This window comes from Shinella sp. GW821-FHT10F02, assembly GCF_058809275.1.
In genome coordinates this window covers 111813-168859 of the sequence record NZ_JBXASL010000001.1, presented here as the reverse complement: position 1 = coordinate 168859, position 57047 = coordinate 111813, and the positions used below count along the sequence as shown (strand labels likewise).

Sequence of the window (57047 nt, the reverse complement as noted above, 5' to 3'; positions counted from 1 at the left end):
TGCCAATTCGACGCCCCCTTTGACCATGGCGGCCACAAGGACGCGTGGACCAATTCGATTCCTGAGATCGGTATATGCACGCTCGAGGGCTTGGACGTCCTTGATATCGAGAACGACGCCGGCGACCTCGGTCTTGTGATCAACTGCCGCTGCAGTCTTGAGGACAACCGGATAACCTATGGCATTCGCAGCGGCGATCGCCGCTTGAAGACTGTCTACTACCTTGTGGGTGACCGTGGGAATGCCGGCGGCCTCGACCAGCGCAAGCGTGGAGGCCTCGTCGGAAGGCGTGAGCTTTGCAAGCGCGACTTCGATGAGACTGCTCTCAGACGCATCGAACGACAGCGGATCGCAGTAGGCGCTTGCCTTCTGGTAGTGATGAAGCTGGCTCATGGCTTCAAATGATGTCTCGAGACCATCGAGCACGGGAACGTTTGCCCGTTCCAACTCCAGAACGCGATCGGAGACGAAATGTCGTGTCGAAAATCCGACGGCAAGCACGGGCTTCGGCCCACCGGCGAGCCTGATCAGGCCATCTGCTATCCGGGTGGAAAACGTGTCACTCATCGGGACGCCAAACTCCGTCACGACGACCCCAACGCTCGTATTTTCGTCATTTAACGCAATGGATAGGCAAGCGGCCACATGACCGGCGACATCCTTCTCCCCTGACCAAATATCGATTGGATTGACGGGATCCAACTCAGGAGCAAGGACAGCTCGCAACCTCTCCCCCGTAGCCCTGGAAAAGCGAGCGAGCGGCAGTTTCAATCGGCTGGCAGCATCGATGGCCAGGGCGCGTTGGGCGCCCGAGTCGGTGATGATTGCGACGCCCCGTTCAATCCTTATGCCTGAAGAGAACAGATGCAATGTGCACCAGAACTGATCGAGCGAAACACATTCCACCACGCGATAACGGCGGAAAATAGCTTCAAGAGGTGCCCTTGCTCCCGCCATTCGACCTGCATGTGTGGCAATCGCTTCGGCCGCCGCCCGCGTCTGGCCTGGCGCCAGAGCAACGACCGGCACTCCGCGCAATGCCGCCCTCGCCAAGGCATCTCCTAACCGCCTGCCGTCACCGGGATTTTCAAGATAGACGCCAATGACCCGAACTTCATGGGTCAACAAAGCGTGGTCGATCATGTCGACGATATCGACATCCAACTCACGGCCGAGATGAATCGTTGTGCTGAAGGCAAGTCGGGGATCAATAGAATTTGCATAGGAGAAGAGAGCGCCAGATTGAAGAATGAGGGCAATTCGTCCAGAGCGTTGGAACTCCGCCGGTGGCATCGCCCAGGTAGAGGCCTGCCGTCCAAGATAGTCGATATAGCCGATAGAGTTCGGACCTAGCAGGCACGCGCCCGCACCGCGCGTTATCGCCAAAAGTTGCTCGCGACCTTCCCTGTCGAGGTCGCCAATTACGTGAAGGGCGCGCGCACCGATTGCGATCGCGCTCATTGCATCATCGATGATGCGAGCGGGCCCACTTGCTATCACGCCAAGATCGATTTTTCCAGGAACAGAGCTCGCGTCGGCAAAGCAGGCAAGGCCTTCGATCTCATCGTACGAAGGCGTTATGGGGTAGATCCGAGCTGACCCGCCAAAGGCTTTCAGCGCCTTGACAACCTCGTATCCTGGCCGGCCCTCACGGCCACTCGCGCCGAACACTGCCACGGCGGATGGCGCGAAAAGCGGTGTAAGGTCCCGGGTCATGCCGTCTCCCTCTGCAAGGCTTCGGCAAGCCGACGAAGATGCCATTCGCCGTCGCCGTAATCGAGATCGATTGCCGTCAACCGAAGTAGATAGCGACCGAGCGGATAGTCCATCGTCATGCCGATAGCGCCGTGCATTTGCAGAGCTTCCTGCGCTACGCGACGGCCTACGCGACCAGCGTAGGTTTTCGCTCGGGAAACCGCCGTTTGGCGGCGGATAGCCGGCACCTGGGCTGACAAGCTCGAGAGGGCTTCATGCGTCAGCGACCAGGAGCATTCGACATCCGCATACATATCCACCATGCGGTGTTGCAGCGCCTGCATCTTCGCCAGAGGCACACCGAATTGCTCACGCGCCTTGAGATAGTCCACTGTCATTTCGAGCGAACGGCTCATGAGGCCACAGGCTTCAGCCAAAATGAGCGCCGTGCCTGCGTCTACGGCATACTCGATCGCCGCCATGGCATCTCCATCATCGATGCGGTTTTGCGCAGGGAGCAAGACATCATGGAATTCGATGTCCGCTAGACCCCGGCCGTCGCCAGAGCGAAAAGCGGAGCGCACAACACCCTCGGTCGTGTCAGCCACCCAAAACAGGCCTGGATGGTTCCCGACCATAGCGGAAACGAGAAACGCTTCGGCGATGTCGCCCCATCTCACCAGCGTCTTCTTGCCTCGAAGGATCCAATCGTCACCGCTCCTCTCGGCGATCGTTGAGGCCGGCCGTCTGCTCCAGCCGCGACCAGGCTCCGTCCAGGCGAGCACAGCACCGCCAACATTCGATGCGGCGGAGCCCAGCGCCGAGTTCTGTGGCTCGAACGAGGGAAAAAATTCGGCAATTGCTGCTGGCATGCAGAGTCTTTCGACATAGGGCGTGACCAGCGCATGTCGCCCAAGTGGCTCGAGCAGAAGAGCAGCATTGCCCAGGCCACCACCCATGCCACCGAACGATTGCGCAAGTGGCGCAGCGAGAATGCAGAGCTCCGCAAGCGCTGCAAGGGCTTGAGAGGCGCGCAAGCCTGTGGACGTGCTGCCATCGCCAAGGTCCGAGAGGCAGGCTAGAACGGCTTCCCGAACCAGCGTTTCGGTTTCATCCAATCCCAAATGACCGATCATAGACCCAGCACCCCCCGTGCGAGGATATTGCGCTGGATCTCGCTAGAACCGCCGTAGATCATGGTCTTGCGGTAGTTCATGTGCGCCTTGAGCGCGTGGCTGGCACCGGTAAATTCGTCTGAAACCAACTCTTTTTCAGAATTATCGATGCAGGCACTCACCCCAAGGAGATCGACCGCCGCGGCCAAGATCGCGTTTTGCACCTCCGTTCCTCGCAACTTGAGAAGCGCCGCTTCCGATCCAATGTCTTCCTTTGAATGAAACAGTAAGCGGAGTTCCGTCCTTTCCACGCTGCGGAGCGTCATCTCCAGTTCTACGAGCCGGCGGGCAACAATCGATTCATCTATCAATCTCTCGCCATTGACCCGCGTTCGGGCGCAGAAAGCCTTGAGGCGTTCCAAAGAGGCAAGGGAACGCGAAACTTCGGCATTCCCGAAGCGTTCGAATGTCAGCACGTTCTTGGCGATCTCCCAACCCGCACCCTCCTCGCCTACGCGCTGGCCCGCCGGGACCCGCACATCGTCAAAGAAGACCTGATTAATTTCAATTTCGGTGCCTTCAAAGGTAGGGATCGGCTGAACGGTGACTCCAGGGGTCTTGAGATCCAAAAGCAGAAATGTGATGCCCTGCTGCTTGCGGCCCGTTGAGTCCGTGCGGAAAATTCCAAACATCCAATCGGCAATATGACCTTCGCTGGTCCACATCTTGTGACCGTTGAGGATGTATTCGTCGCCAACGAGGTTGGCGCTGCATTTGATACTTGCCAGGTCGGAGCCGGCATTCGTTTCCGAGAAACCCTGGCACCAGAAAGTATCTCCTTCCAGAATTCCGGGGAGGAACCGCCGCTTTTGCTCGGGCGTGCCGTGGGCGATCAGCGCCGGCCCAAGCATGGTGACGCCGTAGATCATGGGGCGCGGCGCACCGGCTAGAGCAAACTCACGCTCCAGAATATAAAGCTCGACGTCTGTCAGGCCGGCGCCGCCATACTCTTTCGGCCATGCGGGGCACGCGAGACCATGCGTGCGCGTAATGCGATGCCACGTCCTTTGGTCATCCTTCGACAGGTCCATGCGTTCTTGATTGACCTGATCACGAATATGCGCTGGCAGATTTTCTGCCAGAAAGGCTCTTACATTTTGACGAAATGCCTGTGCGGCCGGTGTGGCCAATTCTCTGTCAAGTGCTTCCATCGCAAAGTTCTCCACCCGCCCCTTAGTAGCAGGTTCGATGGAAGACGATTGTTTCGTATTGTGTATCGAAATGTGAATATGATAGACATATCGCTCATGAAGCTCCCTCCACTCCAGTCGCTCCGATCCTTTGAGGCCGTCGCGCGCATGCGAAGCGTGACACGGGCTGCAGACGAGCTTTGCGTGTCCCACTCGGCTGTGAGCCACCAGATCCGCAAGCTCGAGGAGTGGCTTGGATTGTCGCTGGTCGAGCGTAATGGCCGGGGTATACGGCTGACCGAAGCCGGAGAACGCTACAAGATCAAGGTTTGCGAAGCTTTTGAAATGATCAACGGGGAAACCGAGCTCCTGCGACAGCGCGAGGCATCGCCTTTGGTGCGCGTGTCCTGCTTGCCTATGTTTGCGGTTTCCTGGCTCATGCCTCAAATGCACGACTTCTGGGGAAAACATCCTGAAGTACAGGTGGCCATACAATACTGGCGGGCAACAAACACGATCGACTCGACCATCGTTGATGTGGCTGTTCAACACGGAAATCCTGGCGAGTTTCCAGACTTCGTAGCCATGCCGCTGCTCGAGGGCGTAACTGTACCGGTTGCGTCGCCGGAATATTTGCAGAAAGTCAACTACAAGAATTTGAGCGACCTCACGCAGTTGACGTTGCTCCATGACGAAGCCAGAGATTTCTGGAGAATGTGGTTGCGAAAGGCATCGGCGGAGTACGACTTCGACCTTTCGCTCGCTGAGACGGGTCCGCTTTATCCGGACGGCAATCTCACTCTGGCGGCATGCATGGCTGGCGAGGGCGTTGCCTTGTTGCCGCGAGGTGTCGTGCTCTCGCAGTTGCGGGCTAAGACCCTGATTGCTCTGTCCAATATTGGAATTCAGGAGGATAAGTCTTACCTCCTGCTCACGCCGACGTCGCGACCGGTGCCGCGAAGCGCGCTGATTTTTGCGCAGTGGATGCAGTCCCTTCCAGGAACGATCAAGCTCGGCGTTCCGAGAAGATAAGCCGCATACCGCCAGAGCTGACGGCAGTCACTACCGCTGGCGCCAATGTTCAAGCGAGCCAGCGGTACTCAGCTTTCGTCTCTATGATTCACGTATCGGGGCATAGCATTCACTTGTCCCCATGCGCCCATCAGGCGCAGGTTCATCACCAGCATTTCATGGCGGCGTCTTCCGACATGCCCGCTCCAAACCGGGATGTTTCGACAAACCCGCTCCCTGCGGGCGTAACGCACCTCGCGAATACGACACCGCTTGCCTACACGGAGATTTTCTATGAACCGCGAACCTTTCATAACCTGTGCCGTAACCGGGGGCGGCGACTTTGCAGGAAAGAGCCCGCATGTACCGGTAACCCCGCAGGAGATCGCCGATAGCGCGCTGGAGGCGCACGAGGCTGGCGCAGCTATAGTTCACTTGCACGTTCGCGATCCTGAGACCGGCCTTGGAAGCCGGGACCTGGGACTTTACCGCGAGCTGGTAACGATCATCCGCGAACGCAACAAAGACGTCATAATCAATCTCACTGGTGGAATGGGCGGTGAAATCCTCTTCGGGTCGGCCGAAGCGCCGTTCCCGACGGCACCGGGAATGGATTTCGTTGGCCCGACGGAACGCATGGAGCACATCGTTGCGCTTCGGCCCGAAATCGCCAGCCTCGATACGGGCTCCCTCAACTTCGACGAGTCTCTCTATGCGACGACGCCGAACTGGCTAAGGGTGATGTGCGCGAGTTACCAGGCGAACAATGTGGTTCCGGAAATTGAGGTTTTCGAACTCGGTCACATCGAACTAGCAAAGCAACTGATCAAGGAAGGCTTGATCCGGCAGCCTCCAATTTTCCAGCTATGCCTGGGCATCAAGTACGGTGCGCCAGCCACACCAGACGCGATGATGGCAATGCGTAATGCTCTCCCGGCAGATGCGATTTGGGCGGGCTTTGGTCTGGGAGCCCAACAATTGCCGATGGCCGCTCAGGCGGTTTTGATGGGTGGCAATATCCGTGTCGGCCTTGAAGATAATCTTTATCTGGAACGCGGCGTTCTTGCCACAAACGCACAACTCGTCGCCAGGGCCCGACAGATCGTCGAGGCGATGGGTGCAAAAATTCTAACGCCTGGCGAAACCCGCAAGCGCCTCAATCTCCTTGGCTAGGAGCGGTCTCCGCTCCACATGTCGACCAAGGTCGCCGATATTCCGCGCACCAAATCCGGCAAGATCGGGGAGTTCGCCGTCCGCGACGTGGTGCATGGCCGACCGGTGAAGAACAAGGAGGCGCTCGCAACTCCCGGGCCCCGAGCTTTATGTCGGGTTGGATGAGCCGCGGGCAATCTAGAGAATCTTGCCAGGTCGGGAGGAACGATGTTGGATGATGTTTCGGTTAGGCTCGGCGGCAAGGTTGCATTGATCACCGGTTCCACGAGCGGAATAGGACTGGCAACAGCCCGCCTGCTTGCAAAGAACGGTGCGGATGTAGCATTGCACGGTTTTGGCAAAGAGGAGGCAATTCGGCATCTGGTCGATGATCTCGCTCGGGAATCGGGCCGGAAGGTCCTCCATTTCTCGCATGACCTTGCCGACATGCTGCAAGCTGCTCTGCTCATTGATGACGTCACCGGAGCATTCGGAAAAATCGACATCTTGGTAAATAATGCCGGGGTTCAACATGTGGCAGACATTGAGGCTTTCCCGGACGCAGAATGGCATCGCCTGATTGCCGTCAATCTGACCGCTTGTTTCACAACCATCAAAGCCGTCTGGCCGCAGATGAAAACCCGCCAATGGGGGCGTATTATCAATACGGCTTCCACACTGGCGCTGGCCGCCGAGCCGAGGAAAGCGGCATATGTCGCCTCGAAGCATGGCGTCCTTGGGCTGACGCGCGAAGTCGCGCTTGAGGGCGCCCGCCTCGGGATTACATGCAACGCTGTTTGCCCCTCTTGGGTTCTGACACCACTGGTCGCCCAGCAGGTAGAGGCAAAGGCTGCAGAACTCGGCAAGCCATTTCAGGAAACCGCCGAAACAGAATTCCTGACTGATATGCCTACTCGACGCTTCGTTGACCCAGCCGAGGTTGGCGCAGCTGTCCTTTTTCTCTGCAGTGAGTTGGCAAGATCCATCACCGGTGTTGCATTGCCCATCGATGGCGGCAGCCTGGCTATCTGACGGACCCCGTTTAGAAAACCGGCCTGTCGATGATCTAGCAGGCCAGGTACGGTCACGATCGAATCCCGGTGAACTCGTCGGCGGGCACTTCCGGATTGGCAGCCATGCGAGCGTGTGAAGCATCGATCTCGAAGAAATTTCCGACGGCTCTTTCGTCGAGCTGAGGTTGTCGTGAAAGCCAACCTCGATGGCTTCACAGGAAGCCAGAGCGACAAGGCGAAGCTTGCTCATTTATCTGCACACGCCGGTAAGGGCCTCGGGAGAACCGTCGTCAATTGCCTGCACATAAATAAGGTATTATTATATAACCAATCTGCATCCTCTGGCGCAGGCAAATTCTGGTATGAAAATGTCGATAAAATGTCAGTTTTTAGGATTAATTCCAATTCTAATATCGAAATCGTAACACAATAAAGGACTGCTTGACATACCTTTATATTTTTCTATTGTGATCCCTTGATTAGGGGAGACGTCATGCAACAGGCTAATTTGGCGAAAACCAGGACCGCTCACATCCCAGAACGGTTTAGGGGGCAAGTTGCCATCGTGACCGGCGGGGCAAGCGGAATGGGCAGAGCCCAGGCAATGAGACTGGCGGCAGAGGGGGCCTCCGTAGCAATTATCGATATCAATTTCAGCGCCGCAAATGACGCTGCCCAAGCCATACAATCTGAAGGAAATGTTGCTGAGGCATTCAAAGCAGACCTTACGGATCCGAACGAGCTTGATGACGCCTTAACCGCGATCCAAGCTCGGTTCGGAGCCGCTAGCCTGCTCTTCAACAATGCTGGAACAGTGCTTGTGAAGGGCTATACCGATACGACCGAAGCCGAATTCGATCATCTGGTAAACGTCAACGTGCGATCGGCCTTCATGGTGACACGTCGCATCATCCCGCAGATGATAGAAAACGGCGGCGGCTCGATCGTGATGATGTCCTCCGTCGCCGCGGCCCGCGGTTTTCCGCTTGAGTCCATCTATGGGATGACGAAGGCGGCGGTACAGGCGCTGACGTTCAACATAGCAATTGAGTATCGCGACCGAGGCGTGCGGTGCAATGCCATCTGCCCGGCTTTCGTTCGGACCCCTCATGGCCTCCGCGAGATCGACGCGTTCAAAACCCTAGGGGTCACCTGGGATGAGCGTGCCATTGCAGATACTCAGCTCAGAGTATGTGAACCGGAAGATGTTGCAAGTGTCGCCCTCTATCTGGCGTCGAGCGAAGCGGGATTCCTAAACGGCGTCGCCGTGCCAATCGACAACGGATGGATGGTAAAAGCTTGATCGAATAGACGTCGTTGGATGCGACAGATTTTGATCGGGCTCCAATAAACAATCGGGAACAAAAAACTGGAGATCGTCATGAGACATGTTTTAGGCGTCGCTGCCCTTTGCTTCGCAACCTTGGCCTCCTCTCTGGCTGCACAGTCCGCCGAGGTCGAAACACGAGCGCCCGTCAAGGTTCTTTTGATCAATAGCTCGGACGGAGACTTCATCGCGTCAGTTTATGGCGAGGTATTGAAAGAAGCAGGTTATAGGGTGCGCTACGTCCAAGCCGATTATGCCGCCAGCTACACTGCAGTCGCGACCGGCGACATTGATGTGTCGCTGGCTGCCTGGCAGACGACAGGCATCGAACTCACCAAAAATGCGCTGGCGACTGGTGACGTGGAAAACTACGGGCCGACCGGCGTCAAAGTGACAGAGGGATGGTGGTATTCCAACAAGGCGAAGGAAATGTGCCCGGGACTTCCAGACTGGGAAGCCTTGAAGTCTCCAACCTGCACAAAAGCATTGCAAACTGCGGAGACTGCGCCAAAGGGCCGATACCTCGACGCGCCTGCCGATTGGTTGACGGCTTCCGAAAAGAAGATCACGGATCTGAACCTTGATCTGGCTCTGGTGAATTCAGGTTCCCCGGGAACACTTGTTGCGGCGGTCAAGGGCGCTGTAGATCGCAACGAAGCAATCTTGTCGTGGGGCTACTTGCCACACCCGCTTTTCGGCAAACATCCCGAAAACTTCGTCAACTTGCCGGGCTTCCAGCGTGATCTCGACATTCTAAAGCTGGCAAACAAGACATCGTTTGCAAAGATCAAGATTGCCGGTGAAATTCTGAAGAAACTCAACCTTTCCAGCGATGACGTGGCAAAGGGGATGGACGCAATCGACAATGGCGGCGTTTCGGTCGAGCAAGCGGCACGCGATTGGATGGAAGCCCATTCCGATACGTGGCAATCGTGGCTGCCGAAGTGAACACGATGACCGATCGCGCGAAGATGGGTGGACGCCCCATGTTGGAGGCATCCGAGGTCTGGAAGGTATTCGGCAGCAAGGCTGCGCAATCGTGTGCCCGCGAGGAAGGGCCCGACGATCAAAAGATCGCAGCTAATGGGGGCGTAATCGGACTTCGCGACGCGACGTTCGACGTCGCCAAGGGCGAAATATTCATGATCATGGGGCTGTCCGGCTCGGGGAAGTCGACGCTCCTTCGTTGCCTTACGGGACTGTATGCCTGCACCCGCGGGCGCATTGCGATCGACGGTACTGATCTCACCCGCTTGAGCCGAGACGAACTTGTGGCGTTGCGGCGGCGGAAAATCAGTATGGTCTTCCAGAACTTCGCTCTCCTGCCTCATCTTGACGCCCTTAACAACGTGGCGTTTCCACTGCGGGTTCAAGGAGCGCCCATCGCGCAAAGGCTTGAGGAGGCTCGACGCGCGCTCCAGCTCGTCGGCCTAGCGGGCAAGGAAAGCTTCATGCCGCATCAGTTGAGCGGCGGCCAACAACAGCGCGTGGGCATAGCAAGGAGCCTCGTAACCGACCCTGATGTCTGGTTCCTCGACGAGCCGTTCTCCGCGCTCGACCCATTGATCAGAAAAGAGATGCAGGACGAATTTCGCCGCCTTCAGGAGCAGCTTCAAAAGACGATCATCTTCGTCACCCACGACCTCGACGAGGCCGTACGTCTCGGTGATCGTATAGCGGTCATGGCGGATGGAAAGATCCTCCAGATCGGAACCCCGCAAGAGCTCGTTCTCAACCCGGCGAATGACTATGTGCGCCGTTTTGTAGGCGGGCTCGCGCGCGACAAGGTTATTCGCATCGGGTCCATCATGGAACCCGTCGAAACGGGTCTCAATGGAAGCCAGGTTAAGGCAACGGACATGTTGTCGGAGGTTCTGCCCAAGCTCTTCCAGGCGGACCAACCTCTGCCGGTGGTCGACGAAACGGGTGCAGTGGTTGGTCAGGTATCAAGGCAGAAAGTGGCAAAATGGCTGGCGTAAAAGGGATGGGATTGGCGGTTCCCGAGCCTCTAGGCCCGTCAGCGTGGCAATATAAAATTGCTGCTTTGCTGTTGGTCGCGGCCATTGTAGCCACGGCCATATGGCCAGTCCTGACTCACTATCCGGCCGCCTGGGTCGTTCGCATTGATGAAGTGCTGGATGGGTGGCTCAAGGTAGCGCTTAGCGGATGGAAGATTGGCGGCATTTCCATCTCCGACATAACGCGCGCTGCCAGTGCCGTGCTGTCCTATCCGATCGACCTGACGATACAGGGGGTTACACAGGGCATATATCTCTCAACGGAGCGTTTCGGCGATATAGAAATACCGCCGCTTCCCTGGCCGGCGACGATGGCGTTTCTCATTCTTGTGGCATGGCGCATCGGAGGTTGGGCACAGGCGGTCCTCGCCAGCACTTTCCTACTTTACATTATGCTGTTCGGATTATGGGAATCGACACTCACCACGCTGGTTTCGGTACTTTTTGCTGTCGCTATCGCGAGCGTGGCCGGGCTCTTGCTCGGCATCGCGTGCAACCGCTATCCCCTTCTCTCTCGGTTCATGCAGCCGATCTACGACTCCCTGCAGACTATACCTATCTTTTCGTATCTTGCGATCATCCTTATCTTCTTCGGTTTCGGACAGGTCGCCGCTCTCGTCGCAACCGTGCTCTTTTCCATGCCGCCGATGGCCCGAGCCACGGAACTCGGGCTGTCCCAAGTTCCACAGACCGTTGATGAGCTCGCCGACATCGTTGGCTGCACGCCCATTCAACGGCTCGTCTGGGTTCGGTTACCGGTGGCGCGCCAAGCCCTGCTGATCGGCCTAAATCAGGTAACAATGCTATCGCTTGCGATGGTTATCGTCGCTTCAATCATCGGCGCCGGCGGCTTGGGGGCGGATGTTCTACGTGGGCTGAAGTCGATGCAGCTCACTCAGGCCCTGCTCGCCGGTCTTGCCATTTCGCTTATGGCGATCACGATCGATCGCACCATGCGTGCTTCGAGCAACGGGCCTGGTCACGGCCGCATCGGATCCCGCCACTTTCTCATCGCCTTGGCCGGGGCACTTGTGATCTCGCTGCTAGCCGCTCACTTATCGGAGCGCTTTCTCTACCCGCCCCTTGACCCGTTCATTGATACCGGCCGGTTTTTCGATGATGCTCTGGCGGAAGTCAATCGGCAGGCCCAGGCCAACCTTGCGGCCGTCCAGGGCTGGTTTGTACGGTTCATTCAGCTTCCGTTCCGCGATCTGGTTGTCTCGCTGCCCTGGTTTGCGACCTCGGTTACCATAGGAATTCTTTTTTACATCCTATCGGGCCTGCAAAGCGGAGTGGTGTTCGCCAGCCTGATGGCCTCACTCGCAGTCCTGGGCCTTTGGGACAAGGCCATGATGTCGCTTTTCGTCGTGCTCTTGGCGTTCCTCATTTCGGTTGCCATCGGGTTTCCTCTGGGGCTCGCGATCGGGATGAACAAGCGGGCGTTCGCCTGGATGGAGGCGGTGGCCGACATCATTCAAACACTTCCAACTTTCGTCTATCTTATTCCGGTCGTTGTGCTTTTTGGCGCGGGCGATTTTCCCGCTCTCGTGGCGATCGTCATCTATCTGGTGGCACCGATCACGCGCTATACGGCGAGCGGAATTCGATTTGTCCCGGAAAGCCTCCAGGATGCCGCCGACATGCTGGGCTGCACCAGACTTCAAAAGCTCTTTCTCGTGAGATTCCCGGTTGGCTTTCCGCATATACTGCTCGGCCTGAATCAGGCCGTCATGCTCGGCTTCGGCATGCTTGTGATTACGGCTCTGGTGGGCTCGCGCGGCCTTGAAGAATCCACACTGGTAGCAGTCGCTCAAGTCCGTCCGGGCCTCGGCCTGGTTGCCGGATATGGCATAGCGGTTCTTGCGATCGTCATGGATCGCCTACTCCGTGCAATGAGCCTTCGCCTCCAGGGCGGGATCACGAAATAGGAACCGTGTATCATGGTAGACCGAGAGAATTCATCCCGCCCACTCGATGGACAGACATTCGACTATATCATCGTTGGCAGCGGATCGGCGGGCGGCGTGCTCGCCTCCCGTCTCAGTGAAGATGACGATTGTAAGGTACTGCTGGTCGAAGCTGGTTCTGCGCGTCGATCCTGGACAATCGACATACCGGGCCTGCTCTTCCTAAACTTCGAACGGCCGCGATACAATTGGCAGTTCGAAACGGAACCGCAACCGGAGCTGGGTGGACGTCGCATATACCAACCACGCGGGAAAGCGCTCGGTGGAAGCAGCTCCATCAATGCCATGGTTTACATGCGCGGCCATGCAGAAGATTTCAATGGCTGGGAAAAGGCGGGGGCCGAAGGTTGGAACTACGAATCTGTCCTCCCCTATTTCAAGAAATGTGAATCCTTCGCCGACGGAGGAGACCCCGTCTATCGCGGATATGATGGGCCTGTAAAAACACGCAAATCGAAAATATGGGCCCCGGTTCAAGAGGCCTTCATGGCAGCGGGGGCCGAAAAGGGATATCCATCATCCGGCGACCCGAATGGGTATCAGCAGGAAGGCTTCTCGATGTTCGACATGAATGTCGGTGGCGGCCTGCGTTATGGAACGCTTCAGGCCTATATCCGGCCGGCAATGGGCCGGAAGAACCTCTTCATCGCAAGCGAAACTCGATGCCTGAAGATCCTGACGCAGGGAACACGCGCCACGGGCGTACAGCTTCTCAGCAACGGCTCTCCGTGGAAAGCCATCGCTTCCAAGGAGGTCATTCTGTGCGCCGGTGCGGTCCAATCACCGCAGCTCCTGCTTCTATCGGGGATCGGCCCCGCGAACGAACTAACGGCGAAGGGCATTTCTCCAATTGTCGATTTGCCGGGCGTGGGTAAAAATCTGCAAGACCATGTCGAAATCCATCTCCACTGGCTGACGAAGAAGCGAGTCGCCTACAACGGATACCTGATGCCGCATAAGGCGGCAAAGGCAGGACTGGACTGGCTTTTCAAAAGAGATGGCGTGCTCGCGAGCAATGGTTTCGAATGTGGCGCTGTTTTCCGTTCAGACGAGTCGGTCGCATATCCCGACCAACTCATCCACTACTACCCCGTCCATTTGAAGGGCTGGCGGCCGGATTTTTTGGGACACGGGTTTGCGCTCGGACTGAATTACATGCGATGCCGCAGCACGGGTACGGTCCAGTTGAAGTCGGATAACCCGCTTGATGCCCCCATGATCGACCCAAACTATCTTTCCGAACCCTATGATCTGGATCGAATGGTCCGGTTTGTGGAGTTGGGCAAGGATCTTGCCTCGGCAAAGGCCTATGATGGCATTCGCGGCAAAAGTCTGATTCCTGATGACGCACTTTCCAGCCGAAAGAAGACGGAGCAATGGATCCGTGAAAATCTCGCCAGCGCCTATCATCTTTCGGGTACGTGCCGGATGGGATGTGACGAGCTCGCAGTCACCGATTCAGCCGGATGCGTTCATGGAACCACAAACCTGCGGGTTGTCGATGCATCGCTGATGCCAAATGTCACGAACGCCAATTTGAATGCGCCGATAATGATGATGGCCGAACGCATCGCCGATATCATTCGCAAGCGCCCTCTTCTCGCTCCAGAAACCGCGCCGTGGGCATAGCGCTGTAGTCCCTGCCTGAGACCATAGACGATTGGATCTCGCTCGCGGGCGACAGCGGGGTCAGCTGTTTGGTCCTATCGATTGCCGCGTCCGATCGGGCGAGCACCGAATCGATGAAGGCTAATTCTGCGTCCAACCCTGGCACCATTGTCATCGCATGCCCTCAAAACGAGGCCACTCACGACAGAAAGGAGCGGTATCCAACGCATACCGCTCTATGACAGGCCGCTATTCTGGACGATACTCACCGCTCGTTGTATTACCTGGAACCATCCTCTCCGGGCACGCTTCCGACAGCCATTCGATCAGGTCAGCAACCTTGCGCCGGGCCTCAGCGCGGGCCGGGTAGATGGCGTAGTAGCCGTAGCCGCTTTCGATGATGCGGGAGAAGGGTTTGACGAGCTTGCCGTTCTGCAGGTCCTGGCTGGCGAGGTAAACATCGCCCATCGTGACGCCGTAGCCGCTTGCGGCGGCCGTCATGGCAAAATCCTGCGTGTCGAAGATCTGGTGGCGCGCAGCGCGGAACTCGTAAGCGCCTTCCGCCTGCAACCACAATGCCCAGTCGCTCTGGCGCGGGTTGGAGTGTAGCAGCACGCAGGACGACAGACGATCGAGCGTCGCCGGATCGCCGAGGGTGTGGGCGAGGGTCGGCGAACACATGGGCGCCAATTTTTCGGGAAGCAGCAGAAAGACGTCCATTCCCGGCCAATGGCCGTTGCCGTAGGTGATCAGGAGATCGATGTCGCCGACCGTGAAGGTCGGGCGGGCGAACCAGGCGGTATCGATCGTGATGTTGAGGTCGTCGTGGCGGCTTCGCAGGTCCGGAAAGCGGGGCAGCAGCCAGCGGCGCGCGAAGGTCGGAGGCATTCGGATGGTGAGCGAGCGGCTTTTCGTTCGTGTCGCCTCGAAGGAGTTGCGCAGCGAAACGAGCAGCCCGTTGACGATCGGCATGATCGCTGCGCCCTGCTCGGTGATGACGACCTTGCGCGTGTGGCGCTCGAAAAGGCTGCAGCCGAAATAATGCTCCAATTGCTGGATCTGGCGGCTGATCGCGCTCTGGCTGAGGTTGAGTTCGCTCGCCGCGGCCGTGAAGCTGCCGGTTTCCGCGACAACCGCGAATGTCTGGAGCGTCTGGAGGGGCGGCAGGCGATTGTGCTCGAATACCGACGTCACAGGGCTTCTCCGCGGTGGCAACGGGTCATTTAAACCGTCGCCATCGCCGCGGTAAAGCGCAGATCGGCGCGATCAGGCAAGAAGGGCACGCAATTCCGCGATGGCGCTCCTGACCTGCTGAGGGGCGGTTCCGCCCGGATGGTTGCGGCTGGCGACGGAGCCTTCGACGGTAAGGACGCCGTAGACATCCTCGCCGATAATGGAAGCAAAGGCCCGCATCTCCGCAAGCGGCATATCGGAGAGGGTCGCAAGGTCCTTTTCGCGCGCAGCGCCGACGATCGCCGCGACCGCATGATGGGCATCGCGGAAGGGCAGGCCGGCGCGCACGAGATAGTCGGCAAGGTCCGTCGCGGTGGAATAGCCTTGTTCGGCGGCCGCCAGCATCCTGGCCGCGCGGACCTTGATCGTCGGCAGCATCTGGGTCGTCACCGTGACCGCGCCGCGCACGTTTTCGAGCGTATCGGTGAGCGGCGGCTTGGATTCTTGCTGATCCTTGTTGAAGGCGAGCGGCTGGGCCTTCATCAGGGCCGCCGACGTCGCGAGGTTTCCGATGATGCGCGCCGCCTTGCCGCGCACCAGCTCCGCGAGGTCGGGGTTCCGCTTCTGTGGCATGATCGACGAGCCGGTGCAGAACTGGTCGCCGACCTCTATAAAGTCGAACATCGGCGTGCACCACAGGATGACTTCTTCCGAAAAGCGTGAGAGATGGCCCATGATGACGGCTCCGGCGGCGCAGATGTCGACCACGTAGTCCCGATCGGAAACGGCATCGAGCGAGTTGCGGAAGGCGCGGGCAAAGCCGAGTTCGGCGGCGCTGTAGGCCGGATCGATGGGATAGCCGGTGCCGGCAAGCGCCGCCGCGCCGAGCGGGGAGACGTTGAGTCGCTCGCGTGCCTGGCGTACCCGCTCCAGATCGCGCAGGAACATTTCCGCATAGGCCATGAGGTGATGGCCGAAAGTAAGGGGCTGGGCCACCTGAAGATGGGTGAAACCCGGCATGATCGTTTCCGCGTGACGGTCCGCGAGATCGACGAAAGCGAGCACAAGGGCTTTGAGCTCAGAGGCGAGCGCATCGAGTTCGGCGCGGGCGTAGAGGCGGATGTCCGTCGCCACCTGGTCATTGCGCGAGCGGGCGGTGTGCAGTTTCTTGCCGGCGTCGCCGACGAGCGCGGTCAGGCGGCTTTCGACATTCATGTGAACGTCTTCGAGTTCCTTCTTCCACGCGAAACTGCCGTCACGCATTTCCCCGGCGATCTGGTCGAGGCCGGACTGAATCCGCCCATTCTCCTCCGCCGTCAGGATGCCGGCCCGCGCCAGCATGTCCGCATGGACCTTGGAGCCGGCGACGTCGTAGAGCGCGATGCGCCGGTCCTGGTCGAGGCATTCGTGGAAATCGCGGAAATCCGTGGAAACCGCTTCCTTGAAAAGCGGCGACCAGGTCGTCTTTGCCAGTGTCGTCATATCATCCTCTTAGCATTCTCGCGGTTTGTGGTCTGCACGGCGTCATTGCAGCCAGCCGAGCAGCACCCGCGTATCGGTACAATTTTCGAGCGTCAGCACGAGGTCCCGCAGGCCCTCCGCCTTCGCGCTGGCCAGCACGGAGCCGGCCAGCTCCTCGTATTTTGCGATCAGCCGCTCGTCGCTCAAGGGATTGGCGGGGCTGCCGAGCGGGAATTCGACGGTCGTCTTCAGGTGGCGGCCATCGCGCGTCGTGAGCGCGACCAGCGGCTCGGCCTCGTCGGCCATGGCGGGGTCGATGCGGACATCCAGCCGCTCAAGCCAGCGTTCGATACCGATATCGCTCCAGGCCCGTTCTTCAAGCTCCGTGAGCGACACCTTTCCGTACTGGAGCCGGGCCGCGACCGCATAGGGAAGGCTCATCTGCGCCTGCGCGCGCGTCTTGAGCGTCTTACCGCCGCACATGCCGAACTGGAAACCACTCATGTCGGCGGTGATCGCCGCGACGTCCGTGCTTGCAAGCCCGTAATCGCCCAGGAGCTTGTCGACGGCGTCGATGGCCGAGTGGGTGCCCCGGCAGGTGGCGTGTGGCTTGATCGAGCAGCGCTCGATACGCCAGTTGTCGCCAAAGCCGCGGACCAGCGCCGACGGATCACTTTCCTCCCGGCAGAACGCCTGAAAGAAACTTCCCCAGGCTGTGGCGTCGAAGACGTCGCCTGGTCCCGCAAAGCCGTCGCCGGCAAGACGCGCGGCGAGGAGCCCGCCTTCGGCGGCACGGCCGGAATGCAGCTTCTTCGCCGGGCTTCCGTCATGGATGAAAGCCCATGTTCCGCCGGCAAAGGAGCAGGCGAGGCCGAGGGCCGAGGCGATGCGCGCCGCGTCGAAGCCATAGAGCGTGCCGACCGCTGCCGCCGCGCCGAAAGCGCCGCAGGTTCCGGTGGAATGCCACCCGAGCCCGTTGTGGGTCTCGTAGCCGCCCGCCGCCTCCAGCACCCGCCGGCCGACCTCGTAGCCGATCAGGACGCTTTTCAGGAATTCGCAGCCGTGGACCGGCCGGTCGATCTCGCCCAGAGCCGCGACGACTGCAGGCAGGACCACCGCGCCGGAATGATCGCATCCCCCGCAATCGTCGAGCTCAAGCGCATGGGCCGAAACGCCGTTGACGAGCGCAGCCGTGCGGGCATCGACGGTATGCGGTGTGCCCCAGACGGACGACGCGCCGCTGAGGCGTTCCGCGCCGAGGGCGGCAAGCGCCATGCGCGTTTCCGCCGAGGCTGCGCCGGCGATCGCGACGCCGAACGTGTCGAGCACATGCAGCTTTGCCTTTCGCACGGTCGCTTCCGGGAAATCGTCGAAGCTCACCGCGGCAAGCCTGGCCGCCAGCGACTGCAGAACCTTCTCAGTCATGGGATTGCTGCTCCTGCAGATAGGCATCGAAAACATGGATGGGATGGGTCGGCGGTGGGGCGACGCCCTGTGCCCGATGCCAGTCCGCGACCATTGCACCGGTGGCGATCCAGACGTCATCGAAGCCGCGAATATGCGCCAGGAGCTCCTCGACGATCGAGATTCGCCCGGGCGTGCCGCTCCACTCCGGCCTCAGTTGCAGGACGTAACACAGCCCGAAGCGGCGATAGGCGTCGAACTCCGCGATCCAGTTGTGCAGCACGCCGTCGTAGGACGGGATGCGGCCCTGCCCCTTGGGAAAGGCGGGCGTGAAGTTGAACTGGAAATAGGGCCGGTCCTCAAGCTCGATATGAACCGGGATTTCCACCAGACGGGAGGGATACAGATAGGGCACGTCATCGCCATTGAGCGAAGCCGACCACTCGTATCCGGCCTCCAGCAGCAGCCCGTCGAAGCCACGCGGCCAGTTTCCAGCCGGCAGGCGGAAACCGCTCGTCCTCTTGCCGGAAAGCTGTTCGAGCGCCTCGCGCGACCGCTTCAACAGGTCCGCCGATTGCACCGCCGGCAGGCTGTCATGCCGTTCGAAGGCCCAGCCGTGGCTTTCGAGGTCGTGGCCGGCATCGGCCACCATCTTCAGGAGATCCGCATGCTGCCCGGCCACCGTTCCGGGGACGAACCAGCTTGCGGCAATGCCGGAAGATGCAAAGGCCCGGCAGAGGCGCTCGACGCCGCGCGCAGCGCCGTATTTCCAGACGGAAAAGCTCTTGCTGCGCTGGAGAAGATCCGGCGCGCACGCCACCGCATCCATGCCGTCGTCGAAGACTGCCGAGACCACGACAGCGCAGCGCTTGCCTTCCGGCCATGTCATTGACTGCTCGCTCATGCTGGCATTCCCCCGATCTCGTGGGAATGGCGTTCGATCCACCAGCGCGCGACATCGCCGCAACGCGCGGCCCAGACCGCCTCTCCATGCGCCGTGATCGCCTTGAACAGTCCTTCGAGGATCGCGAGGCGGCCTGGCTTGGCGCAGACCTTCGGGTGAAGGATGGTCGTCCAGCACAGGCCTTCGCGGTGATATCCCTCGAATTCCGCGCGCCAGTTCTGCTCGACCGTACGATAGTCGGAGATTCGATCGAGGCCGATCGGGAAATCCGGCTCCTCGGTATAGGCGAGTGCCGTGTAGTCATCGATGTCCCATCGGCCGGGAATTTCCACGAGGCCATGGCCGGATGCCGTGCCCGGGTGGAAATAGGGACGGTCGTCGCCGCGCATGGAGCTGGAATAGAGGACGCCGAAATCGCGCAGGAGACCGGCCGTATCGGCGCCCCAGTCGCCGGAGGGCGTGCGGAAGCCGATCGGCGTCACGCCGAGCCGATCCTGGAAAATGGCGCGGGAGCGCTCCATGACCTCGAGCTGCTGCTCACGGCCAAGATCGATGAACACCTCGTGACGATGTCCGTGATAGGCGACCTCGTGGCCGTCCCGCACGACGCGCTCGCAGACGGCGCGCCAGTGCAAAACGATCCAGGTGGGAATGAAGAAAGTGGCCTTGAGATCGTAGACCGCCAGAAGGTCGAGCAGTCGCGGCAGGGCCTTCCAGGGACCATAAGCGCCCTGGGTGAAATAGCGCGGGTTCGACAACAGCGAACCATCGAGCATTGAATCGCCCGTCGGCCCATCGACATCGAAGGCAAGCGCGACGGCAGACTGTTTTCCGGATGGCCAAAGCGAAGCCCGGGGGCCGGGGGCGGGAAAAGTGTCGTTGAGCATTCTCTTTGTCCGGTTTCATCCGTCCCCGGCGGCACGCCGGGAACGGTCTTTCAGGGCAAGGCTCTCCCGTTCCGGCAGGATGCCGTTTGAAACAGGGGGCTTTGAAGGGATTGCCGCCCGGCTATGTCCGAAGGATCGGTTGTGCGGGCGGACGCGGCGTCTTACTTGACGCCGTTGATCACGGCATGCGGCACAGCGTTGTGCACGAGGCCCCACTTCGTCAGCAGTTCGTTGTACGTGCCATCCTTGATCAGTTCGTCGAGGGCGCCGGCGACGGCATCGCGCAATGCGGTGTTGTCCTTCTTGAAGCCCATGCCGAAGGTGTCGTTGCTCAGCAGCGGATCGCCGACGAGCGTGAACGTGTCGGGCTCGACGCGCATCTGGTAGGCGATGGTTTCGATACCCTGCACCACGGCGTCATAGCGGCCCTGCTTCATGCCGAGGCGGGCTGCGTTGGAATCGGCCGTGCCTTCGAACTTGATCGCCGGCTTCCCCTTGCCAACGCAATTGGCTTCGCTCCAGCCGGTGACGTTCTCGCCGAAGCTCGTGCTGCGGCTGCCGGCGACCGTCTTGCCGCAAAGGTCTTCCGCCGTCTTGTACTGCGCGGCATTGGCATTCGTCGTGAACAGGATCGGTCCGCTCGTCAGGTAGTCGACGAAGTCCATGCTCTCCTGGCGCTTCACGTTGTCACTCATGCCGGAAATAATCACGTCGCCGCGGCCGGTCTGCAGCCCGCTCTGCAGTTCCTGGAATGCGGAGGTCACGAACAGCGTGTTGAGCTTGAGCTTTGCGGCAATCGCATTCGCCAGATCGACGTCGAAGCCGTCGAGTGTGCCTTTGTCCGGGTTGACGAACTCCATCGGCGGATAGATCGGGTTGGTGAGGATGCGAAGCTCGCCGTCGTTGATGAGGTTGAGCTTGTTTTCGGCCGTGGCGGCGCCGGCGGACAGAAGTGCGAGCGCGGAAACGGCTACCCTTAGAAATTTCATGGTATTCTCCTCTTGAGGCTGTTCTTTGTTTTCAAAGCACCGCAGAGATGAAGCTCTTCACTCTGGGATTGGTGGGATTTTCCAGGATTTCGCCGGGCGTTCCGGTCTCGACGATCCGCCCGGCGTCCATGAACACGACCCGGTCCGCCACCTCCCGGCAGAAGCCGAGTTCGTGGGTGACGACGATCATCGTCGTTCCTGACGCCGCAAGTTCCTTCATGACGCCGAGCACCTCGCCAACGAGTTCGGGATCGAGCGCGGATGTCGGCTCGTCGAACAGCATGGCCTTGGGCTTCATGGCGAGCGCGCGGGCGATCGCCACACGCTGCTGCTGGCCGCCGGAGAGTTCGCCCGGATAGGCATCCGCCTTGTGGGCGAGACCGACACGTTTCAACAGGACGCGCGCTTCCTCGGCACATTGCTGTTTCGGCCGCTTCTGCACGCCGACCGGCCCCTCGATGATGTTTTCGATCACGGTGCGGTGCGGGAAGAGATGGAACCGTTGGAAGACCATGCCCACCGACTGGCGCTGCCGCGCGATCTCGCGGTCGGACAGGGGATAGAGGCGGTTTGCCTCCCGCCGATAACCGGCAATCTCGCCATCGACGGTCACATAGCCGCCCTCGATGGTTTCGAGCTGGTTGATGCAGCGCAGGAACGTGCTCTTGCCCGAGCCGGACGGGCCGATGATGCAGACGACCTCGCCCTTGCTGATGCTGAAATCGATGTCCTGGAGCACATGGAAAGCGCCGAAATACTTCTGGAGGTTATGGGCGATGATGAGGGGCTCCATCACGCGGCCTCCTCGACGTTGGCCGGCTGGGCCGGCGCGGCTTCGGTGCGTCGCGTGGCGCCCCATCCCCTGGAGAAATAGCGCTCGATATACATCTGCGCGATGCTGAGCACCGTGACGACGGCCATGTACCAGATGGCGGCGACGATCAACAGTTCGATGACGCGCGAGTTGACGTAGTAGATATCCTCGACGCTGCGCAGCACTTCGGAATACTGGATGACGCTGGCGAGCGAGGTGAGCTTGACCATGCCGATGGTCTCGTTGCCGATCGGCGGCACGATGACGCGCATCGCCTGCGGCAGCACGATCTTCATGGTAGCCCGCAGCTTTGTCATGCCGATCGACAGGGCGGCTTCCGTCTGTCCCTGGTCGATGGCGAGAATGCCCGCGCGCACCACTTCAGCGGTATAGGCGCCCTGCTGGATGCCGAGGCCGAGTAAGGCGGCGACGAACGGCGTCATCACGTCCACCGTGCGCAGCGAAAAGACGCCCGGAATGCCGATGGTCGGGAAAATCAGCGCGAGATTGAACCACAAAAGCAATTGCAGAAGCGCGGGCGTGCCCCGGAAGAGCCAGATATAGCCGACCGAAACGCTCCTGAGCACGGGATTGTCCGACATGCGCATCACGGCCGCGAGAACACCCAGCAGGATGCCGAGCGCCATGGCGCAGAAGGTCATGATGATCGTGTTGACGACACCGGCCATGACAGCCTTGGAGAAGAGGTTCGCCCCGACATGGCTCCAGGCGATATCGCCGACCCAGAAGGCCCGCACGAGCAGGAGCAGGATGGCGATGCAGGCGACGGCCAGTAGCTTCGTGCCGATCTTGCGTCGTGGCACGACAACAAACTGGCCGGGATCGGCAAGTCTGGTATCAGTCATATCGGTTCCCCGAAGCTTTTTGCTTCACTGTTGTTATGAATTGGAGGGAGCGTAGTCCCCGCTGCTCTGCTTGCGCAAACGAGTTATGAACATGTGATTTATGCGCTGAACGCATAAATCAGGCATGCGTCGAAGATTTTGGCGAGGTGAAGTGCTCCTGACTGACGGCACCGACCGCCGTAACGGCGCGCTAGCAGATGAACACGTCCCATTGGCGATCTGGTCGAACGCCTACCCTCATGAACAACGATAACGAATGGGGTTTCGAGCCTAAGAGGAACTGGGAAGGCGAGAAGAAGCCTGCTAGAAAAATCCTTGCCTACGAGCCCGCAAACGATGGCGGTCCATTTGGTGATTCAAACCATGCCGGCGTTCCCGTTGACGGCACGAATTTTCCCAAACGGGTTCGCTGGGCCTATAAGAGACGGAAGCCAGCGCCGGATTTTGATAGTATTCCCCATCTGAGCGTTTCAGAGGAAGCCAACCAGGTCATCGATGGCCTGCAGCCCAGGGTTCATCAGTTTTTCCCCGTCGAATACCAAAGTACAAAAGGCGAATTTACAGCTATTCGTTGTTGGTTCGCGCTCTGCAACCCGATTGACGGTGTACACCGCGAACTGACGAACTTGGTCCTGCTTGATGGGCTTGAGTGGCGACGTGCCAAGGATTTGGTTCGCCGGGGAGATCCAGTCCCAAGCCACATAGATCCTAGCGAGCCCGCGAGATTGGTTTTCAGCCTTAGCGCCATCGGAGATCGCCATCTCTAGCGCGATAAGCATACTAGTTCAGCTTACTACATGTCGGACGCAATGGCAGCGCGCTTCAGGCAAGAAGTACTGAAAGTCATCTAACTCGACTGCAGCAAAAAAGAAGTGTTCTGATTGCTCAAAGCCGCATAAATTCTACAGATTGTCTGAAAACTCAAAAAGAATAGGCAGCAGCGAATATAATTTCGCTACTTGAGTCGCGACTGTGGCATGCCTCCACTCTGTCGCTGCTCAAGGCATTTCTTCAAAATTCCGCATTTCGGTTTCGAGCCAGGCGCAGAATTTGCGGACCACTCTCGATTCGGACCGGCGCTTGTAGCGATATGCCCCGATCCCGGCGGGTTCATATCTGGGCAGAGCAACAAGCGCACCGGATCGCGTCTCTCTGGCGGTGAGGATCGGCGGCGCAAGCACCGTGCCGAGGCCCGCGACACAGGCGTGAAGCGCCGCATCGTCCGTGTCGAATTCATGGACGAAGGCCATATCGGCGATGGAAATGCCTGATTCCTCGCACCACAGCTTCCAGTCCCAGTTGCCGGGAGCACATCGAAGAGCCGGTATGTTCGAGACGGTAGTCTTCCGGCGGTTGTCATCCCTCGCCAGCAAGGCCGGTGAGACGACGGGACGGCTGAAGTCGCGGCAAAGCAATTCCCATCCTTCGGCAGGGTCGCCGGCCCGGAAGTAGCGGATGGCCACATCGGACGCCGGAATCGCCGGAAAAGCGAGATATGCGCTCGTTTCCACCCGAACGCGGGCGTCGGGACATAGCACGCGGAAACGGTCCAGTGATGGAATGAGCCAGCGCACCGCAAACGACATGGACGCCAGTACGCTTATCTCGTTTTCATTGCGACAGAGGGCATCGGCCGCTCGCTCGATACACGCAACCGCCGACGCGGCCTCCTGATAGAATTGCTCCCCCGCATCGGTCAGGGAAACGGAATTGTTCCCCCGTCGGAAGAAGCTCACACCAAGCGCCTCTTCCAACTTCTTGATCTGGTGGCTCACCGCGCCCGACGTGACGCCCAGTTCAACGCCGGCGGCCGTCAGGCTCCCGGTGCGCGCAACCGTCGCGAATACTCTTACGGCGTTGAGAGAAATACGGCGTCCGATCTGCATGAATTTTCCTCAGCCTCCCCCCAAAGTCCTCGTTTGAGCGCCAGTCGAAAATCCAGCACAAGAGACAGCAACAAACGCCCAGGAACTGAGATGCGCCCACGCCAGTTTTATACGAATGCCAAGGCTATTGCATGGGTCACGGCCGGGACAGCATTATTTTCTTTGGTCTTCGCGTCGGGAAAATTCGCCGAAGGAAGCGCAACGCCGTTGCAAATCCTGTTCCTCCGTTACATCGGCGGTTTTGCGATACTGCTCCTGGTCGTGGCGGGACGGCGGGAAAGACTGTCCGCCTATCGAAGCCCCAAACCGCTTTCCCATTTCATGCGGGCCGTCTTCGGCGCTTCAGGCGGCGGTGCACTGATCTACGCATCGGCGACCATGCCGATCATGGACGCCACGGCCATCGGGCTTCTCTATGTCGTGTTCGTCATCCCGCTCGGGGTACTGGTTCTGAAGGAAAAGCTTGAAAGGCAGCACCTTGGCGCGATTGCGATATGCTGCGGCGGGGCCGCGCTTGTCATGGCATCGCGCGGTGCGTTCACCGAGTTCCACCTGGCTTATGTCTTCCCGGCCACCATAGCGGTTTTCGGCGCGGCGCTGCTGGCCGTCGAAGGGCTGATGATCAAGATGCTTTCGCACGCCGACCGCGCGATGACGATGCTGCTTCATGTCAATGCGTTCGGTGTCCTGCTGATGGCGGTCCCTGCTGCTGTCCAGTGGGTGCCGCTGTCTCTCGGAACCGCAATGTGCTTTATCCTGCTCGGGCCACTCGCGGTGACGGCGCAATATTGCATCGTCCGGGGCTACCGCCTCGCATCACTGTCGATCGTCGGCCCGGTGGACTACACGTGGCTGATCTTCGCGGGCCTGATCGGATTTGTCTTCTTTGACGAAAAACCAACGCTCGGTGTCGCTGCAGGTTCAGCAATTATCGCCGTAGGCGGCATCCTGCTTGCGGTGATCAAATCACCCTGCGGTGAGCGCGAAAGCACATCGCCGGTTTGAAGCGTGTCCGTAGGCCCGCCGGCTCTGCATCGGGAAGCAAGGTTTCCGCCCATGATGGCTTTCCCGGAAACGGGGAACAATCATGCCTCTGACCTATCTGGCATTCGCTCTCCTCGGCCTCTTCTGGGACGCGAACTTCATCTACATGAAATGGGCGGCGGAGCTGATCACGCCCGCGCAAATCACCCTTCTGCGTGTATTCTTCGGCTTCTTGCCGCTGGCCTTCGTGGCTTGGCGAAAGGGCGTGATCCGCCGGGAGCACCTACGCCATCTGCCGCATTTCCTCGTCATGGCGGTACTAGCGGCGGCCTTCTACTACTTCGCGATCGCGGAAGGCACAGCGCGGCTCGCTTCCGGTATTGCCGGTGTCCTCGGTGCCTCGATCTCGCTGTTCACGACGATTGCTACCCTTCTGTTTCTCCGCACTGAAAAGCCCAACGCATTCACGCTAGCCAGTGTTCTGGCGGGGTTTGCCGGTGTCGTTCTGATCGCCCGGCCTTCGGAGGACAGGACGATCGATATGACAGGGGTCGCCTGGATGCTGGCTGCAACCGCCATCCTCGGCGTCTCTTATACCTATGTCCGTCGTTTCCTGTCACCCCACAACCTGCCGCCTCTTGCGCTCGCGACCTGGCAAACCGGCCTCGCGCCGCCGATAGGCTGGGCTGCCGGTGAAACGATCGGCGTTCTGGAAATCAGTGCGATCATGCGGGGTCTGACCAGCATCGCAATGCTGCAGATAGGACGGCAGGAGGCTGCCCAGAAAACGAACCGGCTGCCAAGTCACAACGCCGTCGGAAAAAATACTGACGCAAAATGACGCAATCATTGGGAAAAATAAAACGCAGTCAGCACACGACTCTACAGCCAGAATGCACGTTCGCATGGGCCGTGGCGTCAGACAGTTTCGACATCGACGCCGAGTTCGCGGATACGATCGAGGAAGACATCATCGTGACTGTTGGTGAACAGCGTCGAAACCACTGAAATGGGGCAGACCCGGTGCGTCGCGGCATGGCCGATTTTCTCTTCGGTCGCTAAAAGCACCGTCTTGTTCGACACCTTGATCATGGCATCCTTCAAATTAGCGTCATCAAAATCGTCTGCGCGCAGGAAGAGATCGTCGTCCACGCCGCATGTCCCGAGAATGCAGAAATCGGCACGCAACGAACGAATCGCATTGTATGCCGTGATGCCGGAAACACCGCGCGTCAATCTGCCAAGGGTGCCGCCCAGCATGATCACTTCGGCGAGCGGATGGTCGAGCGCCGCGGCGGCGATATCGAGAGCCGGCGTGATGATGCGCACACGAAGCGACGGCGGGAGGTTCCGTACGAACTGCACGACCGTCGTGCTGCTGTCCACAAGGAGCGTGGCACCGTCCGGGATGACGGCAGCCGCCGCCCGGCCGATCGATTGCTTGTCGCCAATAGTCAGCCGCTCGCGCCGGTGAAAATCCAGCGCTGGCTTCACGAGCCGGGACGCACCGCCGTGAAACCGCTGAACGAGACCGGCATCCGACAGATCCCTCAAGTCGCGGCGGATCGAATCCTCGGAAACGTTGAAATCCTGTGCCAGCGCCGCCGCCAGAACACGCCCTGATCCGTTCACTTTCTTCAGGATAATGGCTTGCCGCTCCTCAGGTGACAGGCCAGAGATTTCCTGTTGTTCCGCCATATGATTGCGCCCTGCAAATAACGATGGATATCGACGGCGCGCCTCGCCGTCAGGTTTTTATGCTTGAACATGCACGAACATGCAACATACACTGTTCGCCAAATTGGACTTGGGCAAGTTCAGCTCGGACAAGGCACTAAAATGCCATAAGCCATAACTGAGGCGCGGAACACCGCTTTAAGGTTCCCATCGCATGGCGAAGCTACTTGCTTCTTTCAGTGCTTCATATCGCTGCTTTCTTAACGTGTTTGCGAAGTTGTGGCATGCATCGGAAGCGTTCAATCTTCCAGGATCGGGAGGAGCGCGCGATGCAGTCCACGGAAGAAACTGGCTGGTCTGTCATGGGAACCGGCACAATCGCGACCGAGCATATGGTGGCGGCGATCCGGAGTGCCGGCCATCAGCCCCTGTGGGTCGTGAGCCGCAACAAGGAATACGCAGAGCTCTTTTCGCAGGACATGCAAATACCCAATGTTTCCCTCGACGCGAGGCGGGCCCTGCATGATCCTCTCGTAAAGTTCGCTTTTGTGAGCGCCATTCGGGACCGGCGCAGGCATTACATAACGGCGGCGGCATCGGAGCGAAAACATGTCCTTTGCGACGGTCCGATTTCGGCGAGCAGCCGCGTTGCCGAAAGCCTTGTTGAGCAATGCCGGCAAGCACGTATCGTGCTCGCGCTGAACCAGCCCGTCCGAGCGGCCGCGCCCCACCAGGCGATGCGAAGGTTGCTGCAAGAGGGCGAAATCGGAACGTTGCAGTCGCTGGTCATTGTCCGTGGCGCGCCTTTCCAGCCGCCGCCAAACCGCCATCCGGATGAAGATGCCGCCAGAGGCGACGTCCTTCTCGATATGTCCATCGAGAGCATCGACTTGGCACGCTTTCTGACAGGACAGGAGCCCGAGGAAGTCTCAGCCCTCGCGTCCCCAATGCAGAACTCACGCGTAAACCAGATTTCATATGCGATACAGATGTCCGGCGGCGCCTTGTTTCAGGTCTACGAAAGCTTCACCACCGCGGAATTCGAGAGTTCTGTCATCCTCGCCGGCGATCGCGGAACGCTGATCGCCCAGGGCACCTTGAGCGGCAGGGGGCATGGCACCTTAATCCGACGGCTGAACGGCAGGAACGAACTGATCCCGATGCGGGAGCGTGACCCGCATATCACAACGATTGAGGCCTTCCTGAACGCAACGAACCGATCTGCCAGCTGGATATGCCTTGGGGTGGACGCCGTTATCGCGCTGCGCACCACCGAAGCGCTCGCAACCGCCCTTAAACGACGCCGCGCGTCTGTCAGCCAGTAACCGGAACGAGACATCAGAAAGGTCTGCGGCATGGCCCGTACACAAAACAAGCTCATCTTCCATTCAATGGCCTCCAAGCCGAACTCGCTGGCGATGGACATCGAGATCACACGCAGTCTCGGGTTCGACGGGCTTGAAACATCGGGACCCAAGATTTCCAGTTTTCTGGAAGCCGGGTTTACGGAACGGGAACTGAGGCAATGTGCTGACGGCCTTTTTCTCCCCGGCATCGGCTTCCTCATCGATCTTGAACGGCAGGGGGATGCCCGCCGCGACATGCTGCGCGAGGCCGAGCATCTTTGCGCCCTTGCTGTCGCGGCAGGCGCAAAGGGCATAGAGGCAATCACCGGGCCGCTCGACATCAGGGTTTACGAGTTCGGGGCGGCCGGCCGGTATCCCGACCTCTATCGCGGCCTCATCGACAAATCGAGAAGCGAGCAGACCGCGCTGACCGCCGCAAATCTACAGGCTGTCGCCGACATCGCTGCCGACCACGATTTGCTCGTCTATCTCGAGGCACTCTCCTGGACACCCCTCAACACAATGGACGAGCAATTGCGCGTTCTCGATCTGTGCAAGCGCGACAATGTCCGGGTCGTCGTCGACTTCTGGCACTCCTATACGTCGGGCGATACGCCGGAGAGGATCGCACGGCTCGACAAGGATTTGATCTACGGAGTGCATCTGTGCGATTCACTTTCCTATTCGGGCGGAATCCCGAACGAAGCGGTACTGCGCAACGTCCCGACGGGCCAAGGCGTCCTAGACTTGCAAGCCTGGGTGGATGCCGTCAAATCGACGGGCTATGCGGGATGGTGGAGCTGCGAGTTGTTCTGCACGCGCCAGCACCAGGACAACAGCTTCGCCGTAGCGAGCGAGCTCAAGGCGCTTATGGAGCGTTTGATCGTGGAGTGAAACCGAGGCATCGCTCACAACAGCCTGCATCAGATTCTCCTGCCACGAGCGCTGCCGGCACTGCGATGCAAAAGTGCCAACCTAGAAATTCACCCTGCGCAACCGCCATGTCGCACGCGTCGTTGCGCGTCAATTTTTTCGTCTGCGCGAAATTGCCATGCCTTTGCCGACTGAAGAAACTCACCCCAATAACAACGACAAACGAGGTGAACTGAAATGAAAAGCCTGTATCTGACGACTGCGGTTTGCATTGCCTTATCTGCCTCGGTGAGCATCGCAGCCGAATCGACGATCAGAATCGACGGTGGCGGGGGGAAGCCTTGCCGGCATTCTTAATCTGCCTGACAATGTCGAGAAGCCGCCCGTCGTTCTCATGCTGCACGGATTTACCGGACAGAAGAACGAATTTCCGATCGCCTCAACCCAGCGCGGCCTTTTTGCCTATGCGGCCGAGCGTTTCGCCGAGAAGGGCATTGCAAGCCTGCGGATCGATTTCCGCGGTTCCGGAGAGAGCGATGGCGCATGGGAGGACACCACGTTTTCCGGCCAGATCAAGGACGCCGTGTCGGCATTCGACTATCTACAGACCCTTTCCAGCGTCGATATCACCAAAGTCGGGATTCTGGGATACAGCCAGGGAGGCCTGGTCGGCGGCCATTTGGCGGCATTGCGTCAAGAAGCCTTTGCCGTTGTGTTGTGGGCGCCCGTGACCAATCCCGCTTCCACCTACACTATGATCATGGGAGCAGACGCGGTCGAGAAGGCGCTCGCGGGTCCTGCTGACGCGGTCAATACCGCGAAACTCTCCTGGGGTGGGGAAACGAAGCTAAAGGGGGCGTTCTTCCAGCAGCTTCACCGCTTCAACCCGATCGGTGCCATCGGACGCTATGAGGGCCCGTTGCGCGTCATCGTGGGAAAACGTGAGACCATCGTCACGCCGCAGCCGGCAGCCGGAGAGATCCTTCTCGACTACCACGACGGGCCGGAGGACTTGGTGGTGGTCGATTCCGACCATGACTGGAATGCGGGAACCACCACGACGACCGTTGACGATGTCCTGATTCCCAAATCCGTGGAGTGGTTCAAGGCAGAGCACTAGCCGGCACGCCAATGCGCGCCAGTCGAAAAGCGTTGCACCTCCTGAACGGGCGCGTTGCTCATGGCAGGTCCACCCTGCTATGAGCCCGATATACATCCAAAACGGCGATCGCTTAGAGGGCTTCCCGGTTCTGTTTCAGTTTGCCGCCCAGCCGGAACATAACCGCTGCTATCGCCACGAAGACCACCATGATCAGGACGAAGCTCATGACGAGGCTCGTCGCCTGTGCCAGGAAGCCGAGCACGGCCGGACCAAGGAGCAGTCCGCTGTAACCCATCGTGGTGACGATGGATATCGCCCTGCCCGCGGCCTCTCGGCCAACTTTTCCCGCACTCGCGAATACCGCCGGCACCATGTTTGCGGCGCCGAGCCCGCAAAGAACAAGCGCGGCCAGGGACAGTGTCGCACTGTTGGCGAAGAGCAGAATGGCGACGGATAAAGCGCAGATGAGGCTGCCGACCCTGATCAGCGGCACATGGCCGACGTGTTTGGTAACGACGTCTCCGACAAGGCGGCCGCCCGCCATGGCAGCGGCAAAGATTGCGAAGGCGTAGGCGCCGTGGCTTTCGGACGCGCCGAGAACGTCAATCATGTAAATCGCGGTCCAGTCCATCATTCCGCCTTCTGCCAGCAAGGCGAGGAAAGCGATCACCCCGAGAAGAAAGATGAGGATGCGTTGAGATGCGTCGAGCGACTTGTTCGGCGTCGCCCCCTCGGCGGTTCTGGGGCTAGGGGGAGAGACCACGGCATGCGTCACAACCATTCGGGTCGAGAACGCCAGGAACAGGACCACCACACCGGCTGCCCCAAGGCAAACCTGCAGGTTGCCGCCATGGCCTATCAGCTTCCCCACCAGGAACGCACCCGCGAGGTTGCCGATGCTGAACACGGCATGAAACGAAGACATCAGGTGCCGTCCCGTGTCCCGTTCTGCCTGGGAGGCTTCCGTGTTCATGGCGACATCAAGGGTCCCGAAGGCGGCGCCAGCGACGAAGACGCCCGCGCCGAGAACAATCGGATTTTCGATGAGGGGAATGATCAAAAATGCTGCACCGAAAACCATGCTGCCGCAGAGGCTCAACGTCTGACTGCTGATCTCCCGGTCGATATAGCGGCCGACATTTATCATAAGAACGATGGCGCCGAGGGCAAAACAGAGAAGCACGATGCCGAGCTGGCCCTTGTTCAGCCCGACGCCTGCGGCAAGCACCGGAAGGCTCGCGGCCCACGCACCAATTCCAGCACCGGCGGCGAGGAAAAACAGATTGCAATGCAACCGGCTCGATTTGCGCAACGCGCTCACCATGACCTGGTCGGACGTCATCGAAGGAGGAACCCCTGGGGCTGATCTTTGCAAAAGTGCCCTTACTGCCCGGCAGCATTCTGCCTTACGCGCGCCGCTGCCTCTGCAAGACGGTCGGGCGCTATCTGCCCTGCTCGCGCCGCCGCCGCAATACCCTCGCAAAGGATGTCGAGGTGCGGCCCGCCTCCGACAAGCAGCAGATCCGCGCCCGCATTGACCGAGGCCACGGCAGTCTCAAGCAGGGACCTCCCGCGCATCGTAGCCGGCGCATCCAGGTCATCGCTGACAATTAGGCCCTTGAAGCCGAAGTCCTGGCGCAGCATCGTCATGACCGCTGGTGACGTGCTTGCAGCATTCTCACTGTCGATCGCGGCGATGGGCGCAGGCCCGGTCATGACCGCTCTCGTCCCGGCATCGATGGCTGATCTGAACGGCAGCGCATTGCGGAGAATATGATCGCGCGGCGTGTGTACGGATACGTCCACCAGCGCCGGATCGTTCTTGATGTCGTTGAAACCGGGAAAGTGCTTGGTGACGGCGGTTATGCCTGCACTCTGCACGCCTTTTACATAGGCAGCCACGAGTCGTGCCACGATCTCTGGCCGGCCCCCCATCGTGCGGGCAAGCAGCCACGCGTTGTGTCCGTCGACCACATCAGCGATCGGCGCTAGGAACATCGAGACGCCGAGTTTGCGAGCAGCGGAAGCCGTTTCCCGGCACCGCTCGGCAAGCGCATCGTCGTCAAGCACGGCAGCCTCGTCAAGCGAGGGAAGCGGCGGGACCAGTCCCTCTAGACGCTGGATACCGCCCAACTCCTGATCCACCGCGACAATCAGATGCGGTACGACGGCTTTCAGTCGCGCGATATGGGCATGAAAGACATCAGGTGTTTCGCCGGCGAGCCTTTCGGCCGACATGGCACGAGAGACATATTCCGCCCGCGTTTCCCCGATCAGAACGGAACAACCACCCTTCTCCAAAAAAGGCACCATGACGTCAAAAAAGTCGAACGTGTCGAATGCAGGCAAAAGGACCGCTCGGGCGTCCTGGTCGGGCGAAAAAGTCATTGTTGTCTCCTGAATGTGGAAAGCTCAGCAAGATGCGGGGAGCGCGCCCGGGCGCATGTGGTGGCCGATTTCAAGCACTTATTTTCGTCTGACGAGAAAGCAGGCCGAGGGCGGTCAATCTGTCCTCCAGTGCATCAGCCGTTTGGAAATGCTCGGTTTGGAAGCCGAGGACCGCCGCAGCGGCGATATTGGCCGCATTGTCGTCGATGAAAATACACTCTTCGGCACGGACGCCTGTCCTCTCCAGGAAGTGCCCGAAAATCTCAGCGTTCGGCTTTACCATCTTCTCGCGGCCGGACACGATCAGCACTTCGAAATCGTCCAGGAACGGGAAGATGGCCTGTGCCCTCGGATAGGTCTCGGCCGACCAGTTGGAAATGGCGTGCACCGCTATGCCGGCGGCTTTCAGACGGCGAAGAATGGCTGGTGTTCCCGGAATTTCTCCACCCAGCATTTCATGCCAGCGCAGCCAATAGGCTTCGATCAGATCAGCCTTTTCGGGAAAACGCCCAACGAGCGACGCAATGCCCTCGGCAAACGGCGAACCCGCATCAAACTGTTCGTTCCAAGCCGACGTACACACGTTTTGCAGGAAACTTTTGACCGCCTCCTCGTCGGGCAAAAGCTTGCGATAGAGATAGGCCGGGTTCCAGTCGATGAGAACACCACCTATGTCGAAAACTACACATTTCAGTTCCATTATCCGCCCTCTTACGCGTTAGCGTGCATAATAATGCACAAAAAAGCATAAACCAGCAATAGCTTGCTTCCTAATTTCGAGCTGCCGCCCTTAACAGGGATAAAGGGTCGAGCGTCTATAGGCCGGCAACGGAGTTACCGCCCGCGAGTCACTTCGGCACCGTCGATCACGTGGCTTTTGGGGCCTTCGCCTTATCAGGCCAGGTACGGCGGTAGTTTTGGAGCGCTGGTTTTGGTGCAAACGTGCTAATGCAAAATCAAGCAGAAAAGGCGAACTCGTTAGAGCTCGCCAAGCAATACAGGTTCCCTGCGGACCTACTTCACACCACTGTGGGAACTTAAAGCTGCCCGCGGTCGAATGTACAAAAATTAGATTCTGATAACCCGGCTGGTTTCGGCTGCAGTCCGCGCGGCGATTACACCAGATCGCATTCGGCGGCACGGCCGAGCCCGTTATGCTTCCGCAACAGAATATCGCATCACCACGCCATGCTCCGCTTCCGTGATGAATATCGTGCGCGGATCGTCTTTCGCGAATGTCACATTGGTCGGCAGGAGCCCGAGGGTGTTGATGCGCAGTTTTGGTTGGCCCAGGCGGTCGAACAGCCAGACAGCGCCCATGCCGATCTGGCAGACGACGAGACTGCCGGATGTCGAGATGGCCATGCCGTCAGGCCCGCCGAGGCCGCCGGATAGCTGGATGAACCGGCCCACCCGGCCGACGCGGCCGTCCAGGTGCAGCGGCACGCGCCAGACGGCGTTGTCGCGGGTCACCGCGAGGTAGAGGATGCTCTCGTCGGGCGTCAGAACCAGGCCATTGGGGCTTGGAACATTGTCGAGCAGGCAGAGGAGCTCGCCCGTGACCGTGCGCTTCCAGAGCCGCCCGGTCGGGTCATGCAGCCCTGTCTCCCCCTGGTCGGTGAAATAGAGGTTGCCGGCGCGATCGAATATCAGGTCGTTCAGCCCCTTGAAGACATCGCCCAGAGGATGCGCGATCAGGGTTTCCAGCGTGCCGGATGCCGGGTCGAGCGCGAGAAGCCCGTTCTTCTGGTCCGCGATGAAGATCCTGCCGTCCGAACTTGCCGCCAGTCCGTTCGGATAGCCGTCATATTCGACGACGATCTCGAAACCGCCATCCGGCGAGATGCGGAAGATGCGGCCATTCGGAATGTCGACGATATACAGGCGCCCGGCCGCGTCGAAGACGGGCGCCTCGATGAAGGAATGTGTGGGCGCACCCCGCCGCTGCAGCCACACCCAGGGATGGTTTTCCGGCGTGCCGCGAAACCGATCCGGCAGCCGAGCGAAGGGTTCCGCGGTCACTGTGGGTGGAGCTGCGAACACTGAGGATCACTCCAGGGTGAAGGAGATGGTTTCGAACTCGGTCAGCTTGGGGATCGTCAGCCGGACGATGCCGTCAGCCACCTCGAAGGGCGCATCCTCCCCGGAGACCACGAAACGCGCAGATGAGCACGTCTTCCCGGCAGGCAGGCTGAGCTCCACCTTGACGTCGGAGACCGGCATGACCTCATGCACGAGCCGCCTGTGGCCGCTGTTGAAACTTCCCGGCGCGGAAAAGTTGATCACGGTGACGGACAGGCGGTTGTCCTTCGCCATCAGCGACAGATCATAGAAACCCGGACCGGTGACGCACAGCTTGTCCGTCCAGCCCGGCGTGGCACGCACGGCATTGCCGATCACCTGGAAGAGGTCCGCGAGACCGTAGAGATGCGCCACCTGCTCGATCGGCCACGGGAAGTAGACGAGCGAGCCCTTGCCGAGCGTCGCCGTCATGATGAGGCTGTAGGTGCTGACCCGCTCGATAAAGTTGTATTCTGGAACGCTGAAGCCAGAGCCCGGCTCCCCTTCGACCGGGGGAACATAGGCGAGCGCTTCGGCCCGCGTGCCCGGCCCGGCGAGGACCTTCAGGTCGCCGCCGATCGGCAGCACGTCGGTGTTGGTGATGCCGTTGAAAAAAGGGCTTTCCGGATCGGTAATCCGGCCGTAGGCGGCCTTCAGGTTGCGTTCGATGGTGTGCGTGTCCTGCGCGCCCAGCAATTCGAGCACGAGCGGCTTGTCGCGCGGCTCGCCCATGGCATCGCGGAAGGTGGCCTCGAAGGAGGCGATCAGCCGCCCGCCGCCCTCGACATAGGCACGCAACGCGTCGACCGCCTCATCGTTCAGGCAGGCTCCGTTCGGCAGCAGTACCGCCTTGTAGCGCGCGAGCTTCTGCGGCGTTATGCGCTTGTCGCTGAGCACATCGAACGGGATGCGCTGTTGCATCAGGGCGTTGTATGCGCCTCGGAAATGGTTGATGTAGGCCGGCTCCGGATTTTCGCCGTCGATATTGTCCTGCGTGAAGCGGGAATAGATGATCGCCGCATCCGCCTGCGACTTCAGTCCCGCATAGGCGTCGCGGTTGTCTGCAAACAGCTTGAACAGCTTGCGCATGGGCTCCAGGCCGCGGCGGTCGAAATGCTCGCTGAAGAAGCCGGTCACATGCAGCCAGGGCCTGCATCCATGGGCGACGATCTGCGAGGCCCAGACCCGGTTTTCGGCTTCCGGCACCGAATAGAGGCGCCACCAGGGCAGGAAGTAACTGACGATGACGGCGCCTGGCTTGTCATCCTCGATGCCGCGCAGGTAACGGGCCTCCACGCCGGGCCACCAGAGATTGGCGTAACGGCGCTGCGCCTCCAGCACCGGCATGTCGGCGAAGGGCGCCGTGTAGTCGATGTCCCAGCCGCCCTTCTGCGAATGGTCCCAGGATTCCATGACCTGGGCGAGCGGCATCCAGGCGCATTCGGGCCGGACTTCCTCGATGGTCTTGTCCATCAGTTCGACCCACTCGGCGATCCAGCGATAGCGAAGCTCGTTGTAGCGGCGCCACAGCGGGTCGCTCCAGTTCTGCTTCGGTATCGCGCGCCCGGTTTCGGCGCGGAACTTGGTCTGGCAGTTGGAGCAGTAGCACACGCGCGTGTGCCACGGCGAGAATTGCGCCGCATTCGACCAGAGGCCGGAGAAGGCATAGCGGCCGAGCACTTCCCGCACGACGTTGATCGCGAACTCGCGATAATAACCGCCGTTCGGGCAGGCCACATAGAGGCCGTGCACGCTCATCAGCTTGCCATTCTCGTCACGCGAACACCATTCCGGATGGTCGGCCGCGATCCCCCTTGGCACGAGGCTCGAATCTATGCGGGCGATGGCGCGGATCCCCGCGTCGTTCAGCGCTTTCAGCGTCTCGCCCACGACGTCGCGATTGCCGAGAGAGGGGCTGCGCCGATGCAGCGGAATGTCGGTCGGGTAAAAAGCGGTGATGCCCGCCGTGCTGAAACCCAAGGCATCCACGGAAAGGCTTTTGGCGAATTCCACGAGCTTCTGCGGGTCCCATCGGCCCGCGTCGTCCTCGCGCATCGTCATGATCATGATGTTCGAGGTCTTAAGCCATTCGTGCGGTGAAGCCTGCGTCATCGAATTCTCCTGTCTTCTGTTTCTTGAAGGTCTGTCGGGCGAAAATACGGGCGCATTTCCAGCCGAAGCGAGGCCGCTTCAGCGTCGGATAATGCGATAAAAACAATACAATAGAGCATTTCCGGTGAGCCGGTGTTCACCGGAAATGCCCTAGGTGTCGACCCTTACGTCGATAGCGTCGCGGATGCCGTCGCCAATGAAGTTGAAGGAAAGCGCGGTCAGGAAGATCGCAAGGCCGGGGAACACGCCGAGCCACCAGGCTTCCGGAAACTGCAGCGCGGTCGCCAGCATCTGCCCCCAGGTCGGCGTGGGCGGAGAGACGCCCAACCCGAGAAAGGCCAGCGACGATTCCGTGATCAGGGCCGAGCAGGCGCGCAGGGCCGCATAGACCACGACGTTGCCGGCGACGCTCGGCCAGATATGCCGGAACATGATGCGCGGGGTACTCGCTCCCAGCGCGTGCGCCGCCAGCACGAACTCCTGCTCCCGCACGGAAAGCGTCTGTCCGCGGACCAGCCGCGCGAATTCGGGCGTGTTCACAAGTCCGATCGCGATGATCGCGTTGAAGAGATTGGGGCCGAGCACCGCTACGATACCGAGCGCGAAGATGAGCATGGGAAAGGCCAGAAGGCCATCCATGATGCGCATGATGATATCGTCGACCTTACCGCCGACCACGCCTGCGATGAGGCCGATTACCGAGCCTGCCACCAGCGCAATCAGGATGGCGCCGGCGACGATGGTCAGGGAAACCCGGGCGCCGTAGAGAAGGCGTGAAAGCAGATCACGGCCGATTTCGTCCGTGCCGAGCACATAGGTATCCGTCGGAGGGACGAGGATGGAAAGATAATCGATCGCCGACGGGTCATAGGGCGCAAGCCAGGGTGCGAAAATCGCGCCGAGCATGGCGGCCGACAGGATGACGACCCCCAGCATGCCGAGGTGATGGCGACGAAAGCGTCCAAACGCCGCGGCGAGCGGGCGGCTCGAGCGAGGGCGGATGACATCGTGCTGTTCGGTGGCGGTTGTCATGGCACAGCCTCAGATCTTCACGCGTTTATCGAGAAAGGCGTAGCTGATGTCCGCCGCAAGGTTCGCCAGCAGAACCCCCACGACCGTCACAAGCATGGCGGCTTGCACCGGCGCGAAATCCCGCTGGAATATGCCTTCGACAATCATCCGGCCGAGACCCGGTAGCGAGAACATCGTTTCCGTGACCACCGAACCGCCGACCAGTGTTCCGATCTGCAGGCCGATGACCGTCACGACCGGGATCAGCGCGTTGCGCAGGGCATGCAGGAAGACGATCCGTCCCGGCTTCAGCCCCTTCGCCTCGGCCGTGCGGATATAGTCTTGCGAGAGCACCTGGATCATCGAGTTTCGGGTCTGCCGCATGACGACGGCAGACAGCGGCAGCCCCACCGTCAGCGCCGGCATGATCATGAGCTTGAGGCTGGTGACCGGATCGGTGAAGAAGGGCACGTAGCCGGATGGCGGCAACCAGCCCAGGCGGACGGAAAAGAGCATCATCAACAGAATGCCGATCCAGAAATAGGGCATCGCGACACCGGCAAGGCTCGCCGTGCTGACGACGATATCCAGCCAGCCGTTCCGGCGCAGGGCCGCGACGATGCCGGCGGGAATACCGGCAGCGCAGGAGACGAGGATGGCCAGTGTGGCAAGTTCCAGCGTCACCGGGATGCGCGAGAGGAGCATGTCCGAAACCAGCTCGGTGGTGCGCAGCGAGCGGCCGAAGTCGCCGGACAGGATGTTGCCCAGCCACGCCAGGTACTGGACGATGACGGGCTGGTCGAGCTTGAGCCTTTCCCTCAGTTCTGCCACGCGCTCCGCGCTCGCATATTCGCCGAGGATGGCGACTGCCGGATCGCCGGGCAGGAGAAGCAACAGCGAGAAAATGATGAAACTGATGATCAGCAGCATCGGGATCAGGAACAGGATGCGTCGCAGGATGAATCTCGTCATGCCGGCCTCCCCATGTGTTGCGACTCCCCGTTCGACCTGCTCGGTGCCGTGCCGTAAATCTCCTCGTGGCGCAGGCACGCCGTGGCATGCCCCTCGCCGACCGTTTGCAGACTCACCTCCGTCTCGGCGCATTGCGGACGGGCATGCATGCAGCGCGTGCGGAACGGACAGCCCGACGGCGGATTGAGCGGGCTTGGAATATCTCCCTTGAGGATGATCCTGTGCGAGCGCTGCGAAGCGTCCAGGCGCGGCGCTGCCGATAGCAGCGCTTCCGTATAGGGGTGGCGCGGCGCGGCGAAGAGCGTATCAGCAGGCGCCAGTTCGACGACATGCCCGAGATACATGACCCCCACATGGGTGGCGACATGGCGCACCACGGCGAGGTCATGGGCGATGAACAGCATCGCCAGTCCCAGCTTCTGCCGAAGGCCTTCGAGAAGATTGATCACCTGCGCCTGAACCGAGACGTCCAGCGCGGACACCGGCTCGTCCGCGACGATGAATTCCGGATCGACGGCGAGCGCCCGTGCAATGCCGATGCGCTGACGCTGTCCGCCGGAAAACTCGTGCGGAAAGCGGTTCGCATGGTGCGCCCGCAGCCCGACCATATCGAGCAGCTCCGAAACACGGGCCTGACGCTCGCCGGCGTTCGCGCCGATGCCGTGGATGATCAGCGCCTCCTCGATCGCCGCGCCGACCTCCATGTAGGGGTTGAGCGAGGAATAGGGATCCTGGAAAATCATCTGCATCCTGCGCCGGAACGGCCGGAGCGCGGAGCGGCTGAGGTTTGTAATGTCGGCGCCATCGAAGCGGATCGTGCCGGCCGTCGGATCGAGCAGCCGAAGCACCAACCTTCCCGCCGTCGTCTTGCCGGAACCGCTCTCGCCGACAAGGGCGAAATTCTCCCCCCGCCGAATGGTCAGGGAGACATTGGTGACGGCCCGCGTGCGCTGGAGTTGTCCGCCGAACGTGGTGCGCTTTTCGAAAACCTTGCTGAGCTGGTCGATTTCGACCAAAGGACGTTCTTCAGTCATGCCGCCCCCAGTTCACGCCAGCGCAGGCAGCGTACCGACCGGTCGTCGCCGGCACTTTCCAGTTCCGGGGCCTGCACGTCGCAGCGCCCTTTCACCGCGAAGGAACATCGCGGATGAAACCGACAGCCCGGAATTTCCTGCAAGGGGTCGGGAATGCGGCCGGTGATCGCTTCCAGGCTGGAGCGCGGTCGTTCCAGCCGCGGCACGGAGGCAAGCAGGGCGCGCGTATAGGGATGGTTGGGATGCTGAAGGATGTCGGCGACAGTCCCCTGTTCCACCACCTGCCCCGCATACATGACCACGACGGTATGCGCGATCTCCGCCACGACGCCCAGATCATGCGTGATAAAAATCATCGACATGCCGATCTCGTCCTGCAGCCTTTTCAGCTCTTCGAGAATCTGCGCCTGGATCGTGACGTCGAGCGCCGTGGTGGGTTCGTCGGCGATCAGCAGGGCGGGACGGGAGATCAGCGCGGATGCGATCATGACGCGCTGGCGCATGCCTCCCGAAATTTCGTGCGGATAGGAATCGGCCCTGCGCGTAGCATCCGGAATGCCAACCCGCTCCAGCATGGCGATCGCGGCTTCGCGCGCCTGGCGTCGCGTCGCGCCGTGATGGACGCGCAACGTTTCGCCGACCTGGTATTCGAGCGTATGGGACGGGTTGAGGCTGCTCATCGGCTCCTGAAAGATCATCGTGATGGCCGTTCCGCGAACGGCGCGCATCTGGGAGGCGTCAAGCTTGAGCAGATCGACCGTCGTTTGCCCGCCGGAAGGCGTAAAGCGCGCGGCATCACCTGTGACGACGGTGCGCCGCGCCTTCAGGAGACCGAGAAGGGCAAGGCTCGTCACGGACTTTCCCGACCCCGATTCACCAACAATGGCGACAGTTCGCCCGCTGACCGCCTTGAAACTTACATCGCGGACCACCGACACGCCGCGCGGAGGCGTTCCGAAGGAAACGTTCAGTCTTTCCACTTCGAGCACATTGTGCTGCTGCGACTTGAAATCCATTAACCGTCAACTCCAGATGGCAGGTCTGCGCGTCACTTCGGCAAGTGAACATGGCGCGTCACGGCATTGGTCCGGAAAGGATGCCGGCTGGCGGGATCGCGAAGGACAGCCCTTTCGCTGAAGCCAGCCGGCTTCGGTCGTTTGGCGATCGACGCCGCTATTTTGCGGTGTTCAGCCAGGCTTCCTTGAACACCCAAGCACCGCCGCCCAGTTCAAGCTGCAATCCTTCCAGCTCCTTGCGGGCGGCATATTTCACCGGCCGGGCGAAGAGGAAGAGCTGATACTGGTTGTCGACGAGCACCTGCTGGGCCTGGTTGTAGAGATCACGGCGCACGTCCTGCGAGGTTTCGAGCCGCGCCTTGTCGAGCAGTTCCTGAACCTTGGGATCGGCGACCCGTATATAGTTGCGGGCAGCGCCGCGTCCATAATAGGACGTCATGGTGATGTCCGGGTCGACGTCCGGCAGCGTCGAACGGCCAAGGCTGAGCTGTGCATTTCCATGCAGGGAGAAGTCGACCCAGGCGCTACGGTCGAGGACATCGATCTTCACCTCGATGCCAACCTGCTTCAGCATGGCCTGCATGATCTGTGCGACCTGCGTGTCCGGATCGCGCTGGATAATGGCCATGCTGATCACGCCGTTGAAGCCGGACGCGGCATAGGCCTTTTTCGCTGCTTCCGGGTCATATTCGACGGGCTTCAGATTCGGGTCGTACGTCCAGGACGTGGGCGGCAGGATTCCGCCGAGCGGCTCGCCATATTCGCCGGAGATAGCCTTGGCGAGCGCGACACGATCGAGACCGAGGGAGACCGCCTTGCGCAGCTCCGCATTGTCGAAAGGTGCGGCGGCACTATTGAAGCTGGCGAAGTGGTCGATCGCCATATGGGTATCGACGAGCTTCAGCGCCGGATCATCGCCGATCCTCTGAAAGTCCTTTTCCAGCACGGCGTCACCGAGTTGCGCGGAGCCCGACTGCAGCTCGACCAACCGCACCGCGGTGCTCGGAATATAGCGGATGACGACGCCGTCGAGGTAGGGGAGCTGCGCTCCAGCCTTGTCCTTGCCCCAATAGGTTTCGTTGCGCGTCGTGTCCACCCTGCCGGAGGTCCACGATACGACCTTGAAAGGACCCGTTCCGACAGGCTGGCGTGCGAAATCCTCGCCGGCAGCCTTTATCGCCGTCGGGGAAAGCATGACGCCGGGTTCCGAAGCGAACACCGCCATCATGGCGACGGACGGATCCTTGAACGTGAACTCGACGTTCGATGGATCGATGATGTTCACCTGGTCCAGGTTGCTCAGATATTGCTTCGACTGCGTGGGCAGGTTCGGGTCGCGGGCGCGTTCGATATTGAACTTGACCGCATCCGCATTGAACGGCGTGCCATCCGTGAACGTCACGTTTTCACGCAGCTTGAATGTCAGCGACCGGCGGTCGTCGCTCCATTTCCACTCCGTGGCGAGCACCGGTTGGATCTCGCCGGAGGGCAGGATGTTGACCAGGCGCTCCGCAAACAGATTGTAGGTTACGGAATCGCCGCCGGGCGAGTTCGTGTAAAGCGGATCGAGGCTCGCCGGTTCGGCGGCCCACATGGCGGTCACGGTTCCTCCCCGCGCCGGCTCCTGCGCAAAGGCTGTCGCCGCTCCCAGCGACAGCAACCCGACCGCTGCTGCCAGACGCAGCTTGGCCACAAAGGACTGTTTATAGCTTTCGTACGCGTTATGTAGCATCATCTTTCCTCCCAGATTTGCTTTTCACGGCCTTATTCGCCACGTTGAACCCTAAATAGTCTGCTTCACTTCCTTTCGATTGCAGCACTCGGCTGCTTCATCTTGCCGGGACTTGCATCCCGGCCGACAGGCTCGGCGAGCCGCACGGCAAACTCGATGGCCTCCACCATGCTCGAGCAGCGCGCGATCCCCTTGCCTGCAATATCGAAGGCCGTGCCGTGATCGACGGACGCGCGCAGAATGGGCAGCCCGAGCGTCACGTTCACGCCCTTGAGCGACGTCCATTCACCGGTCGCACCATCGATGGCAAAGCCCAGCAGCTTGACGGGTATATGACCCTGGTCGTGATATTGCGCCACGACCGCATCATATTGATTGGCATGAAGCTTCACGAAGACTGTGTCGCCGGAGATCGGGCCGTAGACGTCGTGGCCTTCGTCGCGCATCGCGGCCACCAGAGGCTGCGTCACCTCGATATCCTCGCGCCCGAACAGGCCGCCTTCCCCCGCATGCGGGTTGAGAGCGGCGATCGCAATCCGCGGACGCGCGATGCCCAATCTTTCGAGCGCCTCCTCCGTCAGTTCGACGACGCGCCTGATCCGCTCGGGCGTCATGCGCCTGGGTACATCCGCCAGGGCGATGTGGGTCGTGACATGGCTGACGCGGAGCCGTCCATGCGCAAGCATCATGACCGGATCTTTCGCGCCCGTCAGATGCGCCAGCATGTCGGTATGTCCGGCGAAGCCGTGCCCGGCAAGATTGAGCGCCTCCTTGTTGAGGGGGGCCGTGCAAATCGCGGCGACGTCTCCGGCAAGCGCCAGTTCGACCGCGCGCGCTACAGCCGCATATGCGAACTGCCCGGCTTCGGCACTGATCTCTCCAAATGCGATGGGCCGGCTTTCACGTCCTGTCGGAAGGAATGCCACCTCGGGCCAGGAGGCCTCAGGCGTCCCATCCGCGACAACCACGGCGAGGTCTTCGGCACCCAGCAAATCGACTGCCCGCCTATGCGCTTCGTGGCTGCCGAGAATGACGAAACGAACGCCACGTTCTCGCGCATGGGGCATCAATTCGGCAATCGCGCCGACAATGATCTCCGGCCCCACGCCGGACGGGTCGCCCATGGTTATGGCAATACGCACCTGTTGAATACCTCGCTCCCCATTGCGCATAACTTTCCATTTTTTCTCGTTATTAGTCAATCAATTTCATAAAGTTTCAGAAATGCGCAAACCATCCATCGGAGACGCGACTTCGCCTCCCCGCCGACAGCAATCACGCAGGAAGCAATAAAATATTGATAATATAGGGAAAATCGTTATTTTTGCTCAGCTGCCAACGGCACGATGATCAGGTCGACGCCAGCATCGCGGACCATCTGCGCGTTGTCAGGCGAGATGTTTTCATCCGTGATCATTTCGTCCAGCATGTCGAGCGAGCAAATCTGGCAAAAGGCCGCGGGCTGGAACTTGCTGGAATCGGCTACGAGCACGACGCGCTCGGCTGCCTCGATCATCATGCGTTTCTGCGCGGCGACGTCGAGCGAGGTTTCGCTCAGCCGGCCGTCGGAAATGGCATGGGTGCCAAGAAAAGCGATGTCGACATGGATCGTGCGCCAGAATGCGTGGCCGGGCTCTCCGCGTAGCGTCACGGAGCCCGAACGCAGCGTCCCGCCCGGAATGACCACGGTCGTCGCCGAGGCCGCCCCCAGGATCTCGCCGATGCTGAGGTCATTGGTGATCGCCGTCAGCGTCAGGTTTTTCTTGGCGACAAGACGCGCCACCTCCCGGACGGTGGTGCTGGAATCGAAGATGACGCTGTTGCCGGCCTCCAGCATTTCGGCTGCCCGGGCGGCAATCGCGCGCTTTTCCTCGCGCGCGAACTCCGCGGCCACCGTCGTCTTCGGCTCGAATGTGGATTTGCGGGTGCGCTGGATGAGCGCCCCTCCGCGGGTCCTCTCGATATCGCCTTCCGCCTCGAGCTCTTCGAGGTCGCGCCGGATGGTGGAGCTGGAAACCGCGATCGTTTCGACAAGCTGCTGGATCGAGATCGCGCCGTGTTTCTGGATGTGCTCCAGCACGAGCCCGCGGCGCTGCGCGGGAATCAGTTCCAACCGTTTGATCATGAGCGCTCCTCGGCATCGAGTGCGGCAAGCCGCACATATGTGTCTTCCATTCGAACCCGTGTCGTCGCCATCATCGGGCGGCCCGATGGATGGACGTGAGGGCATCGACATTGCCGAACCCGCCGGATTTGCTGATGAAGATAAGCGGCGTTCCGTCAGCAGTCTCTATTGTGGACCACGGAACCCCTTGAAAAACCTCACCGCGCGGCTGCAAGAGCGCCACCCCGAGTGCGTTTAGAAGAGCCTGGGCGCTCTCTCCTCCGGAAGCGACGACCGTTCGTACGCCACCACGGCGGATCATGTCGGCTGCCTGGTCGGCAAGGCGCCGCGAAACGTCTTGCGGCGACAACGCGTCCGCGCCGGCGGTGGCAAGCAAAACCGCGACGTCGGGATGGCTTTTCCGAAGATGTTCGACCTGGGCAAGGGTGATGGGATCACGCGATCCGATCACGAACAGCATGGGGAAAAGAGGCTGGAACGGTACGCCCTCAGCCGCACCTTCCGGTGCCGCCAGTTCCGCAAGCGCAAGGCTGGCGCCACCCGCTCCAACGAGAAGCGTCCCGTCCGGATCGGCAAGATGGGAACGGATAACAGCCTTCATCGCCTCCGCGTCGCTACAATCGGGAATGACAGCACGGTGCGTCAAATCACCCAGCCGTTCGGCGATGGAGATCGGCGCCGAAATGCCAGCCCCAACGACATTGCCATCGCTGACAAGGCGGCCGAGCCCCGGTATCGCCGGCACAACCAGCAAGCGCGCGCAGGAAAGGGTCTCCATCATGCAGGCCACCTCGGCCGCAATATGCCCCTTGAGCCTGGAATCGACTTTTTTCATTTGCAGCGCGCCCGCCTGGCTGAACAGACGCGAACACCGTGCAATATCGCCCAGCCCGGGTTCGGGAAGCTCACGCGAGGCGGTGTTCACCGCGATTACGGCAGGGCCAAGTTGCAAAGCCTCGACGACCTTGTCAGCCGTCGCCGCCACAAGCACCGACATTCCCCTCTTTGCAAAAGGGGCAACGCTGTCGAGGGCGCCCGTCAAATCATCGGCGATGATGGCAAATTCTGTCATTCGGCTATCACTCAGGATGGAATAATTTAGAATATTCCGACCATTCATGCATCTTTTTACGCATATATCAGCCCATGTGCCGGTCGACCGTGTTCGTAGCCAGTAGCATTGCCACCCTGCGGCGGCAAGGATTCCCTGTACGGACGGGCTGCCGGGCAGACTTTCAGGCAGGTCTGTGAATGGTTAGGGAGTGCTCGGGGAAATAAGCGCCAAAATTTCCAGAATGCTCCATCGACCACTCGATCGACCGCTCTTTGATCTGACGCTCGATGACGAGCGTAGCTTTGGCAGTTTTGATTGTGGTGGAAATGGCAGCGATTTGAGAATGCGGCGGCAAGGTCAGGCCAACATCAAACCCGCGCGTGCCGGCTTCGCGACGACATTGCGACGAGGAAGCCGGTGAAATGGCAGAAGGAGATGAAGCCGAGAAAGATGAGAGCAAGGCTGTATTCGCCGGTGGCATCGTGACTGATACCGAGGATGACGGGTCCGGCGGCCATTCCGAGGCCTGCCGCCAAACGGCAGATGCCCAGAATGCCGGCAAGGGAGGTCAGTGAAAAGATCATGCCCGCTCCGCTGGCAAGCAGGACCTGCTGTCCGCCAAAAGCAATGCCGAGGACCAGGGGATAGAGGAACAGGGCCGGAGAGCTTTCGGATGTGAGCACCAGCAGCAGCGTGGCGAATGTGATCACGGTCGCGACCGACGCGACTGCCATGATGCGCTGGGGACCCAAACGGTCGCACATCCAGCCGGATACCAGGCGCCAGAGGAAAATGACCAGTCCGGCCGCAGCGGCGAGCCATACGGAGGTGTCTTGCGGGACATTATGCTCGTCAAAGAGCGCAATCTGTTGCGTTAGAAGCCCGTGATAGGCCGCGGAGCCGCAGAAATAGCTGAGCGCAAGGGCTGCGAGGGCGACGTAGGGGATCGAAACCGTTTTCCTGGACGACACATGGGACGCCCTGCGTCGCACGCGGTCCAAGGCGAACAGATGCAGCAAGACACCGAGCGAAGCGATCAGAATGCCGATCGACATGTAGGCGTTCCGCCATCCGAAGTCGCTGATGATCCAGTGGATCACCGGCAGGCCGATGAAGGCCGCGAGGCCCGATCCGGCATCCGCGATCGCCATGGCCGTCGCGGGCCGTTTGCGGAAGCGTCCGGCGAGCACCGAAAAGATTGCGAAGGAACTGGTGCAATGGGTGCCAAGCCCGGCGAAAATGCCGAAAACAAGCCAGTACTGGCCGATGGTCTCGACGAATGCCAGACCGGCGAGAGCGAGACCCAGCAGAAGCGCCGCGCCTGCAAGCAGGGGCCGGCTGTCCCACCGGGTCATCGCGTAGCCGAAAGCCGGAGCTGTCAGGGCATTCGTCAGCGCAAACGCACCATAGGCCCCCGAAAGTGCCGATCGGGACCAATGGAACTCGGCCTCCAGCGATATCAGGAACAGGCCGAACGTATTCCAGACCAGGCCGGAGATGAACATGAGGAGAAAGGCGGCGGTGAGACGGACCAATCTGGCCCGCCTCACCTGCTCATGCCGTTTCAGGAACAGTTCAGTACCCGAATTCTTGGCCTTCTGCATGATGGCGTACCGCTCAGTTGACGCGGTATCGCTTGACCATGTCCCAGTCGAGCTCGACACCAAAGCCCGGCCCTTGCGGGACCTGGATGATCCCGTCCTTTGGATTGGGGCGATTGGCAATCATGCCCGCCCAGATCGGGTCACGGGCCGGCTCGAAGCATTCGACGCAGATGCCATTGGGAATTGCGGCGATCATGTGCATGGCGATCTGCGATTCCTCGTGATGGCCGACACGGATGTCGTTGAGCCCGCACAAGGCCGCAGCCCGCCGCCATTCGGTGATGCCGCCGGCCTCCGATGCGTCGAAATTCACGATGTCGACGGCGTCTTCCGCGACCATCCGGCGAATACCCGCAGCGGTGCCCTCGCTTTGTCCGGCATTGATCGGGATCGAGGTCGAGCGGCGAACCTGGGCCATCATCCTCGCATCGTCGTACCAGTGGCAAGGTTCCTCGAACCAGGCGATGTCGTACTTTTCGATCAGGCGGGCAAAACGGACGGCCTCCGAAACGGGCCAGCCGCGGTTCGCATCGACCGCGATCCAGAAGTCGTCGCCAGCGCCCTTGCGGGCCGCTTCGACCCGTTCGGCGTCCTTCTCGGCGCTGAGGCCGCCCACTTTCACCTTGCAGCCTGCAAGGCCGGCCTCGCGCAGCCGTTCCATTTCCTTGCCGAGGTCGGACAGCGTCTTGCCTTCCTCGTAGTAACCGCCGATGCAGATCATCGGCAGTTCCTGGCGATACCCGCCGAGAAGCCTGCACACGTTGACACCGGCTGCCTTGCCCATGAGGTCCCAGACGGCGCTGTCGATGCAGGCAATGGCCTCCATGACCAGCTTGCGGTCACGGTTCCATTCCGCGGCCTTGAACATCTTCTTCCACAGGCGTTCGACGGCGAAGACATCCTCGCCGATGACCATCGGCGCGAGTTCCTTTTCGATGATGTCGACGATCTCGCGCATGTGGTCGCGGCTGTCGCCGTTGTAGATCTCGCTGATCAGGCCGGTATCCGTCTCCATCCGCGTGATGATGGTGCATCTCTTGGTCACGTTGTACCGGCTGCCACCGAAATTGCGGGCGAGCGGGATCTCGACGGCGATGACCGTCACGTTCTTGATCTTCATTGTTTTCTCCGAAAATGGGTAGGAGTGTTATTCGCCCTTCGATCCGCCTTCCGAAAGGCCGACGACGAGCTTGCGCTGGACGAGCAGGTAGAAGAGGACGACAGGGATCGTCACAAGAACCGCACCGGCCAGAAGCATTCCCCAGGAATAGATATTGTCCTGGCCAATCCACGTCGCGAGACCCAGCGGCAGGGTCTTGTTTCTCTCGGACGAGGTGAAGACGAGTGCGAAGAGAAACTCGTTCCAGGCATGATTGAAGCTGAAGACCCCAACCGAGATGATGCCGGGAAGTGCTAGCGGAACCGTTATGCGCATCATCGCCTGGAGGCGTGTGCAACCATCGATCATGGCGCTTTCTTCAAGGCTGACGGGAATGGCATTGAAGTAAGAGCGCATGAACCAGAGCGCGAGCGGAAGCGTGAAGGCGGTGTTGGCGATGATCAGGGAGAAGAGCGTATCGGCAAGGCCCAGCTTCACAACGTAGATGTAGAGCGGCAGCACGATGAGCACTTCCGGCAGCATGTAGCAGATCAGCGCCATGTTGGAGAAAGCCGCGATGCCGAAGAACTTGAACCTGCTGAGGCTGTAGGCCCCCAGGCCGCCGATCACCAGCGAGAGCGCCGTCGCGCCGCACGCGACGATCAGGCTGTTGGCAAAATAGGTCAGAAAGTTCGTCTGGACGAAGAGGTCGCGATAGTTCTGCAGCGTCCATTCGTTCGGCAGGAATGTCGGCGGTACGGCATAAAGTTCCCCGCCGGGCTTGAACGAGCACAGCACCATCCAGAAGAGAGGAAAGCCGACAACCGAGACCGCGGTAAAGACCAGGAGGTAGAGAAGCGCGCGGGACATCAGGTGATGAACGTCGGCCATCTCGTAGTTGCGGCGACGTTGCCCGCCTGTCATTGGAAGGGACGAGGTCATGGCGGTCATTGGCGTGCCTCCGCTTTTTTCATCAGAACGAAGTAGACGGCGAGCAGCACGCAGAGAATTGCGAGCGTGATGATCGCGATCGCGCCGGCGCGTCCGAATTCGAAATCCGTGAATGCCTTGATATAGACGAGGATCGGCAGCGTGGTGGTGGCATCCAGCGGCCCGCCTCCGGTCATCAGGTAGATGATTTCGAACTTGTGGAAGGTCCATATCGAGCGAAGCAGGGTCGTCAGCAGGAAGACCGGCATGACGTATGGCAGGGTAATGCGCCAGAACTGCTGGAAGCTCGACGCGCCGTCGATGCTTGCCGCCTCGTACTGTTCCTGCGGGATGGATTGCAGGATGCCGAGAAGTGCGATGACCGCGAAGGGGAAGAACTTCCAGACGCCGACAACGATCACCGAGAACATTGCAAGGGACTGGCTGTTCAGCCAGAGCACTGGCTGGCTGATGATGCCGATGTTCACCAGCGCTGCGTTCACCACGCCCACGATATCGTGCAGCATGTAGCGCCAGGTCAGAACGGCCACGACTGTCGGCACCAGGTAGGGTGCAAGAATGATGGCCCGCGCCGCGCCGCGAAACATGAAGGCCTTGTTGAGCAGCAAGGCGAGCCCCAGACCCAGGATCATCTCGATCGAAACGCTGCCGAACACCCAGATGAAGGTATTTCCGAGCGCCCGGTAGAATGTCGGCTCGGTCAAGGCCCAGATGAAGTTGTCCAGCCCGATAAAAGGACCGCTCAAATCGCCCATGCCGATATCCTGCATGGCCGTGAAGAACACGGTGACCGTCGGAACGCCCGCGAGCAGAATGAGAAAAAAGGCGCTTGGGGCGAGCGTTGCATAGGCGAGGAAGCGGTCTCCCGCCAGGGCGCTGTTTGTTGCTGATCTAGACATGGGCAACCCTCCGGATTTCGGTCTGCTTATTCGGCTCCATGGCTTTGCCCGTCGCCTTGTCGAACCAGCGCAGATCGGCGCTGGCAACCGCAAACTTCGCCTCGCTGCCGGGGTTAGGCGTGTAGGACACGCTGGACGGAATGCGGGCGATCACCGGGGTTTCGGGAAGGTTTCCCTTGACGTGCCCATAGAGCAGCCTGTCACCGCCGAGATATTCAACGCGATGCGTGTTGAAGACGATCGGCGTGATATCGGCGCCGTTTGCATAGTTCTCGGCCGGCAGGAAGTTTTCCGGCCGGAAGCCCAGCGTCATGCCTTCCGTTTCGACGAGGTTCATCGGCGGCGATCCCATGAACGTGGCAACGAACGTATCGGCCGGATGCTGATAGATCTCCTCGGGCGTGCCGATCTGGCGAATTTTTCCTGCCTCCATGACGACGATGCGGTCGCCGAGGCCCATCGCTTCCACCTGATCGTGCGTGACGTAGATGGAAGTGACACCAACGCGATCCTGGAACTGTCGCAGTTCCTCGCGTGCCGAATGACGCAGCTTGGCGTCCAGGTTCGACAGCGGTTCATCGAGCAGAAACACATCCGGATCGCGCACCAGCGAACGGGCCAGCGCGATACGCTGGCGTTCGCCGCCGGACATCTGACGCGGCTTGCGCTTCAGCATGCGCGTCAGGCCGACCAGCTCCGCCGCCCACTGGACCTTGGGATCGATCGTGCGCTTCTCGACGCCGCGAACACGCAAGGGAAAGGCAATGTTTTCGTAAACCGTCATATGCGGGTAGAGGGCATAGTTCTGGAAGACCATTGCGATATTGCGGTCTTTCGGCTGCAGCCGGGTTGCCCGCCGATCGCCGATGAAAATGTCGCCATAGGTTGGCAGTTCGAGGCCGGCAATCATCCGTAAAAGCGTGCTTTTGCCACAGCCGGAAGGGCCGAGGAGCACCAGGAATTCGCCGTCGTTCACCGTCAGGTTGACGTCGTTGACCGCATTGTGGTCGGCGAAAATCTTGCTGATCTCCTTGATTTCAACGCTTGCCATGTACTTCTCCCGTCATTTGGAATGGGGCGGACGAGCCTGACTCGCCACAAGCCCTCAGTGCCTGAGCACGCAACTCTACATCAGCATCTTCAAGCCGCTTGCGGATTGCCGCAATTCGATCGACATCCGCAGCGAAGGATACCTTGCGGCGAGCGATCATCTCGTTCATCCGCTCGGGCGCAGGCCCGCCCGTGACGGTACGGCTCTTCAGGTTTTCGGCCGGGTCCAGGGCTTTTCGAACCACGTCTTCATCGATGCCAAGCGTATGGCCGAAGAGGACGCTGGAGGCGTCGTCGAGGTCGGCCGTGGTGATCGTCAAAGCGGTTCGCCCACCTTCGATCGTTTCGCGGACCACGCGCCCGACGATGTTGTGCGCCATGCGGAACGACAGCCCGGTTTCACGCACAATGATATCGGCAAGCTCCGTCGCCGTGCCAAATCCAATCTCGGCTGAATGGAGCATGACATCCGGTTTCACCGTCAACGTTCGCAGCGCCCCCTCGAAAACCCTGAGGCCTCGCGTGGCCTTTTCGATCATTTCGATGGCAGGGACATTCGCCGCGGTAACGCCGTCGTTCACATCAGCGAGCGAGGTGTTCTTGGAGGCCGCAAGCACCGTGTTCATGGTGCCGATGGCCATCGCCGCAACGGCCTTCACATGCTCCAGCGCCTGCGGGTTCTTCTTCTGCGGCATGATGCTGCTGACGCTGGAATAGGCGTCGTCGAGCTCCAGAAAGCCGAACTCCATGGTGTTCCAGGTCTGCAGGTCGGTAGCGACGCGCGAGATGCCGGTCATCATGATGGCGAGCGCGCCCGCGGCTTCCTGAAGATCGTCGCGAATGGAGACGCCGTCGTAGCCGATTTCCACAAGGCCCTCGAAACCGAGCAGCCGTGCGGTCATCTCGCGGTCGATCGGGAAGCCGGTGGTTGCCAGCGCGCCGGACCCGAGCGGGCTGCGGTCGCAGCAGCCGAGAGCGCCCATCAACCGGCGGAAATCACGCTCGACCAAATCGCTGGCAGACAGGAGATAATAGCCGAAGGAGATCGGCTGCGCGTGCTGGGTATGGGTATAGCCGGGCATGACCGTACCGATATGGGCTTCAGCCATGCTGAGCAGCGTCTCGCGCAAAGCGTTGACGGCATCGACGAGATCGAGCAGGCAGGAGCGAAGCGACAGCCGCCATGTCGTCGTGTGCAGGTCATTGCGGCTGCGTCCCGTGTGGAGCCTGCCACCCGTTTCCGGGCCGAGCTTTTCGACGATGTACCGTTCGATATAGGAGTAAAGGTCTTCCTGGTTGTAGTCGATGGCAAGGATCTGCGGTCCTGATGCTTCCAGGTCGAGCAGCAGGCCGATGATCCGGGCGATGTCGTCACGCGAGACGATGCCGCGATCGAGAAGCATCACCGCGTGGGCGAGATGAACACGCATCTCGCCGGCGAACTGATAGCGGATGCCGGCCGCAACGGCTGGGGCAAAATAGGAATCCACCATGGTTTGGGCCGGTGGAGATTTGACGCGCTCGCGCAGCGACACGACCGGAACGGCCGGTTGATCATGGGACATGTTTTTCTCCGGGGAATGTCCGCGCGGCTGACCACGCGGATAGGATCTTGTGAAAGATCAGTTCTTCAAATCGTCAACGATGGCCTGCATGCGCTGTTGACCCCAGGCAGCGGCGGCAGCCGGATCTTCGCCCTGAAGGACGACACGCTGGACGACCTCGGCGGGGATCCCTCGTGCGACGATCGAGCCGATATAGGGATTGACGACGCCTGAGCGGATCACCTTGCCGTTTTCGAAAACGGCGCCTGCCTCGGACTCGAAGTCGAGGGAGTTGGACGTATCGAAGGCAATCGGGCCGATATCCTTGCGCCCGCCGAGCAATTCCGCGCCGGCATCGATCACCTCTTGCTGAACGCTCTGCAACGGCGGGATCAAGTGCGGATGCACCGTCAGGGAGAAGTCCTTCAAGCGGGCGCCGGTCACGATGAAGCTCAAGAACTTGCGCGCTGCCTCGGTACTCTTCGAGCCGACTTCCGGGGCCGAGAGTGCGAAGCTGTTGGCATTCACGAACTTGACCGCCACGCCGCTAGGCCCCACCGGCAGGCCGGCTGCACTCGTGCTGTCGAAAAGACTGCGCGTGTTGGTCACGGCATTGGCGATCAGGCGCGGCGCATAGATATCGATGCCGATCTTGCCTGTCATGTAGACGTTGATCATGTCGCCGTAGGAATAGGACCCAATGCCTTGCGGCGAGTATTGCGCCATTTCCTTCAGGAAGGTGAGCGCCTTCACCGTGCCGGGATTGTCGAAGGTGACGTTGAGGTCCTTGTCGAAATACGTCCCGCCGGCGCTCCAGATCAACTGCGACAGGTAGATGCCCGTCATGCGGTTTTTCCCGGCCGGGTAGATGAAGCCGAAATTGCCGTCGCCGGTCAGGGCCGCGCCGACCGTCTTCAAATCATCCCACGACTTGGGCGTGGACAGGCCCTTTGCCTTCATCAGGTCGTCGCGCTGCCAGAGAACGCTGTAGTTTCCGAGCGTGTAGGGAATGTCGTAATTCTTGCCTTCGACCGCGACGAGGGAGCCGGGAACGTAGTCCTCCCGCCCGATCTGGTCCACGATGTCGTCGACCGGAAGGATGTAGCCCTTGCGTGCGAACTCGAAGCGCTCTTCCGGCAGGATCTTGAAGATTTCCGGCATCGTTCTCGTATTGATCGCGGCCAGGACCTTTTGCAGGCGTCCATCCGTGCTGACGGCTTCCATCTCGATCTTGATATCGGGATTGGCCGCCTCGAATTCCTGGATCGCCTTGTTGTAAAATTCGATGCTCGGTGGGTCCGTTTCATTGTGCAGGAAACGCACGGTTTGTGTCTGCGCCACCGCAGAAGAAGCCATCAGGCCGGCGACGAGCATGGCGCCGAGATGCGGATATAGATGAGCCCTCAAATGCATAACGTTCCTCCCATTATGGTTCCAGATGCACACCCGCCGCCTCCGCGACTTCCTCATGGTGTGCAGGTCAAAATAATCTTTATGCTTTCCATCCGTCCAGCAGATGTTAAGTATATGGGATATTCATTTTCCGGATGGGTCATCATGGATGTGACGGATCTTCGCATTTTCGTTCGGGCATCGGAGCTCGGCAGTTTCAGCAAGGCGGCCGTCGCACTGGGAATTGCGCAGCCAAGCGTCAGCCGGATCATCGGCGAGCTCGAGAAGAAGTGGAACGGCGCCCTGTTTTACCGGACCGGGCGTGGTGTGACCCTTTCGGAGTTCGGCCAGGAGGCTTTGAGCCGCGCCCGCCAATTGCTGCGGGAGTTCGACCAGATCACGGAAGACCTGAAAGCCTATAGCCGTCTGCCGAGCGGCATCGTCTGTATAGGCGTGCCGCCTTCGATCGTCGGGCGCATCATTCCCGACCTGCTGATCCAGTTGAGAAGCGAACTTCCGGGCATAAAACTACAGATCTACGAAGGGTTCGGAGACCAGATCGAGCGCGGGCTGGCGGAGGGCATTCTCGATATCGGCATCTACAGCAAATATCACGAAGGCGCCCCGGGAACCGAGCGGCTCTTTCTCCAGTCGCGGCTCGTGCTGGTCGGCGCCTCGGTCGGCTGGCAGGTTCCGGCGGAAATTCCGTTCGAGCAATTGATCGAATATCCCCTCATCCTGCCCCCCGCGGCAAACGGCCTGCGTGTCATCATCGACAGCGTCGCCCGACGGCTGAAGGTTTCGCTAAATGTGGTGGCGGATGCCGATTCCTATCTCGTGCAGCGGGAAATGGCACTGCGCTGCGGCTGCTTCATGATCAAGGCCCCCCACACCATTTCGGACGACACCGAACAGGGCCTGCTGTCCACCAGCGTGATCCGCCAGCCTTATATCAACAGGCACATCGTGATCGTCACCAGCAAACAGCGCCCACCCAGCCGCGCCGCAGCCGAAATCGCCTCGCGCATGGACGCAATCCTGCGGACATACAGTTCCACATGACCGTGTTTCGCAGGGCGCGACGGCGCGCCAGATAAGCTCAACCCGTTTAAAGTTCACGATCCAGCCACCTTGGTGCAGCATCGCGGTGATGCGACGATAGCCATATCCGCCGTACTGGAGGGCGCGCGCCGTGAGGGGTGCGGTCAAAGCCGCTCCGCGGTGCGCGTTCCCGGCAAAAATCCAAACTGGATTTTATTTCGCGGAAAGGACGAAATTCACCCTGCTAACCTCCTGCTATTCCGGTGCCTGAGGGCGATGTTCCATCGCGGTGCCGAGACTTGAAGAGCATTCGTGGAGGAGCATTCAATGGACGTGCGTAGCGCCAATGTGGAACCGACAATCGAGCATGAAGGAACCTGTCTGACATATTTCATGTTCCCAAAGGAGTCGGTCCGCAAGGAGACGATGGGATCATATCTCGAATATGTCGCCGAGTTCGAGCTGAAGCCCGGCGCCACCCTGCATCCGCACTATCACGATTCCATGGAGTTCTATCGGATCCTGGAAGGCTCGGCGATCATCCAGATCGAAGACGAGCAGAAGCTGCTCGTTCCCGGTGATCTCGTCCACATTCCGCGCAATGCCCGTCATTCGATCTGGCCGGCGCGCAAGGGCGGCAGCTTCCGCGCTTTCTCTTTTGCCTCGAGCTTCATGGGCGAAAATCCCGAACCGGTGAACTGTGAGCTGCCTGCTCCCAAGATCATCGTCGAAGTGGAGTGATCGCCATGCGGCTTGCAGGAAAAGTGGCGCTGATTACCGGCGGCGCGCGCGGCATCGGCCGGGCGACCGTGGAGCTGTTCGCGCGAGAGGGCGCGAAAGTGCATGTCGCGGACATCGATGTTCCCGAGCCCTATACGTCCGGCGACATCGTGACCCATCGACTGGATGTCGCCGATCTCGCCAACTGGATGGACGTCGTGGATGCCGTGATCGCCGAAGACGGTAGGATCGACATCCTCTTCAACAATGCCGGCACGGTGAAGTCGTATGAGGGCATAGCAGAAATCAGCCTTGAAGACTGGGATCGCGTCATCGGCATCAACCAGACCGGCCCGTTCTATGGCATGCGAACGGTCATTCCGCATATGCAGCGCAATGGCGGCGGCTCGATCATCAACACGTCCTCGATCTGGGGCAAGGTGGGCGCCACAGGCGTGTCGGCCTATACCGCCAGCAAGGCTGCGGTCTCGCACATGTCGAAGAATGCCGCGCTGACCTATGTCGGCGACAATATCCGCGTGAATTCCCTGCATCCCGGCATCATCGAAACACCGATGATCGCCGCGCAGGACCAAGGGATAACGGACGCGATCGTGGCCATCACGCCGATGAAGCGTTTGGGACGTCCTGAGGAAATAGCCTATGGCGCGCTTTTCCTCGCATCGGATGAGTCGAGTTACATGACGGGCGCCGAATTGGTGATCGACGGCGGCTACACGACGCCCTGATCCGCCGGCAAAGCCCGATTTCAAATCTCAG

Annotated in this window: 51 protein-coding genes and 1 pseudogene (1 of these 52 only partly in view); 18 read left to right on the top strand and 34 right to left on the bottom strand. The window is 60.2% G+C overall.

The window, feature by feature from the left end; genetic code table 11:
• The 3 genes in view from AC1RWL_RS00820 to AC1RWL_RS00810 are tightly spaced (each overlapping or abutting the next) and all read right to left on the bottom strand, a layout consistent with a single transcriptional unit that may run on beyond the window.
• Positions 1 to 1716: the 5' portion of an acetate--CoA ligase family protein gene (locus AC1RWL_RS00820; protein WP_493093683.1), read on the bottom strand. The gene continues 345 nt to the left of window position 1, outside the view; the window shows 1716 of its 2061 coding nt (coding positions 1-1716); the start codon lies at positions 1714 to 1716; its stop codon lies off the left edge, out of view.
• Complete coding sequence (locus tag AC1RWL_RS00815; RefSeq protein ID WP_493093684.1) at positions 1713 to 2831, bottom strand: acyl-CoA dehydrogenase family protein; 1119 nt, start codon at positions 2829 to 2831, stop codon at positions 1713 to 1715. Before AC1RWL_RS00815 ends, AC1RWL_RS00820 begins: the two co-directional genes overlap by 4 nt.
• Positions 2828 to 4021, bottom strand: a complete 1194-nt coding sequence (locus AC1RWL_RS00810; protein ID WP_493093685.1) for an acyl-CoA dehydrogenase family protein — start codon at positions 4019 to 4021, stop codon at positions 2828 to 2830. The genes AC1RWL_RS00815 and AC1RWL_RS00810 overlap by 4 nt, the downstream gene beginning before the upstream one ends.
• 78 nt (positions 4022 to 4099) lie before the next feature.
• On the opposite strand from AC1RWL_RS00810, the gene AC1RWL_RS00805 reads away from it, so the two are divergent.
• The 9 genes from AC1RWL_RS00805 (at position 4100) to AC1RWL_RS00765 (ending at position 14117) form a co-directional block, all read left to right on the top strand.
• The gene (locus tag AC1RWL_RS00805) at positions 4100 to 5032 is read left to right on the top strand and encodes a LysR family transcriptional regulator (protein WP_493158181.1); all 933 of its coding nucleotides are present in this window, start codon (positions 4100 to 4102) and stop codon (positions 5030 to 5032) included.
• 273 nt (positions 5033 to 5305) lie between these two features.
• Positions 5306 to 6184 carry a beta-keto acid cleavage family enzyme gene (locus tag AC1RWL_RS00800; RefSeq protein ID WP_493093686.1) on the top strand — a complete coding sequence of 293 codons (879 nt, stop codon included), beginning with the start codon at positions 5306 to 5308 and terminating at the stop codon, positions 6182 to 6184.
• Between the two features lie 18 nt (positions 6185 to 6202).
• Positions 6203 to 6349 (top strand): hypothetical protein, encoded by a 147-nt coding sequence (locus AC1RWL_RS00795; RefSeq protein WP_493093872.1) that lies wholly within the window; start codon positions 6203 to 6205, stop codon positions 6347 to 6349.
• 42 nt (positions 6350 to 6391) lie between these two features.
• A complete protein-coding gene (locus AC1RWL_RS00790) occupies positions 6392 to 7195 on the top strand; it encodes a 3-hydroxybutyrate dehydrogenase (protein WP_493093687.1) in 804 nt (267 codons plus the stop codon).
• Between the two features lie 474 nt (positions 7196 to 7669).
• Positions 7670 to 8479 carry an SDR family NAD(P)-dependent oxidoreductase gene (locus AC1RWL_RS00785; RefSeq protein WP_493093688.1) on the top strand — a complete coding sequence of 270 codons (810 nt, stop codon included), beginning with the start codon at positions 7670 to 7672 and terminating at the stop codon, positions 8477 to 8479.
• Between the two features lie 78 nt (positions 8480 to 8557).
• Positions 8558 to 9451 carry a glycine betaine ABC transporter substrate-binding protein gene (locus AC1RWL_RS00780; protein ID WP_493093689.1) on the top strand — a complete coding sequence of 298 codons (894 nt, stop codon included), beginning with the start codon at positions 8558 to 8560 and terminating at the stop codon, positions 9449 to 9451.
• Entirely contained in the window at positions 9427 to 10482 is a 1056-nt protein-coding gene (locus tag AC1RWL_RS00775) for a quaternary amine ABC transporter ATP-binding protein (RefSeq protein ID WP_493158179.1), read from the top strand. Before AC1RWL_RS00780 ends, AC1RWL_RS00775 begins: the two co-directional genes overlap by 25 nt.
• Positions 10470 to 12449, top strand: a complete 1980-nt coding sequence (locus AC1RWL_RS00770; protein WP_493093691.1) for an ABC transporter permease — start codon at positions 10470 to 10472, stop codon at positions 12447 to 12449. Before AC1RWL_RS00775 ends, AC1RWL_RS00770 begins: the two co-directional genes overlap by 13 nt.
• Before the next feature lie 12 nt (positions 12450 to 12461).
• On the top strand, positions 12462 to 14117 hold the full coding sequence (locus AC1RWL_RS00765) for a GMC family oxidoreductase (protein WP_493093692.1): 1656 nt from the start codon (positions 12462 to 12464) through the stop codon (positions 14115 to 14117).
• Between the two features lie 228 nt (positions 14118 to 14345).
• On the opposite strand, the gene AC1RWL_RS00760 is transcribed toward AC1RWL_RS00765, so the two are convergent.
• From AC1RWL_RS00760 to AC1RWL_RS00725, 8 genes are all read right to left on the bottom strand, one after another.
• Positions 14346 to 15290 carry a LysR substrate-binding domain-containing protein gene (locus AC1RWL_RS00760; RefSeq protein WP_493093693.1) on the bottom strand — a complete coding sequence of 315 codons (945 nt, stop codon included), beginning with the start codon at positions 15288 to 15290 and terminating at the stop codon, positions 14346 to 14348.
• A gap of 72 nt (positions 15291 to 15362) precedes the next feature.
• Positions 15363 to 16751, bottom strand: coding sequence for an argininosuccinate lyase (gene argH, locus AC1RWL_RS00755; protein ID WP_493093694.1), 1389 nt, complete (start codon positions 16749 to 16751; stop codon positions 15363 to 15365).
• Positions 16752 to 16793: 42 nt separating this feature from the next.
• Positions 16794 to 18155, bottom strand: a complete 1362-nt coding sequence (locus tag AC1RWL_RS00750; protein ID WP_493093695.1) for an MmgE/PrpD family protein — start codon at positions 18153 to 18155, stop codon at positions 16794 to 16796.
• Positions 18148 to 19038, bottom strand: a complete 891-nt coding sequence (locus tag AC1RWL_RS00745; RefSeq protein ID WP_493093696.1) for a polysaccharide deacetylase family protein — start codon at positions 19036 to 19038, stop codon at positions 18148 to 18150. Before AC1RWL_RS00745 ends, AC1RWL_RS00750 begins: the two co-directional genes overlap by 8 nt.
• Entirely contained in the window at positions 19035 to 19925 is an 891-nt protein-coding gene (locus tag AC1RWL_RS00740; RefSeq protein ID WP_493093697.1) for a polysaccharide deacetylase family protein, read from the bottom strand. Before AC1RWL_RS00740 ends, AC1RWL_RS00745 begins: the two co-directional genes overlap by 4 nt.
• A gap of 161 nt (positions 19926 to 20086) precedes the next feature.
• Positions 20087 to 20914, bottom strand: coding sequence for an ABC transporter substrate-binding protein (locus AC1RWL_RS00735; RefSeq protein WP_493093698.1), 828 nt, complete (start codon positions 20912 to 20914; stop codon positions 20087 to 20089).
• 31 nt (positions 20915 to 20945) lie between these two features.
• Positions 20946 to 21707: an amino acid ABC transporter ATP-binding protein gene (locus tag AC1RWL_RS00730; protein ID WP_439627001.1), complete on the bottom strand. Its 762-nt coding sequence runs from the start codon at positions 21705 to 21707 to the stop codon at positions 20946 to 20948.
• Positions 21707 to 22594 carry an amino acid ABC transporter permease gene (locus AC1RWL_RS00725; RefSeq protein ID WP_493093699.1) on the bottom strand — a complete coding sequence of 296 codons (888 nt, stop codon included), beginning with the start codon at positions 22592 to 22594 and terminating at the stop codon, positions 21707 to 21709. Before AC1RWL_RS00725 ends, AC1RWL_RS00730 begins: the two co-directional genes overlap by 1 nt.
• 239 nt (positions 22595 to 22833) lie before the next feature.
• On the opposite strand from AC1RWL_RS00725, the gene AC1RWL_RS00720 reads away from it, so the two are divergent.
• Positions 22834 to 23361, top strand: a complete 528-nt coding sequence (locus AC1RWL_RS00720; RefSeq protein WP_493093700.1) for an imm11 family protein — start codon at positions 22834 to 22836, stop codon at positions 23359 to 23361.
• A gap of 231 nt (positions 23362 to 23592) precedes the next feature.
• Here AC1RWL_RS00720 and AC1RWL_RS00715 read toward each other — a convergent pair whose 3' ends face one another.
• Positions 23593 to 24480 carry a LysR substrate-binding domain-containing protein gene (locus AC1RWL_RS00715; RefSeq protein ID WP_493093701.1) on the bottom strand — a complete coding sequence of 296 codons (888 nt, stop codon included), beginning with the start codon at positions 24478 to 24480 and terminating at the stop codon, positions 23593 to 23595.
• A gap of 90 nt (positions 24481 to 24570) precedes the next feature.
• Between AC1RWL_RS00715 and AC1RWL_RS00710 the strand changes: the two genes are divergently transcribed.
• Together AC1RWL_RS00710 and AC1RWL_RS00705 are read left to right on the top strand one after the other, a co-directional pair.
• Positions 24571 to 25485 carry a DMT family transporter gene (locus AC1RWL_RS00710; protein ID WP_493093702.1) on the top strand — a complete coding sequence of 305 codons (915 nt, stop codon included), beginning with the start codon at positions 24571 to 24573 and terminating at the stop codon, positions 25483 to 25485.
• 82 nt (positions 25486 to 25567) lie between these two features.
• On the top strand, positions 25568 to 26305 hold the full coding sequence (locus AC1RWL_RS00705) for a DMT family transporter (RefSeq protein WP_493093703.1): 738 nt from the start codon (positions 25568 to 25570) through the stop codon (positions 26303 to 26305).
• A 77-nt stretch (positions 26306 to 26382) separates the two neighbouring features.
• Here AC1RWL_RS00705 and AC1RWL_RS00700 read toward each other — a convergent pair whose 3' ends face one another.
• The gene (locus AC1RWL_RS00700; RefSeq protein WP_493093704.1) at positions 26383 to 27162 is read right to left on the bottom strand and encodes a DeoR/GlpR family DNA-binding transcription regulator; all 780 of its coding nucleotides are present in this window, start codon (positions 27160 to 27162) and stop codon (positions 26383 to 26385) included.
• Between the two features lie 308 nt (positions 27163 to 27470).
• On the opposite strand from AC1RWL_RS00700, the gene AC1RWL_RS00695 reads away from it, so the two are divergent.
• The 3 genes from AC1RWL_RS00695 to AC1RWL_RS00685 all read left to right on the top strand — a co-directional run bounded on the left by AC1RWL_RS00695 (position 27471) and on the right by AC1RWL_RS00685 (position 30480).
• Complete coding sequence (locus tag AC1RWL_RS00695) at positions 27471 to 28466, top strand: Gfo/Idh/MocA family protein (protein ID WP_493093705.1); 996 nt, start codon at positions 27471 to 27473, stop codon at positions 28464 to 28466.
• Between the two features lie 30 nt (positions 28467 to 28496).
• A complete protein-coding gene (locus AC1RWL_RS00690; protein ID WP_493093706.1) occupies positions 28497 to 29381 on the top strand; it encodes a sugar phosphate isomerase/epimerase family protein in 885 nt (294 codons plus the stop codon).
• Between the two features lie 304 nt (positions 29382 to 29685).
• Positions 29686 to 30480, top strand: coding sequence for an alpha/beta hydrolase (locus tag AC1RWL_RS00685; RefSeq protein WP_493093707.1), 795 nt, complete (start codon positions 29686 to 29688; stop codon positions 30478 to 30480).
• A 112-nt stretch (positions 30481 to 30592) separates the two neighbouring features.
• Here the strand turns inward: AC1RWL_RS00685 and AC1RWL_RS00680 are convergent, their stop codons facing one another.
• From AC1RWL_RS00680 to AC1RWL_RS00585, 20 genes are all read right to left on the bottom strand, one after another.
• Positions 30593 to 31804: an MFS transporter gene (locus AC1RWL_RS00680; RefSeq protein WP_493093708.1), complete on the bottom strand. Its 1212-nt coding sequence runs from the start codon at positions 31802 to 31804 to the stop codon at positions 30593 to 30595.
• A gap of 41 nt (positions 31805 to 31845) precedes the next feature.
• Positions 31846 to 32850 carry a glycoside hydrolase family 3 N-terminal domain-containing protein gene (locus AC1RWL_RS00675; protein ID WP_493093709.1) on the bottom strand — a complete coding sequence of 335 codons (1005 nt, stop codon included), beginning with the start codon at positions 32848 to 32850 and terminating at the stop codon, positions 31846 to 31848.
• Between the two features lie 70 nt (positions 32851 to 32920).
• On the bottom strand, positions 32921 to 33550 hold the full coding sequence (locus AC1RWL_RS00670; RefSeq protein ID WP_493093710.1) for an HAD family hydrolase: 630 nt from the start codon (positions 33548 to 33550) through the stop codon (positions 32921 to 32923).
• Positions 33551 to 34002: 452 nt separating this feature from the next.
• Entirely contained in the window at positions 34003 to 34872 is an 870-nt protein-coding gene (locus AC1RWL_RS00665) for an SMP-30/gluconolactonase/LRE family protein (protein WP_493093711.1), read from the bottom strand.
• Positions 34873 to 34899: 27 nt separating this feature from the next.
• On the bottom strand, positions 34900 to 37023 hold the full coding sequence (locus AC1RWL_RS00660; protein WP_493093712.1) for a beta-galactosidase trimerization domain-containing protein: 2124 nt from the start codon (positions 37021 to 37023) through the stop codon (positions 34900 to 34902).
• A gap of 150 nt (positions 37024 to 37173) precedes the next feature.
• Positions 37174 to 38055: an ABC transporter permease gene (locus tag AC1RWL_RS00655; protein ID WP_439624747.1), complete on the bottom strand. Its 882-nt coding sequence runs from the start codon at positions 38053 to 38055 to the stop codon at positions 37174 to 37176.
• Between the two features lie 9 nt (positions 38056 to 38064).
• Positions 38065 to 39006: an ABC transporter permease gene (locus tag AC1RWL_RS00650; RefSeq protein WP_439624749.1), complete on the bottom strand. Its 942-nt coding sequence runs from the start codon at positions 39004 to 39006 to the stop codon at positions 38065 to 38067.
• Positions 39003 to 40040 (bottom strand): ABC transporter ATP-binding protein, encoded by a 1038-nt coding sequence (locus AC1RWL_RS00645; protein ID WP_493093713.1) that lies wholly within the window; start codon positions 40038 to 40040, stop codon positions 39003 to 39005. Before AC1RWL_RS00645 ends, AC1RWL_RS00650 begins: the two co-directional genes overlap by 4 nt.
• The gene (locus tag AC1RWL_RS00640; RefSeq protein ID WP_493093714.1) at positions 40037 to 41056 is read right to left on the bottom strand and encodes an ABC transporter ATP-binding protein; all 1020 of its coding nucleotides are present in this window, start codon (positions 41054 to 41056) and stop codon (positions 40037 to 40039) included. The genes AC1RWL_RS00645 and AC1RWL_RS00640 overlap by 4 nt, the downstream gene beginning before the upstream one ends.
• A gap of 157 nt (positions 41057 to 41213) precedes the next feature.
• The gene (locus tag AC1RWL_RS00635) at positions 41214 to 42749 is read right to left on the bottom strand and encodes an ABC transporter substrate-binding protein (RefSeq protein ID WP_493158177.1); all 1536 of its coding nucleotides are present in this window, start codon (positions 42747 to 42749) and stop codon (positions 41214 to 41216) included.
• 104 nt (positions 42750 to 42853) lie between these two features.
• Positions 42854 to 43960: a 4-hydroxythreonine-4-phosphate dehydrogenase PdxA gene (gene pdxA, locus AC1RWL_RS00630; protein WP_493093869.1), complete on the bottom strand. Its 1107-nt coding sequence runs from the start codon at positions 43958 to 43960 to the stop codon at positions 42854 to 42856.
• 146 nt (positions 43961 to 44106) lie between these two features.
• A complete protein-coding gene (locus AC1RWL_RS00625) occupies positions 44107 to 44913 on the bottom strand; it encodes a DeoR/GlpR family DNA-binding transcription regulator (RefSeq protein ID WP_493093716.1) in 807 nt (268 codons plus the stop codon).
• A gap of 70 nt (positions 44914 to 44983) precedes the next feature.
• Entirely contained in the window at positions 44984 to 45985 is a 1002-nt protein-coding gene (locus tag AC1RWL_RS00620; protein ID WP_493093717.1) for a four-carbon acid sugar kinase family protein, read from the bottom strand.
• Positions 45986 to 46335: 350 nt separating this feature from the next.
• Positions 46336 to 47571 carry an MFS transporter gene (locus AC1RWL_RS00615; protein WP_493093718.1) on the bottom strand — a complete coding sequence of 412 codons (1236 nt, stop codon included), beginning with the start codon at positions 47569 to 47571 and terminating at the stop codon, positions 46336 to 46338.
• A gap of 13 nt (positions 47572 to 47584) precedes the next feature.
• Positions 47585 to 48691 (bottom strand): mandelate racemase/muconate lactonizing enzyme family protein, encoded by a 1107-nt coding sequence (locus AC1RWL_RS00610; protein WP_439624763.1) that lies wholly within the window; start codon positions 48689 to 48691, stop codon positions 47585 to 47587.
• A gap of 27 nt (positions 48692 to 48718) precedes the next feature.
• Entirely contained in the window at positions 48719 to 49621 is a 903-nt protein-coding gene (locus AC1RWL_RS00605; protein WP_493093719.1) for a carbohydrate ABC transporter permease, read from the bottom strand.
• Complete coding sequence (locus AC1RWL_RS00600) at positions 49618 to 50520, bottom strand: carbohydrate ABC transporter permease (protein WP_439624767.1); 903 nt, start codon at positions 50518 to 50520, stop codon at positions 49618 to 49620. The genes AC1RWL_RS00605 and AC1RWL_RS00600 overlap by 4 nt, the downstream gene beginning before the upstream one ends.
• On the bottom strand, positions 50513 to 51571 hold the full coding sequence (locus tag AC1RWL_RS00595) for an ABC transporter ATP-binding protein (RefSeq protein WP_493093720.1): 1059 nt from the start codon (positions 51569 to 51571) through the stop codon (positions 50513 to 50515). The genes AC1RWL_RS00600 and AC1RWL_RS00595 overlap by 8 nt, the downstream gene beginning before the upstream one ends.
• The gene (gene argH / locus AC1RWL_RS00590) at positions 51558 to 53135 is read right to left on the bottom strand and encodes an argininosuccinate lyase (protein ID WP_493093721.1); all 1578 of its coding nucleotides are present in this window, start codon (positions 53133 to 53135) and stop codon (positions 51558 to 51560) included. Before argH (AC1RWL_RS00590) ends, AC1RWL_RS00595 begins: the two co-directional genes overlap by 14 nt.
• Positions 53136 to 53192: 57 nt before the next feature.
• On the bottom strand, positions 53193 to 54521 hold the full coding sequence (locus tag AC1RWL_RS00585) for an ABC transporter substrate-binding protein (RefSeq protein WP_493093722.1): 1329 nt from the start codon (positions 54519 to 54521) through the stop codon (positions 53193 to 53195).
• A 150-nt stretch (positions 54522 to 54671) separates the two neighbouring features.
• Between AC1RWL_RS00585 and AC1RWL_RS00580 the strand changes: the two genes are divergently transcribed.
• Positions 54672 to 55568 carry a LysR family transcriptional regulator gene (locus AC1RWL_RS00580; RefSeq protein WP_493158175.1) on the top strand — a complete coding sequence of 299 codons (897 nt, stop codon included), beginning with the start codon at positions 54672 to 54674 and terminating at the stop codon, positions 55566 to 55568.
• A gap of 24 nt (positions 55569 to 55592) precedes the next feature.
• On the opposite strand, the pseudogene AC1RWL_RS00575 reads toward AC1RWL_RS00580, so the two are convergent.
• Positions 55593 to 55718 (bottom strand): annotated as a pseudogene (locus AC1RWL_RS00575) (IS3 family transposase); the annotation flags it as partial.
• Positions 55719 to 55874: 156 nt separating this feature from the next.
• Between AC1RWL_RS00575 and AC1RWL_RS00570 the strand changes: the two are divergent.
• Positions 55875 to 56288 carry a cupin domain-containing protein gene (locus AC1RWL_RS00570; RefSeq protein WP_493093724.1) on the top strand — a complete coding sequence of 138 codons (414 nt, stop codon included), beginning with the start codon at positions 55875 to 55877 and terminating at the stop codon, positions 56286 to 56288.
• A gap of 5 nt (positions 56289 to 56293) precedes the next feature.
• On the top strand, positions 56294 to 57016 hold the full coding sequence (locus AC1RWL_RS00565; RefSeq protein WP_493093725.1) for an SDR family NAD(P)-dependent oxidoreductase: 723 nt from the start codon (positions 56294 to 56296) through the stop codon (positions 57014 to 57016).
• Positions 57017 to 57047 lie beyond the last annotated feature (31 nt).

Excerpts from the sequence above, each read along its gene's own strand:
- AC1RWL_RS00785 (WP_493093688.1), top strand. The coding sequence starts at position 7,670 with ATGCAACAGGCTAATTTGGCGAAAACCAGGACCGCTCACATCCCAGAA.
- AC1RWL_RS00795 (WP_493093872.1), top strand. The coding sequence starts at position 6,203 with ATGTCGACCAAGGTCGCCGATATTCCGCGCACCAAATCCGGCAAGATC.
- AC1RWL_RS00815 (WP_493093684.1), bottom strand. The coding sequence starts at position 2,831 with ATGATCGGTCATTTGGGATTGGATGAAACCGAAACGCTGGTTCGGGAA.
- AC1RWL_RS00690 (WP_493093706.1), top strand. The coding sequence starts at position 28,497 with ATGGCCCGTACACAAAACAAGCTCATCTTCCATTCAATGGCCTCCAAG.
- AC1RWL_RS00705 (WP_493093703.1), top strand. The coding sequence starts at position 25,568 with ATGCCTCTGACCTATCTGGCATTCGCTCTCCTCGGCCTCTTCTGGGAC.
- AC1RWL_RS00570 (WP_493093724.1), top strand. The coding sequence starts at position 55,875 with ATGGACGTGCGTAGCGCCAATGTGGAACCGACAATCGAGCATGAAGGA.
- AC1RWL_RS00745 (WP_493093696.1), bottom strand. The coding sequence starts at position 19,038 with ATGAGCGAGCAGTCAATGACATGGCCGGAAGGCAAGCGCTGCGCTGTC.
- AC1RWL_RS00700 (WP_493093704.1), bottom strand. The coding sequence starts at position 27,162 with ATGGCGGAACAACAGGAAATCTCTGGCCTGTCACCTGAGGAGCGGCAA.
- argH (WP_493093721.1), bottom strand. The coding sequence starts at position 53,135 with ATGTCCCATGATCAACCGGCCGTTCCGGTCGTGTCGCTGCGCGAGCGC.
- AC1RWL_RS00720 (WP_493093700.1), top strand. The coding sequence starts at position 22,834 with ATGAACAACGATAACGAATGGGGTTTCGAGCCTAAGAGGAACTGGGAA.
- AC1RWL_RS00670 (WP_493093710.1), bottom strand. The coding sequence starts at position 33,550 with ATGGAACTGAAATGTGTAGTTTTCGACATAGGTGGTGTTCTCATCGAC.
- AC1RWL_RS00600 (WP_439624767.1), bottom strand. The coding sequence starts at position 50,520 with ATGTCTAGATCAGCAACAAACAGCGCCCTGGCGGGAGACCGCTTCCTC.
- AC1RWL_RS00605 (WP_493093719.1), bottom strand. The coding sequence starts at position 49,621 with ATGACCGCCATGACCTCGTCCCTTCCAATGACAGGCGGGCAACGTCGC.
- AC1RWL_RS00680 (WP_493093708.1), bottom strand. The coding sequence starts at position 31,804 with ATGACGTCCGACCAGGTCATGGTGAGCGCGTTGCGCAAATCGAGCCGG.
- AC1RWL_RS00580 (WP_493158175.1), top strand. The coding sequence starts at position 54,672 with ATGGATGTGACGGATCTTCGCATTTTCGTTCGGGCATCGGAGCTCGGC.
- AC1RWL_RS00715 (WP_493093701.1), bottom strand. The coding sequence starts at position 24,480 with ATGCAGATCGGACGCCGTATTTCTCTCAACGCCGTAAGAGTATTCGCG.
- AC1RWL_RS00725 (WP_493093699.1), bottom strand. The coding sequence starts at position 22,594 with ATGACTGATACCAGACTTGCCGATCCCGGCCAGTTTGTTGTCGTGCCA.
- AC1RWL_RS00660 (WP_493093712.1), bottom strand. The coding sequence starts at position 37,023 with ATGACGCAGGCTTCACCGCACGAATGGCTTAAGACCTCGAACATCATG.
- AC1RWL_RS00595 (WP_493093720.1), bottom strand. The coding sequence starts at position 51,571 with ATGGCAAGCGTTGAAATCAAGGAGATCAGCAAGATTTTCGCCGACCAC.
- AC1RWL_RS00730 (WP_439627001.1), bottom strand. The coding sequence starts at position 21,707 with ATGGAGCCCCTCATCATCGCCCATAACCTCCAGAAGTATTTCGGCGCT.
- AC1RWL_RS00810 (WP_493093685.1), bottom strand. The coding sequence starts at position 4,021 with ATGGAAGCACTTGACAGAGAATTGGCCACACCGGCCGCACAGGCATTT.
- argH (WP_493093694.1), bottom strand. The coding sequence starts at position 16,751 with ATGACGACACTGGCAAAGACGACCTGGTCGCCGCTTTTCAAGGAAGCG.
- AC1RWL_RS00610 (WP_439624763.1), bottom strand. The coding sequence starts at position 48,691 with ATGAAGATCAAGAACGTGACGGTCATCGCCGTCGAGATCCCGCTCGCC.
- AC1RWL_RS00695 (WP_493093705.1), top strand. The coding sequence starts at position 27,471 with ATGCAGTCCACGGAAGAAACTGGCTGGTCTGTCATGGGAACCGGCACA.
- AC1RWL_RS00655 (WP_439624747.1), bottom strand. The coding sequence starts at position 38,055 with ATGACAACCGCCACCGAACAGCACGATGTCATCCGCCCTCGCTCGAGC.
- AC1RWL_RS00735 (WP_493093698.1), bottom strand. The coding sequence starts at position 20,914 with ATGAAATTTCTAAGGGTAGCCGTTTCCGCGCTCGCACTTCTGTCCGCC.
- AC1RWL_RS00770 (WP_493093691.1), top strand. The coding sequence starts at position 10,470 with ATGGCTGGCGTAAAAGGGATGGGATTGGCGGTTCCCGAGCCTCTAGGC.
- AC1RWL_RS00640 (WP_493093714.1), bottom strand. The coding sequence starts at position 41,056 with ATGGATTTCAAGTCGCAGCAGCACAATGTGCTCGAAGTGGAAAGACTG.
- AC1RWL_RS00565 (WP_493093725.1), top strand. The coding sequence starts at position 56,294 with ATGCGGCTTGCAGGAAAAGTGGCGCTGATTACCGGCGGCGCGCGCGGC.
- AC1RWL_RS00780 (WP_493093689.1), top strand. The coding sequence starts at position 8,558 with ATGAGACATGTTTTAGGCGTCGCTGCCCTTTGCTTCGCAACCTTGGCC.
- AC1RWL_RS00615 (WP_493093718.1), bottom strand. The coding sequence starts at position 47,571 with ATGCAGAAGGCCAAGAATTCGGGTACTGAACTGTTCCTGAAACGGCAT.
- AC1RWL_RS00765 (WP_493093692.1), top strand. The coding sequence starts at position 12,462 with ATGGTAGACCGAGAGAATTCATCCCGCCCACTCGATGGACAGACATTC.
- AC1RWL_RS00625 (WP_493093716.1), bottom strand. The coding sequence starts at position 44,913 with ATGATCAAACGGTTGGAACTGATTCCCGCGCAGCGCCGCGGGCTCGTG.
- AC1RWL_RS00645 (WP_493093713.1), bottom strand. The coding sequence starts at position 40,040 with ATGACTGAAGAACGTCCTTTGGTCGAAATCGACCAGCTCAGCAAGGTT.
- AC1RWL_RS00800 (WP_493093686.1), top strand. The coding sequence starts at position 5,306 with ATGAACCGCGAACCTTTCATAACCTGTGCCGTAACCGGGGGCGGCGAC.
- AC1RWL_RS00790 (WP_493093687.1), top strand. The coding sequence starts at position 6,392 with ATGTTGGATGATGTTTCGGTTAGGCTCGGCGGCAAGGTTGCATTGATC.
- AC1RWL_RS00710 (WP_493093702.1), top strand. The coding sequence starts at position 24,571 with ATGCGCCCACGCCAGTTTTATACGAATGCCAAGGCTATTGCATGGGTC.
- pdxA (WP_493093869.1), bottom strand. The coding sequence starts at position 43,960 with ATGCGCAATGGGGAGCGAGGTATTCAACAGGTGCGTATTGCCATAACC.
- AC1RWL_RS00805 (WP_493158181.1), top strand. The coding sequence starts at position 4,100 with ATGATAGACATATCGCTCATGAAGCTCCCTCCACTCCAGTCGCTCCGA.
- AC1RWL_RS00675 (WP_493093709.1), bottom strand. The coding sequence starts at position 32,850 with ATGACTTTTTCGCCCGACCAGGACGCCCGAGCGGTCCTTTTGCCTGCA.
- AC1RWL_RS00650 (WP_439624749.1), bottom strand. The coding sequence starts at position 39,006 with ATGACGAGATTCATCCTGCGACGCATCCTGTTCCTGATCCCGATGCTG.
- AC1RWL_RS00750 (WP_493093695.1), bottom strand. The coding sequence starts at position 18,155 with ATGACTGAGAAGGTTCTGCAGTCGCTGGCGGCCAGGCTTGCCGCGGTG.
- AC1RWL_RS00740 (WP_493093697.1), bottom strand. The coding sequence starts at position 19,925 with ATGCTCAACGACACTTTTCCCGCCCCCGGCCCCCGGGCTTCGCTTTGG.
- AC1RWL_RS00620 (WP_493093717.1), bottom strand. The coding sequence starts at position 45,985 with ATGACAGAATTTGCCATCATCGCCGATGATTTGACGGGCGCCCTCGAC.